General features: G+C 62.5%; 51 protein-coding genes (2 of these 51 only partly in view). 26 read left to right on the top strand and 25 right to left on the bottom strand.

What is annotated here, in order from left to right; genetic code table 11:
- From QCL51_RS20135 to QCL51_RS20110, 6 genes are all read right to left on the bottom strand, one after another.
- Nucleotides 1-1098, bottom strand: the 5' portion of a protein-coding gene (locus QCL51_RS20135; protein WP_338444102.1) for a bifunctional metallophosphatase/5'-nucleotidase. The gene continues 585 nt to the left of window position 1, outside the view; 1098 of the gene's 1683 nt are visible here — the first part of the coding sequence; it begins with the start codon at nucleotides 1096-1098; its stop codon lies beyond the left edge, outside the window.
- A 90-nt stretch (nucleotides 1099-1188) separates the two neighbouring features.
- Complete coding sequence (locus QCL51_RS20130) at nucleotides 1189-2244, bottom strand: AbrB family transcriptional regulator (protein ID WP_021785751.1); 1056 nt, start codon at nucleotides 2242-2244, stop codon at nucleotides 1189-1191.
- Nucleotides 2237-3751, bottom strand: coding sequence for a tripartite tricarboxylate transporter permease (locus QCL51_RS20125; RefSeq protein ID WP_021785750.1), 1515 nt, complete (start codon nucleotides 3749-3751; stop codon nucleotides 2237-2239). The genes QCL51_RS20130 and QCL51_RS20125 overlap by 8 nt, the downstream gene beginning before the upstream one ends.
- A 3-nt stretch (nucleotides 3752-3754) precedes the next feature.
- On the bottom strand, nucleotides 3755-4213 hold the full coding sequence (locus tag QCL51_RS20120; RefSeq protein WP_084850814.1) for a tripartite tricarboxylate transporter TctB family protein: 459 nt from the start codon (nucleotides 4211-4213) through the stop codon (nucleotides 3755-3757).
- Nucleotides 4214-4281: 68 nt separating this feature from the next.
- Nucleotides 4282-5262, bottom strand: a complete 981-nt coding sequence (locus QCL51_RS20115; RefSeq protein ID WP_021785748.1) for a tripartite tricarboxylate transporter substrate binding protein — start codon at nucleotides 5260-5262, stop codon at nucleotides 4282-4284.
- 46 nt (nucleotides 5263-5308) lie between these two features.
- Nucleotides 5309-6598 (bottom strand): OprD family porin, encoded by a 1290-nt coding sequence (locus tag QCL51_RS20110; RefSeq protein ID WP_021785747.1) that lies wholly within the window; start codon nucleotides 6596-6598, stop codon nucleotides 5309-5311.
- 200 nt (nucleotides 6599-6798) lie between these two features.
- Between QCL51_RS20110 and QCL51_RS20105 the strand changes: the two genes are divergently transcribed.
- Both QCL51_RS20105 and QCL51_RS20100 read left to right on the top strand, forming a co-directional pair.
- Nucleotides 6799-7470: a response regulator gene (locus tag QCL51_RS20105; RefSeq protein WP_021785746.1), complete on the top strand. Its 672-nt coding sequence runs from the start codon at nucleotides 6799-6801 to the stop codon at nucleotides 7468-7470.
- Nucleotides 7463-8842: a sensor histidine kinase gene (locus QCL51_RS20100; RefSeq protein WP_021785745.1), complete on the top strand. Its 1380-nt coding sequence runs from the start codon at nucleotides 7463-7465 to the stop codon at nucleotides 8840-8842. The genes QCL51_RS20105 and QCL51_RS20100 overlap by 8 nt, the downstream gene beginning before the upstream one ends.
- Nucleotides 8843-8905: 63 nt before the next feature.
- Here the strand turns inward: QCL51_RS20100 and QCL51_RS20095 are convergent, their stop codons facing one another.
- The gene (locus QCL51_RS20095) at nucleotides 8906-9712 is read right to left on the bottom strand and encodes an HDOD domain-containing protein (RefSeq protein ID WP_028698136.1); all 807 of its coding nucleotides are present in this window, start codon (nucleotides 9710-9712) and stop codon (nucleotides 8906-8908) included.
- A 55-nt stretch (nucleotides 9713-9767) separates the two neighbouring features.
- Entirely contained in the window at nucleotides 9768-10709 is a 942-nt protein-coding gene (locus tag QCL51_RS20090; RefSeq protein ID WP_084850812.1) for a folate-binding protein YgfZ, read from the bottom strand.
- A gap of 133 nt (nucleotides 10710-10842) precedes the next feature.
- Between QCL51_RS20090 and QCL51_RS20085 the strand changes: the two genes are divergently transcribed.
- Both QCL51_RS20085 and QCL51_RS20080 read left to right on the top strand, forming a co-directional pair.
- Nucleotides 10843-11097, top strand: a complete 255-nt coding sequence (locus tag QCL51_RS20085; RefSeq protein WP_003252043.1) for a succinate dehydrogenase assembly factor 2 — start codon at nucleotides 10843-10845, stop codon at nucleotides 11095-11097.
- Entirely contained in the window at nucleotides 11081-11539 is a 459-nt protein-coding gene (locus QCL51_RS20080; protein WP_338444097.1) for a protein YgfX, read from the top strand. The genes QCL51_RS20085 and QCL51_RS20080 overlap by 17 nt, the downstream gene beginning before the upstream one ends.
- Before the next feature lie 117 nt (nucleotides 11540-11656).
- Here QCL51_RS20080 and nadB read toward each other — a convergent pair whose 3' ends face one another.
- Entirely contained in the window at nucleotides 11657-13261 is a 1605-nt protein-coding gene (nadB, locus tag QCL51_RS20075; RefSeq protein ID WP_021785742.1) for an L-aspartate oxidase, read from the bottom strand.
- Nucleotides 13262-13696: 435 nt separating this feature from the next.
- Here nadB and rpoE point away from each other — a divergent pair, with 435 nt between their 5' ends.
- The 10 genes from rpoE to pdxJ all read left to right on the top strand — a co-directional run bounded on the left by rpoE (nucleotide 13697) and on the right by pdxJ (nucleotide 23667).
- Nucleotides 13697-14278, top strand: a complete 582-nt coding sequence (rpoE, locus tag QCL51_RS20070; RefSeq protein WP_003252049.1) for an RNA polymerase sigma factor RpoE — start codon at nucleotides 13697-13699, stop codon at nucleotides 14276-14278.
- Nucleotides 14279-14311: 33 nt separating this feature from the next.
- Nucleotides 14312-14902, top strand: a complete 591-nt coding sequence (locus QCL51_RS20065) for an RseA family anti-sigma factor (RefSeq protein WP_021785741.1) — start codon at nucleotides 14312-14314, stop codon at nucleotides 14900-14902.
- Between the two features lie 12 nt (nucleotides 14903-14914).
- Entirely contained in the window at nucleotides 14915-15880 is a 966-nt protein-coding gene (locus QCL51_RS20060) for a MucB/RseB C-terminal domain-containing protein (RefSeq protein WP_084850810.1), read from the top strand.
- A 176-nt stretch (nucleotides 15881-16056) separates the two neighbouring features.
- On the top strand, nucleotides 16057-17490 hold the full coding sequence (locus QCL51_RS20055; RefSeq protein WP_021785739.1) for a DegQ family serine endoprotease: 1434 nt from the start codon (nucleotides 16057-16059) through the stop codon (nucleotides 17488-17490).
- A 180-nt stretch (nucleotides 17491-17670) separates the two neighbouring features.
- A complete protein-coding gene (lepA, locus tag QCL51_RS20050; protein WP_031322928.1) occupies nucleotides 17671-19470 on the top strand; it encodes a translation elongation factor 4 in 1800 nt (599 codons plus the stop codon).
- A 5-nt stretch (nucleotides 19471-19475) separates the two neighbouring features.
- Entirely contained in the window at nucleotides 19476-20330 is an 855-nt protein-coding gene (gene lepB, locus QCL51_RS20045) for a signal peptidase I (RefSeq protein WP_021785737.1), read from the top strand.
- Between the two features lie 163 nt (nucleotides 20331-20493).
- Nucleotides 20494-21183 (top strand): ribonuclease III, encoded by a 690-nt coding sequence (gene rnc / locus QCL51_RS20040; protein WP_003252059.1) that lies wholly within the window; start codon nucleotides 20494-20496, stop codon nucleotides 21181-21183.
- Nucleotides 21176-22078 (top strand): GTPase Era, encoded by a 903-nt coding sequence (gene era / locus QCL51_RS20035; RefSeq protein ID WP_003252061.1) that lies wholly within the window; start codon nucleotides 21176-21178, stop codon nucleotides 22076-22078. The genes rnc and era overlap by 8 nt, the downstream gene beginning before the upstream one ends.
- A gap of 121 nt (nucleotides 22079-22199) precedes the next feature.
- Nucleotides 22200-22883, top strand: a complete 684-nt coding sequence (recO, locus tag QCL51_RS20030; protein WP_021785736.1) for a DNA repair protein RecO — start codon at nucleotides 22200-22202, stop codon at nucleotides 22881-22883.
- 43 nt (nucleotides 22884-22926) lie between these two features.
- Complete coding sequence (gene pdxJ / locus QCL51_RS20025) at nucleotides 22927-23667, top strand: pyridoxine 5'-phosphate synthase (protein ID WP_084850809.1); 741 nt, start codon at nucleotides 22927-22929, stop codon at nucleotides 23665-23667.
- Between the two features lie 65 nt (nucleotides 23668-23732).
- Here pdxJ and QCL51_RS20020 read toward each other — a convergent pair whose 3' ends face one another.
- Together QCL51_RS20020 and QCL51_RS20015 are read right to left on the bottom strand one after the other, a co-directional pair.
- The gene (locus tag QCL51_RS20020; RefSeq protein WP_338444092.1) at nucleotides 23733-25115 is read right to left on the bottom strand and encodes a heavy metal sensor histidine kinase; all 1383 of its coding nucleotides are present in this window, start codon (nucleotides 25113-25115) and stop codon (nucleotides 23733-23735) included.
- Nucleotides 25112-25786: a heavy metal response regulator transcription factor gene (locus tag QCL51_RS20015; RefSeq protein ID WP_021785733.1), complete on the bottom strand. Its 675-nt coding sequence runs from the start codon at nucleotides 25784-25786 to the stop codon at nucleotides 25112-25114. The genes QCL51_RS20020 and QCL51_RS20015 overlap by 4 nt, the downstream gene beginning before the upstream one ends.
- A 309-nt stretch (nucleotides 25787-26095) precedes the next feature.
- Between QCL51_RS20015 and QCL51_RS20010 the strand changes: the two genes are divergently transcribed.
- Nucleotides 26096-26299: a hypothetical protein gene (locus QCL51_RS20010; RefSeq protein WP_101196224.1), complete on the top strand. Its 204-nt coding sequence runs from the start codon at nucleotides 26096-26098 to the stop codon at nucleotides 26297-26299.
- Between the two features lie 69 nt (nucleotides 26300-26368).
- Here the strand turns inward: QCL51_RS20010 and cmoB are convergent, their stop codons facing one another.
- The 7 genes from cmoB to QCL51_RS19975 all read right to left on the bottom strand — a co-directional run bounded on the left by cmoB (nucleotide 26369) and on the right by QCL51_RS19975 (nucleotide 37742).
- Nucleotides 26369-27325: a tRNA 5-methoxyuridine(34)/uridine 5-oxyacetic acid(34) synthase CmoB gene (cmoB, locus tag QCL51_RS20005; protein ID WP_338444091.1), complete on the bottom strand. Its 957-nt coding sequence runs from the start codon at nucleotides 27323-27325 to the stop codon at nucleotides 26369-26371.
- Entirely contained in the window at nucleotides 27322-28065 is a 744-nt protein-coding gene (cmoA, locus tag QCL51_RS20000; RefSeq protein WP_084850806.1) for a carboxy-S-adenosyl-L-methionine synthase CmoA, read from the bottom strand. Before cmoA ends, cmoB begins: the two co-directional genes overlap by 4 nt.
- Nucleotides 28066-28154: 89 nt before the next feature.
- A complete protein-coding gene (locus QCL51_RS19995; RefSeq protein ID WP_338444089.1) occupies nucleotides 28155-28547 on the bottom strand; it encodes a protease inhibitor I42 family protein in 393 nt (130 codons plus the stop codon).
- A 151-nt stretch (nucleotides 28548-28698) separates the two neighbouring features.
- Nucleotides 28699-31116 carry an endopeptidase La gene (gene lon / locus QCL51_RS19990; protein ID WP_021785728.1) on the bottom strand — a complete coding sequence of 806 codons (2418 nt, stop codon included), beginning with the start codon at nucleotides 31114-31116 and terminating at the stop codon, nucleotides 28699-28701.
- 203 nt (nucleotides 31117-31319) lie between these two features.
- The gene (locus tag QCL51_RS19985) at nucleotides 31320-33731 is read right to left on the bottom strand and encodes a glucose/quinate/shikimate family membrane-bound PQQ-dependent dehydrogenase (protein WP_021785727.1); all 2412 of its coding nucleotides are present in this window, start codon (nucleotides 33729-33731) and stop codon (nucleotides 31320-31322) included.
- Nucleotides 33732-33761: 30 nt separating this feature from the next.
- Entirely contained in the window at nucleotides 33762-35096 is a 1335-nt protein-coding gene (locus tag QCL51_RS19980) for a carbohydrate porin (RefSeq protein ID WP_209963804.1), read from the bottom strand.
- Nucleotides 35097-35699: 603 nt separating this feature from the next.
- Nucleotides 35700-37742 carry a TonB-dependent receptor gene (locus QCL51_RS19975; RefSeq protein WP_084850802.1) on the bottom strand — a complete coding sequence of 681 codons (2043 nt, stop codon included), beginning with the start codon at nucleotides 37740-37742 and terminating at the stop codon, nucleotides 35700-35702.
- Between the two features lie 163 nt (nucleotides 37743-37905).
- Here QCL51_RS19975 and QCL51_RS19970 point away from each other — a divergent pair, with 163 nt between their 5' ends.
- The gene (locus tag QCL51_RS19970) at nucleotides 37906-38127 is read left to right on the top strand and encodes a VF530 family protein (protein WP_021785724.1); all 222 of its coding nucleotides are present in this window, start codon (nucleotides 37906-37908) and stop codon (nucleotides 38125-38127) included.
- 1 nt (nucleotide 38128) lies between these two features.
- Nucleotides 38129-38764 carry a Pr6Pr family membrane protein gene (locus QCL51_RS19965; RefSeq protein ID WP_028696989.1) on the top strand — a complete coding sequence of 212 codons (636 nt, stop codon included), beginning with the start codon at nucleotides 38129-38131 and terminating at the stop codon, nucleotides 38762-38764.
- Nucleotides 38765-38924: 160 nt separating this feature from the next.
- Here the strand turns inward: QCL51_RS19965 and QCL51_RS19960 are convergent, their stop codons facing one another.
- From QCL51_RS19960 to QCL51_RS19945, 4 genes are all read right to left on the bottom strand, one after another.
- Entirely contained in the window at nucleotides 38925-43451 is a 4527-nt protein-coding gene (locus tag QCL51_RS19960; RefSeq protein WP_338444085.1) for a hemagglutinin repeat-containing protein, read from the bottom strand.
- Between the two features lie 27 nt (nucleotides 43452-43478).
- Nucleotides 43479-45164, bottom strand: a complete 1686-nt coding sequence (locus tag QCL51_RS19955) for a ShlB/FhaC/HecB family hemolysin secretion/activation protein (protein ID WP_338444083.1) — start codon at nucleotides 45162-45164, stop codon at nucleotides 43479-43481.
- A gap of 160 nt (nucleotides 45165-45324) precedes the next feature.
- Nucleotides 45325-45879 carry a L,D-transpeptidase family protein gene (locus tag QCL51_RS19950; RefSeq protein WP_010952551.1) on the bottom strand — a complete coding sequence of 185 codons (555 nt, stop codon included), beginning with the start codon at nucleotides 45877-45879 and terminating at the stop codon, nucleotides 45325-45327.
- Nucleotides 45880-45901: 22 nt separating this feature from the next.
- Nucleotides 45902-46453 carry an NUDIX hydrolase gene (locus QCL51_RS19945; RefSeq protein WP_103443793.1) on the bottom strand — a complete coding sequence of 184 codons (552 nt, stop codon included), beginning with the start codon at nucleotides 46451-46453 and terminating at the stop codon, nucleotides 45902-45904.
- Between the two features lie 123 nt (nucleotides 46454-46576).
- Here QCL51_RS19945 and QCL51_RS19940 point away from each other — a divergent pair, with 123 nt between their 5' ends.
- The 5 genes from QCL51_RS19940 (at nucleotide 46577) to purT (ending at nucleotide 49859) form a co-directional block, all read left to right on the top strand.
- The gene (locus QCL51_RS19940) at nucleotides 46577-47176 is read left to right on the top strand and encodes a CoA pyrophosphatase (RefSeq protein ID WP_021785718.1); all 600 of its coding nucleotides are present in this window, start codon (nucleotides 46577-46579) and stop codon (nucleotides 47174-47176) included.
- A 44-nt stretch (nucleotides 47177-47220) separates the two neighbouring features.
- Nucleotides 47221-47745 carry a gamma carbonic anhydrase family protein gene (locus tag QCL51_RS19935; protein ID WP_021785717.1) on the top strand — a complete coding sequence of 175 codons (525 nt, stop codon included), beginning with the start codon at nucleotides 47221-47223 and terminating at the stop codon, nucleotides 47743-47745.
- 1 nt (nucleotide 47746) lies between these two features.
- Complete coding sequence (locus tag QCL51_RS19930) at nucleotides 47747-47938, top strand: DUF1289 domain-containing protein (protein WP_162149608.1); 192 nt, start codon at nucleotides 47747-47749, stop codon at nucleotides 47936-47938.
- 195 nt (nucleotides 47939-48133) lie between these two features.
- Entirely contained in the window at nucleotides 48134-48601 is a 468-nt protein-coding gene (locus QCL51_RS19925; RefSeq protein WP_021785715.1) for a VUT family protein, read from the top strand.
- 76 nt (nucleotides 48602-48677) lie between these two features.
- Nucleotides 48678-49859 (top strand): formate-dependent phosphoribosylglycinamide formyltransferase, encoded by a 1182-nt coding sequence (gene purT, locus QCL51_RS19920; RefSeq protein ID WP_103462988.1) that lies wholly within the window; start codon nucleotides 48678-48680, stop codon nucleotides 49857-49859.
- Between the two features lie 37 nt (nucleotides 49860-49896).
- On the opposite strand, the gene QCL51_RS19915 is transcribed toward purT, so the two are convergent.
- The 3 genes from QCL51_RS19915 to QCL51_RS19905 form a co-directional block, all read right to left on the bottom strand.
- Nucleotides 49897-51195: an MFS transporter gene (locus QCL51_RS19915; protein ID WP_021785713.1), complete on the bottom strand. Its 1299-nt coding sequence runs from the start codon at nucleotides 51193-51195 to the stop codon at nucleotides 49897-49899.
- 269 nt (nucleotides 51196-51464) lie between these two features.
- Complete coding sequence (locus QCL51_RS19910) at nucleotides 51465-52670, bottom strand: transporter associated domain-containing protein (RefSeq protein WP_021785712.1); 1206 nt, start codon at nucleotides 52668-52670, stop codon at nucleotides 51465-51467.
- A 9-nt stretch (nucleotides 52671-52679) separates the two neighbouring features.
- A complete protein-coding gene (locus tag QCL51_RS19905; protein ID WP_021785711.1) occupies nucleotides 52680-53489 on the bottom strand; it encodes an inner membrane protein YpjD in 810 nt (269 codons plus the stop codon).
- A 311-nt stretch (nucleotides 53490-53800) separates the two neighbouring features.
- On the opposite strand from QCL51_RS19905, the gene ffh reads away from it, so the two are divergent.
- The 4 genes from ffh to trmD all read left to right on the top strand — a co-directional run.
- Complete coding sequence (ffh, locus tag QCL51_RS19900) at nucleotides 53801-55177, top strand: signal recognition particle protein (RefSeq protein WP_021785710.1); 1377 nt, start codon at nucleotides 53801-53803, stop codon at nucleotides 55175-55177.
- A 259-nt stretch (nucleotides 55178-55436) separates the two neighbouring features.
- On the top strand, nucleotides 55437-55688 hold the full coding sequence (gene rpsP, locus QCL51_RS19895; RefSeq protein WP_003252142.1) for a 30S ribosomal protein S16: 252 nt from the start codon (nucleotides 55437-55439) through the stop codon (nucleotides 55686-55688).
- Between the two features lie 5 nt (nucleotides 55689-55693).
- On the top strand, nucleotides 55694-56230 hold the full coding sequence (gene rimM / locus QCL51_RS19890) for a ribosome maturation factor RimM (protein ID WP_003252144.1): 537 nt from the start codon (nucleotides 55694-55696) through the stop codon (nucleotides 56228-56230).
- A 3-nt stretch (nucleotides 56231-56233) separates the two neighbouring features.
- On the top strand, nucleotides 56234-56535 hold the beginning of the coding sequence (gene trmD, locus QCL51_RS19885; RefSeq protein WP_003252146.1) for a tRNA (guanosine(37)-N1)-methyltransferase TrmD. 451 nt of this gene lie beyond the right edge of the window; only the first 302 of its 753 coding nucleotides appear in the window; the start codon lies at nucleotides 56234-56236; its stop codon lies beyond the right edge, outside the window.

The raw sequence follows: 56535 nt of genomic DNA, 5'->3' as shown, positions 1-56535 counted from the left end.
CGTCGAGATGCGTCCTATGGGTTCGAGCAGTTTTTCCCCGGACCGCTGGCGCACTTCCTCCAGCAAACTCGTCAACTTGGCATTCGGCAGGTAGTTCTGTGGGTCAGCAGGAATATTGCGGGCGGTGATGTTCGTGACGTGATGGGTGCCTGGCGTCACCTGCAACTTCAACTGAGTCAGGAAGTGGCCGTATTTGCCAGCCTGAGTGATGCTCAGATCACCCACCTTGCATTGATAGCTGGCATGCGAGTGACCGCTGATGACGGCATCTACCGCAGGATCCAGCCGCTTCGCCACGTCGACGATCGCCCCCCCCAGCTGACTGCAATCCTTCGTGTCGAACGGCTCGGCGGTATCCCCTCCCTGGTGCATGACCGCAATGATTGCATTGACACCTTTGGCTTTGAGCTCCGGAATCACGTCATTGATGGCTTGCGCTTCATCTGTGGCCTTGAGCCCTGCGAATGCTCTGGCCGAAACCACTTTTTCCATGTTGCGCGGTACTGCACCGACGAACGCTATCTTGACCCCTTTTACCTGTTGAATGTGATAGGCCGGTAACAAGCGTTTGCCCGTAGTGGTATCGATCAGGTTGGACGCTATGTAAGGGAAGCCACTTCCTGGATAGTTGCCGCGAAACTTGCAAGCCTTTTCAGGGCGCGTTGACTCGCATCCTCCGTGGATCTGTCGAAGAAACTCGGCCTTGCCTGCATCCAGTTCGTGGTTCCCGGATGCGCTGACGATCATGCCCATCGCGTTCAAGGCCTCAAGCACAGGCTCGTCAGCCCAGAGCGCAGAAATGGCGGGGCTGCCCCCTATCAAGTCGCCAGCGCCGATGAACAGCAGATCGGGGTCCTGCGTTCGCAGTTCATCGAGCATGGCGCCGAGTGTGGCGATGCCGCCGTAGGTCAGGCGGGTAGCGCCTTGCGCGCCGGCGTAGTCTTGGGGGTTGGGTTCCAGGTAGCCGTGAAGATCATTGATAGCCACGACGTTGATCTGGACGGGGGCAGGTGACTCTGCGGCAAGACTGCCTGCGCTAAAGGCAAGGCATGCCCAGGCAATAGCCGAGCGATAGTTGCAAGAAAGACGGACTTTCATCTTTACCTCTTGAATGCCGGGAAGTGTGGGTTTGCTGGCGATCAGGGCAGCAATCCGACTCTATTCACCCGGGCATTGAGCAAGTGGTAACTATCTATCTTCAGGGTGCTTGCAGCTTGAATGCCTGTTGTCCCACAACCGGAAAAGCGGTTCTGCAAGAAACAACACCAGAATCAGGCGCATTACCTGCAGCGCCGTAACCAGTGGCACCGACAACTGCAACGTTTCGGCCGTGAGGCTCATTTCGGCAATCCCGCCAGGCATCATCCCCAGTGTCAGCGAACGCAAGTCCAGTGCAGTCATCATGCTCAGCACCCACGCAGCAGTGGCGGCAATCGCCATGCACAACACCGTGGCCATCAAGGTGCGCCCCAGGAACGACGGTGCGCGGCGGAAAAACGCGCGGTTGAAATGGCAGGCCAGGCCGCTGCCGATGAGCCACTGGCCGATCTGGCTGGCGCCATTGGGCAGGGCGATCTGCAGGTTGCCGGCCAGGCTGACCGTAGCTGCTACCAGCAATGGCCCGAACAACCATGGGTTGGGCTGACGCAAGCGCTGCCAGAGCAAGGCAACGGCAACGCCCAGGGGCGCAATCAGCGCCAGCCAGCCCCAGCTCACGCTACCGGTGTGGTTCAGGGGTACACCGTCACCCAGCAAGAACTTGAACAGCACCGGCACGCACAGCACCACTGCCAGCACACGCAAGCTCTGCGCTGCCGCCACCTGGCTGAGCACCGCGCCATTGCGCGCCCCAAGGTTGACCATTTCTCCCGAACCGCCTGGCATGCTGGCAAAGAACGCTGTGGCACGGTCTTCGCCGGTTTGCCGCAGCAGCCATACGCTGATCACGCTGGACAGGGTGGTGAACAACGCCCCGAAGAAGATCAGCGCGAAATGGCTGGCTACTTGCTCGATCACCGCTGGCGTGAAGTGCAGGCCGATGCCGATGCCGATGATCCACTGCCCACATTTGCGGCCGTTGGGGATTTCCGAAAGTTGCCAGGGCGTCAGGCAGCGCACCAGGATGATCGCCAGCAATGAACCGACCATCCATGGCAAAGGCCAGCCGACCTTGCTGGCGGCAAAACCGCCAGCAAGGCCGACCAGCCCGGTCGCGACGAACAATGGCAACGACCGATCAGGCATCGGCCAAGGCCCGGCGCTGCAGGCTGCGTTTGCGCCAGATGCGCAGCAGCGGCAGGGCGAGCATCGCCACTACCAGCGCCCAGATACCCATGCTGATCGGGCTCGACCAGAGGATGCCCAGTTCACCATTGGAGATCGACAGCGCCCGACGCAGGTTCTGCTCCATCAGCCCGCCGAGGATGAAGCCCAGCAGAATCGGCGACAGAGGGAAGTCCAGTTTGCGCATGATGTAGCCCATGATGCCGATGCCGACCATGAGGAACAGGTCGAAGGTAGTGGCATGCACGGCGTAAACGCCGATCGCGGTGATGATGGCGATCACCGGCACCAGCGCCCAGTTTGGCACGGCGAGGATACGGGTGAAGATGCGGATCATCGGGATGTTGAGGATCACCAGCATGATGTTGGCGACGAACAGCGAGGCAATCAGGCCCCAGACGATATCTGGCTGCTGCTCGAACAGCAGTGGGCCAGGGGTGATGTTGTACAGGGTCAGGGCGCCGATCATTACCGCCGTGGTGCCGGAGCCGGGTACGCCCAAGGTCAGCATCGGTACCAGGGCGCCACAGCAGGACGCACCAATGGCAGTTTCTGGCGCTGCCAGGCCACGGGCATCGCCCTTGCCGAACTTGCCGCTTTCACCCGCCAGGCGCTTCTCGGTCATGTAGGCCACGGCGCTGGCCAGCGTTGCGCCGGCGCCGGGTAGAACACCCATGATGAAACCGAGCAGGCCGCAACGGATGTTGACCAGGAACACCGAGGCCGCTTCCTTGAAGTTGAACAGCATGCGGCCGGTAGCCTTGACTGCCTGGTGGCCATGGTGGGTCTTTTCCAGCAGCAGGAGGATTTCGCTGATGGAGAACAGGCCCAGCACGAGCACCACGAACTGAATGCCGTCGGCCAGGTGCACGCTGTCACCGGTGAAACGGTACACGCCGCTGTTGGCGTCGATGCCGACCGCCGACAGGAACAGGCCGATGAGTGCGGCAATGAAGGTTTTCAGTGGTTTGTCACCGGCCATTCCACCCAGCGCGACGATGGCGAACACCATCAGCACAAAATACTCCGCAGGGCCGAAGGCGATGGCCCATTTCGCCAGCAGCGGGGCGAACAGCACCATGCCGCAGGTGGCGATGAAGGCGCCGATGAACGAACTCCAGGCCGACAGCGACAGGGCAACACCGGCCAGACCCTGGCGGGCCATCGGGTAACCATCGAGGGTGGTCATGACGGTCGAGGCTTCGCCCGGGATGTTCAGCAGGATCGAGCTGATACGCCCGCCATATTCGCAGCCCAGGTACACCGCAGCCAGCAGGATCAGCGCCGATTCCGGCGGCAGGCCGAGGGCAAAGGCGATGGGGATCAGCAGGGCCACGCCATTGATCGGGCCCAGGCCCGGCAGCAGGCCGACCACGGTACCGATCAAGGTGCCGGAGAGGGCGGTGACCAGGTTGTAGGGGGACAGGGCAATGCCGAAGCCCTGGCCCAGGTAGCTCAAGGTATCCATGTGTCAGTTCTCCAGTACGCTCAGCAGGCCAAGGGGCAGGGGCACGTCCATCACGCGGTCGAACAGCCAGTAGAGGAAGATGCTCATGCCGACCACCACGATGGCGCTGCGCAGCCCGCGGCCACCGTACAGGCGGGCCATGGGCAGGCCGACCAGGACAGCGCTGAGGATGAAGCCGAGGGCTTCGAAGGTGGCGGCGAAGACGAGCAGCAGGCCGACACAGGCGGCGATCTTGATCAGGGTCTCGCGATCGAGTTCCGGTTCGTCGTCCTTGCGCACGATGGGCGTTGGGCGGAATACCAGGTACAGCAGCCCCAGCCCCATCAGGCCGAGCACCAGCAACGGGTAAGCGCGCGGGCCCACCGGTTCATAGGAAAATGCAGCCTGGTAGGGCCAGGCCATGACGGCCAGGGCGGCACACACCGCAAGCAGGGCCAGGGCGAAAATGCGTTGAAGGATCATTGGGGAATCCTCGATTGTGGGCGCGGGTAAACCCGCACCCACAAGGGCTATGAAAGGTCGTGGAAGGCTTACTGGATCAGGCCGAATTCCTTGGCCAGTGCCTTGTAGTCAGCCACTTGCTTCTTCACATAGCCGTCCAGCTCTTCGCCGGTCATGGCGAACGGGAACAGCTCGCGCTGGTCTCGCAGCTTGGCGAAGTCCTCTGAGGCAAGCATCTTGTCGAACGAGGCCTTCCACCAGGCGTAATCCTCATCGCTCACCTTTGGCCCCAGGTAGAAACCACGCACCACCGGCCAGACGATGTCGTAGCCCTGTTCCTTGGCCGTCGGGATGTCTTTCATTTCCGGCTCGTCCAGGCGGTTTTCCGAGAACACTGCGAGGAGGCGCATGTTGCCGCTCTGGATGTGCGGCATGGAGTCGGAAATGTCGGTAGAGCCGACCTGGATGTGACCACCCAGCAGTGCCGTGGCGATTTCGCCACCGCCTTCCAGGGCCACGTAGCGCAGGTCGCGCGGGTTTATGCCAGCGGCCTTGGCGATCAACGCGGTCTGCATCCAGTCCTGGCTGCCAACGGTACCGCCGGAACCAATCACGACCTTGCTCGGGTCTTTCTTCAGCGCGGCGACCAGATCATCAAGGGTCTTGTAGGGCGAGTCGCTCTTCACCGCGATGGCACCGTAGCTGGTGCCGACGGCAGCCAGCCATTTCACCGCGTTTTCGTCGAAACGGCCGAACTTGCCCTGGGCCAGGTTAAGCAGCGAGCCACTGGACCAGGCCACCAGCGTGCCGGCGTCTGCCGGGCGCTGGGCGACCACGGCGTTGTAGGCGACCGCGCCGACACCGCCGGGCATGTAGGTGACGCGCATTGGCTTGCTGAGGATCTTTTCTTGTACCAGTGCGCTTTGCACCAGCTTGCAGGTCAGGTCGAAGCCACCACCGGGTGAGGCGGGTGCGATGCATTCGGGGCGTTTCGGTTCTGCAGCGAGGGCGTTGCCGGCCAACAGCAGGCAGCCGGTAGCGAGGACGAGGCGGCGCAGTGAAAAGGTCATCGTCGATCTCCGTGAGCGTTGTTGTTATCGGATTACCGCTATGGGGTTACCACAGCGCCACGCTGTAGCTGACCAACAGCCTCACTTCATCCGCGTCACGGGCGAAGTTGGAGCGGAAGGTAGCGTTGCGCAGGCGCACGGCGACGTTCTTCAACGGGCCGCTTTGTACCACGTACTTCAGTTCGGTGTTGCGTTCCCACTCTTTGCCTTCGCCACCGGCAGCCCGGCTGACGTTGTCACCGCTGACATAACGGGTCATGAAGGTCAGGCCCGGTACGCCGAGCGCGGCGAAGTTGTAGTCGTAGCGCGCCTGCCAGGAGCGTTCGTCGGCCCCGGCGAAGTCGTTGATCTGGACGAAGTTGACCAGGTACGGGTTGGCGCCATCCACATACGGGAAGGCGCTTTCGCCAGACAACTGCTGCCAGGCAGCGCTGACCTTGTGCCCGCCCAGGGCATAGCTGAGCATGCCGTTGAAGGTGGTGTTGTCGATGTTGCCGGCCTTGGCTGCGCCAGCGTCGTCACTCATGGCAAGGCGCAGGTCGGCACCCAAGGTGCCCGGGCCCCATGGTTGGGTGGCGACCATGCCGATGAAGTGCTGGCGGTAAATATCGTCGAGCTGGGCGAAGTGGTAGCTGCCGGTGATGCGGTCGGTGAACTGGTAGTCGAGCCCGCCCAGAGCCAGGTTGTCAGCGTTGAAAGAGCCACCGAAGCGGCCGTTCTTGTTGTTCAGCGCTAGGTCTTCCCAGTTGGTGTCGTTGCGGTCCTTGGCCTTGTCTATGCGGCCACCGGTGAAGGTCAGGCCCTTGATCTCCTTGGAGGTGAGCAGGCCGCCCTCGAAGGTTTGCGGCAGGATACGCCCATCGTTGGGCTGCAGCGTCGGCAGTTCGGGGATCAGGGAGCCGATCTTGAGTTCAGTCTGGGAGATCTTCACCTTGCCGGTCAGGCCCAGCTTGGAGTATTCGTCGGCAGCCTTGCCGTCATCGTGGGTCGGCAGCAGGCCGCTGTTGGCACGGTCCGGGCTGGAGTCGAGCTTGATGCCGAGCATGCCCAATGCGTCCAGGCCAAAGCCCACGGTGCCATCGGTGTAGCCAGACTCGAAATTGAGCATGAAGCCCTGGGCCCATTCATCGCGCTTGGATTGCTGCGCGCTGGTGCCGTCGCGGAAGTCGCGATTGAAGTACATGTTGCGGGTTTCGAAGGTGGCCGTGCTGTCTTCGAAGAAGGCGGCCTGGCTCATCGGGGCGACACCGGCAAGCGCGAGGGCGCTGGCGATGGCCGAGGGGCGTGCGATAAAGGAACGGGTAGGCGCGAACGCCTGCGGCTGCGATGACAGCATCGTCGAGGACTCCGTTTATTGTTCTTATTCGTTGCACCTTGCTGGTGCTTTTTTCGGCGCGAAGGGCGACCGTGGTGCGATGCTAGGCAACGAACCTTTCGCTAACCTTTCAGCGTGAAAGGTTTGTCACGAGGGGCTTCACAGGCGTGATGACAGCGGTACACTCCGCGCCACCGTCCCACCCGAGCAGGGAGAACCCGATGCGTGTGCTGCTGGTCGAAGACCACCTGCAACTGGCCGAAAGCGTGGCCCAGGCCTTGAAAAGCCATGGCCTGACCGTAGATGTGCTGCATGACGGCGTGGCGGCCGACTTGGCGCTGGCCAGTGAGGAATACGCCGTGGCCGTGCTGGATGTCGGCCTGCCGCGCATGGACGGCTTTGAGGTGTTGGCGCGCTTGCGAGGTCGTGGCAAGACCTTGCCAGTGCTGATGCTGACTGCGCGCAGCGACGTCAAGGACCGGGTCCATGGCCTGAACCTGGGCGCCGACGATTATCTGGCCAAGCCGTTTGAGCTGACCGAGCTGGAGGCGCGGGTCAAGGCCTTGCTGCGCCGCAGTGTGCTCGGTGGCGAGCGCCAGCAACGTTGTGGGCCGTTGGTGTATGACCTGGACACCCGGCGCTTCACCCTCGGTGACGACAACCTGGCGCTGACTTCGCGCGAGCAGAGTGTGCTGGAAGCGCTGATCGCTCGTCCTGGCCGAGTGATGAGCAAGGAGCAGTTGGCTGCCCAGGTGTTTGGCCTGGACGAAGAAGCCAGCCCTGATGCCATCGAAATCTACATTCACCGGCTGCGCAAGAAGCTCGACGGGCACCCTGTGGCCATCGTCACTTTCCGCGGTCTGGGCTATTTGCTTGAGCACCGCGATGCGTGACAACGGCAGCCTGCGCGGGCGCTTGCTGGGTAATTTGGCACTGTTGCTGGTGGTGCTGATGCTGGCCAGCGGCCTTAGCGCCTACTGGAATGGCCGCGAGGCCGCCGACACCGCTTACGACCGCACCCTGCTGGCTTCGGCGAGGACCATCGCCGCGGGCCTGTCGCAGCGCGATGGTTCGTTGAGCGCGGATGTGCCTTACGTGGCGCTGGACACGTTCGCCTATGACAGTGCGGGGCGCATTTACTATCAGGTGCTGGATATCAAGCAAAGGCTGATTTCTGGCTATGAGAACCTGCCGCCACCGCCGCCTGGCACACCGCGCACCGATGACTATCCGGCATTGGCACGGTTCTACAACGCCACTTACCTTGGTCAGGACGTTCGTGTGGTCAGCCTGCTGAAGCCGGTAAGCGAGCCGAACATGAACGGCATGGCAGAAATCCGCGTAGCCGAAACCGAGGAAGCGCGGGTGCGTATGGCCCGAGGGTTGATGGCCGATACCCTGCTGCGCCTGGGCATGCTGGCACTGGGGGCGTTGGTGATGGTGTGGTTTGCCGTGAGTGCCGCGTTGCGGCCGTTGGAGCGCCTGCGCACAGCAGTGGAAGAACGCCAGCCGGACGACTTGCGAGCGTTGCCGGTGGTACAGGTACAGCGTGAGCTGAGCCCGCTGGTGCGTGCCTTGAACCACTTTACCGAGCGCTTGCGCGGCCAGTTCGAGCGTCAGGCGCAGTTCATTGCCGACGCGGCCCACGAACTGCGAACGCCGCTGGCGGCGTTGAAGGCACGTGTCGAGCTGGGCTTGCGCTCGGCCGAGCCACAGGAGTGGCGGCAGACCTTGGAGTCTGCAGCCCAGGGTACCGACAGGCTGACTCACCTGGCCAACCAGTTGTTGTCGTTGGCGCGGGTCGAGAATGGCGCACGGGCAATCGCCGAAGGCGGTGCGCAGCGTCTGGATTTGAGCCAGTTGGCCCGCGAGCTGGGCATGGCCATGGCGCCTTTGGCGCACAAGCGCGGGGTGGCGCTGGCGCTGGAGGCCGAGGCGCCGGTATGGCTGAAAGGGGAGCCGACGTTGCTCAACGAATTGTTGAGCAACCTGGTGGACAATGCCTTGGCGCATACGCCAGCGGGTGGCAATGTGATTTTGCGGGTAAAGGCGCCGGCAGTGCTGGAAGTGGAAGACGACGGGCCAGGTATTCCCGAGGCCGAGCGCGAACGGGTGTTCGAGCGCTTCTACCGGCGAAGTGCGCAGGGCAGTGGGTTAGGGCTGGCGATCGTTGGCGAGATCTGTCGGGCGCACCTGGCTCAGGTGAGCCTGCATGATGGTGAGAAGGGCGGGTTGCGGGTACGGGTGAGTTTTATAGCGGATTGATGGCTTGCCTGTGTCGACCCTTTCGCGGTTCACCGCGAAAAGGCCCTGGCAGGCTGTTACAGCTCAGCGCAACATGCTCCGCGCTTCCAGCAGTTCATCGACCTCCAGCTCGGTGCCAAACGGCAGCCCCAGATGGCGGTAAGCCGGTAGCGCAGCCAATGGCCGGTGGCGCCCGCGCTGGCTGATGCAGCGGGCGATCTGCACGATGTCGATGTAATCGATCTTGTCCGTCTGGCGGTCCAGGTCATGAACCTGGCTCGGCAGGTGGACCAACTGCTCCGGAAACTCCCAGGCCTTGAGGATCTTGTCCCCCAGCACCGGCTGGAGTTGCTCGATCACGTAATGCAGGCAAACCGGGTCGGACAACAGTTCGTTGTGCTCTTCGGCATAGATGAGTACCGGCAGCGCGCCAATCTGGTTGACCAGCCCACCCAAGGTGGCCTGGTCAGGCTTGAGAGGTGTAAAGCGGCGGCAGATTTCGTAGCTGATGCCCGCCACTTCCAGGCTACTGGCCCAGATATCGCGCAGTTTCTGCTCGACTGCCGGCGAGCGGGCATGGAAAATCTGCTCGATCACCAGGCCGATGGCCAGGTTGCAGCTGTAGTTGATGCCTAGTCGCGTGATGGCGGTGTGCAGGTCGGTAACCTCGACCGCAGCACGCAGCAGTGGGCTGTTGACGACCTTGATCAGGCGCGCTGAAAGGGCCGCGTCGCGACCGATCACCTTGCTCAGGGCCGCTACGCTGATCTCGCTGTCTTCCGCTGCTTCGCGGATGCTCAAGGCAACTTCGGGCAGGGTGGGCAGGACCAGGTCATCCTTTTCGATGGCGTCGAGCAATTGTGCTTGAACCAACTCGGCCAGCTTGTTCATGGGCATGTCTACCGCAGTGGTGGTGCGGCCCCGCCACAGGGGTGGGGCAGGCTGGTCAGCGCTGGATTTCCCGGTCGCGGTCCAGTTCGTAAGGCAGGGTCAGTACCTGCAGGCGCGGGCCTTCGAGGCTGCCCAGGTGCAGGTTGCCGTCTTCCACTGCCTCGGCGCTGAGCACCGCGAGCAGTTCGCAGCCCGCGCCGTTGCCGGCAGCAATGACCACTTCACCGACCGACGAACCATGGGTGGGCGAGAAAATCTCGGCGCCCGGGGCAGGAATGGCCTGCTGGTCCAGTGCCAGGCGGTACTGGCGGCGTTTGAGTTTTCCCAGGTACTGCATGCGGGCGACGATTTCCTGGCCGGTGTAACAGCCTTTCTTGAAGCTGACGCCGTCGACGGCCTGCAGGTTGATCATCTGCGGGATGAACAGCTCACGGGTCGGGCCCATGACCTGTCCGATACCTGCACGAATCTGCCCCAGCAGCCAGTCGTTGATACTCCCTTCGGGCAGCGCTGCGGCAAGGGCCTGGCGTACAGGCTCTGCGTTCGCCGCCGGCACCCACAGTTCAACACGGCCAGCGGATGCGGTGATGGCGATCAGCCCATCATGGCGCACGGTGCTACCGGCGGCTGCGGGCACGACAAGCCCCAGCGCCTGCAGTACAGAGTCGCCACCTTGCAGGCCGAAGCGTGCCCAAGCGGTGCTTTCGTCGGTCAGCGTGGCCTTGGAGAACACGGCGTACTTTTTCAGGTCGGCCAGTTGCGCGTCGAGTAATTCGCTGGCCATGGCCAGCAGGTAGCCGTTGCCTTCGGGCACTATGCGGAAGCTCGACTGCATGCGCCCCTTGACCATGCAGCGGGCGCCGAGGCTGGCGTATTCCTGGCTGAGATAGTTGATGTTGCAGGTCAGCTGGCCTTGCAGGAACTTGCCTGCATCGGAGCCGCGGACGGCGAGGATGCCCTCGTGGGACAGGGGGCAGAAGAAAGCGGAATCGGCCATGGGTCATCGCGGTGGCTAAAGACTGGCGGCCATCATAGAACGCCGGTAACAAAATAGGTAGGTGACTAGACCAACGCCCGGTGTCGCTTCGCGCGCCTGGCTGTATACTGGCGGCCCATTCGAGGAGGGCCCCATGGTCGAACAAACTGAACTCAACCGGCTTTTCTGGCACAGCCGCCGCGGCATGCTGGAACTGGACGTACTGCTGGTGCCTTTCACCCAGGAAGTCTACCCCACCCTCAATGAGACCGACCGTGAACTGTACGTGCGTCTCTTGAGCTGCGAGGATCAGGACATGTTCGGCTGGTTCATGGAGCGCACCGAGTCCGAAGACCCGGAACTGCAGCGCATGGTCCGCATCATTCTGGACCGTGTCCAGCCCAAGTGAGTGCTTCGAGTGCCGCTGGCAAGGCTCGCGCCTGCTGCTGGCGGCCTACCTGGCTTGTCAGGTACTGGCGTGGCTTGCCGTGTGGGCGAGCCCGCTGCCCGGGTGGTTGGCCTTTTCGGTTGTCACCGCCTGCACGGCCCACGCTGGCTGGGCCATTCCCCGACGTATCCTGCTGACCCATGACCAGGCTGTTGTCGGCCTGCGCCATGATGTGCGGGGCTGGCAGGTGTTCAGCCGTGCCTGCGGGTGGCAGTCAGTGCGCTTGTGCCGGGATAGCCTGGCTTTGCCTGGGCTGGTGGTGTTGCGCTTTGAGCGGGTGGGGCGGTGGTTGGGGCAGAGCCAGTGCGTACCGGGGGATGCGCTGGGGCCGGATGAGCATCGGCGATTGCGGGTGCGGTTGAAGTTCAGCCGGCGGCGCTGGGCCGCGGTGGGCCGGGCATAGATCAAGGCCGGGTTGGATTCTTCGCGGGCTCGCCCGCTTCCACAGGTACTGCGCAAAACTGCAAGGCAGTTAAACCTTTGTGGGAGCGGGCGAGCCCGCGAAGGCCGCGACGCCGTTTCAGAGCGGGCTAAGGATGGTGTCCTTGGCCTCGTCCAGCATCCCCGGATAATCCAGTGTGTAATGCAACCCACGGCTTTCCTTGCGCTGCATGGCGGACAGGATCATCAGTTCGGCCACCTGCGCCAGGTTGCGCAACTCGATCAGGTCACGGCTGACCTTGTAGTTGCTGTAGAACTCGTCGATTTCATCCAGCAGCAGACGGATGCGGTGCTGGGCCCGCTGCAGGCGCTTGCTGGTGCGTACGATGCCGACGTAGTCCCACATGAAGCGCCGCAGTTCGTCCCAGTTGTGCGCAATGATCACGTCCTCGTCCGAGTCGGTCACCTGGCTGGCGTCCCAGCCGGGCAGGGCCTTGGGCATGGCCACTTGCTCCAGGTGCGCCTGGATGTCGGCAGCGGCGGCGCGACCATATACAAAACATTCCAGCAGCGAGTTGCTGGCCATGCGGTTGGCGCCGTGCAGGCCGGTGAAACTGGTTTCGCCGATGGCATACAAGCCAGGCACGTCGGTGTGGCCGCAATCGTCGACCATCACTCCGCCGCAGGTGTAATGCGCCGCTGGCACCACCGGGATCGGCTGACGGGTGATATCGATGCCAAAGGCCAGGCAGCGCTCGTACACGGTGGGGAAGTGGCTCTTGATGAAGTCCGCAGGCTTGTGAGTGATGTCCAGATATACGCAGTCCACGCCCAGGCGCTTCATCTCGTGGTCGATGGCGCGGGCCACGATGTCCCGTGGGGCCAGCTCTTCGCGTGGGTCGAAGCGCGGCATGAAGCGTTCGCCGTTGGGCAGGCGCAGCAGGGCGCCCTCGCCGCGCAGGGCTTCGGTGATCAGGAAACTCTTGGCCTGCGGGTGATACAGGCAGGTGGGGTGGAACTGGTTGAATTCCAGGTTCGCCACCCGGCAGCCGGCCCGCCAGGCCATGGCGATACCGTCGCCGCAGGCGCCATCGGGGTTGCTGGTATAGAGGTAGACCTTGGCCGCACCGCCCGTGGCCAGCACGGTGAAGCGCGCGCCGAAAGTGTCTACCTCGCCGGTATTGCGGTCGAGCACGTAGGCGCCCAGGCAGCGTTGGCCGGGTAGCCCCAGGCGGCGCTCAGTGATCAGGTCGACCGCCACCCGCTGCTCCAGCAGCTGGATGTTCGGGCGCTGGCGAGCCTGTTCCAGCAGCGTGGTGAAAATTGCTGCGCCGGTAGCGTCGGCGGCGTGGATGATGCGCCGGTGACTGTGGCCACCTTCACGGGTGAGGTGGAACTCGAAGCCGCCATCGTCGACGCTATAGTGCTCATCGCGGGTGAAGGGTACGCCTTGCTCGATCAGCCACTGGATCGCTTCGCGGCTGTGCTCGACGGTAAAGCGCACTGCATCTTCATGGCACAGCCCGCCGCCGGCATTGAGGGTGTCCTCGACATGCGACTGCACAGTATCGGTATTGTCCAGTACGGCAGCGACGCCGCCCTGGGCCCAGAAGGTCGAGCCGTTCGCCAGGTCGCCCTTGCTCAACACGGCTACGCGAAGGTGGCTGGGGAGGTTAAGTGCCAGGCTGAGACCGGCGGCACCGCTGCCGATCACCAGGACATCATGTTGGAATTGTTGGCTCATGTCGGGACACTAGTAATCTTTGGGAGGGGCACGGCACAATGGTCACGCGCGGATGGCATTGTGAAACTATCGTTAAACGTGTCGGGATGCCTTTATAGCAGCCCCGGGTGGCCAATTTCCATGCTACTTGCCAGGTTGCGACAACCTTTGTGGGAACTTTCCGACATGGCCGGAAATCCTATGAAGGCTGCCCGTACGCCACAATTTGCCGCGGCGACGCAGGGCGGCAGGCCTTTCCGGGCTTTACCCCTGCGTATTTGAAACCTGATTATCGACGTTGCCGGCTGTGACCGCGCCGCGTCTTCCGTGCAAGCCGACAAAGGGCTGCAGGAAACTTGCTTGGAGGGGAGAACTTTTGCGCAAAGCCCGAGTCTATGGTTGCAAGCCTGAACGATGGCTGATGCAACGCTCCTTCGAGTTCACTGAGGAGTGTTCATGCTAACCCAGGAAGAGGATCAGCAGCTTGTCGAGCGCGTGCAGCGCGGCGACAGGCGAGCTTTCGATCTGTTGGTGCTGAAGTATCAGCACAAGATTCTCGGGTTGATCGTGCGGTTTGTTCACGATACCCACGAGGCCCAGGATGTAGCACAGGAAGCCTTCATCAAGGCCTACCGTGCGCTTGGCAACTTCCGCGGCGACAGTGCGTTTTATACGTGGCTGTACCGCATCGCCATCAACACGGCGAAGAACTACCTGGTGTCCCGTGGAAGACGGCCGCCAGACAGTGATGTGAGCTCCGAGGACGCGGAGTTTTACGACGGCGATCATGGCCTCAAGGATCTCGAGTCCCCAGAGCGCTCGTTGTTGCGGGATGAAATCGAAGGCACTGTCCATCGCACCATCCAGCAACTGCCCGAAGACCTGCGTACGGCATTGACGCTGCGCGAGTTCGACGGTCTGAGTTACGAAGACATTGCCAGTGTCATGCAATGTCCGGTGGGTACCGTGCGCTCTCGAATCTTCCGCGCTCGGGAGGCCATAGATAAAGCCCTGCAGCCGTTGTTGCAGGAAACCTGAGACAGCGGCGACAGCGCCAAGAGAGGAACCGCCATGAGTCGTGAAGCTTTGCAGGAATCGCTGTCCGCGGTGATGGATAACGAAGCGGATGAACTGGAATTACGTCGGGTGTTGAACGCCGTCGACGAAGCCGAAACCCGTGCCACCTGGTCGCGTTACCAGGTTGCCCGTGCAGCCATGCACAAGGAGCTGCTGCTGCCTAACCTGGATATCGCCTCGGCGGTTTCTGCTGCGCTGGCTGACGAAGCCGTGCCAGCCAAGGTCAAGAAAGGCCCTTGGCGCAGCATTGGCCGTCTGGCGGTAGCTGCCTCGGTTACCGTGGCGGTGCTGGCGGGTGTGCGTATGTACAACCAGGACGAGATCACTGGGGCCGAGCTTGCTGCCCAGCAGCCTGTCCAGCAAGGCCTGAGTGTGCCACAAACGCAAGGCCCGGCCGTTTTGGCAGGCTATAGTGAGAGCAGTGAGCAACCAACCGGGCCAATGGCCAATGGTGTGCTGCAGAACCAGGCTGGCTGGGATCAGCGTCTGCCAGGCTACCTGCGCCAGCATGCTCAGGAATCTGCGCTCAAGGGCACTGAAACCGCATTGCCGTATGCCCGCGCCGCCAGCCTGGAAAACCGTTAAGTAAGGAGGATCATGCGCGCGCTACCTCTCCTGTCGCTGCTGATAGGCAGCTGCATGACGGTGCCAGCATTGGCGGCCAACTCTTCGCCCGAGGCGAGTGAGTGGTTGAACAGGCTGGCACAGGCCGAGCAAAAACAGAGCTATCAAGGGTCGTTCGTCTACGAACGCAATGGCAGTTTCTCCTCCCACGACATCTGGCACAGGGTCGAGGGCGGCAAAGTCAGCGAGCGGCTGTTGCAGCTTGATGGCGCCGCCCAGGAAATCGTGCGCGTGGATGGCAAGGTGGAGTGCGTCAGCGGGGCCTTGGCCAGCGGAGTCGTGGCGCCGTCGGATACCGCACCGCGTGTGCTTGATCCGCTGAAACTGATGGGCTGGTACGATTTGAGTGTGGCAGGCAAGTCGCGGGTCGCCGGGCGTGATGCCGTGATCATTACGCTCACTCCACGCGACCAGCACCGTTATGCTTTCGAATTGCATCTGGACCGCCACTCGGGCTTGCCGCTGCGTTCGTTGATGCTCAACGACAAGGGGCAGTTGCTGGAACGCTTCCAGATGACCCGTCTCGATACCGATGACATCCCCAGCGACGCAGACCTGCGCCCAGGTGCTGCCTGCAAGCCTGTGCAGCATGTGGCGGCCGGTAGCAATGATACCGCTGCGGGTTGGCGTTCGGACTGGCTGCCACCCGGTTTCGAGCTGGTCAACAGCTCGGTGCGCCGCGATCCCAAGCGCAACAGTTCGGTCAGCAGCCTGATGTATGACGACGGCCTGGCGCGTTTTTCGGTATTCATCGAGCAAGTGAGCGATGATGGCAGCACCGACATGCGCACCCAGTTAGGCCCGACCTCGGCAGTCTCGCGTCGCCTGAATACACCCAAGGGCAAAGTGATGGTGACCGTGGTTGGCGAAATTCCGCTGGGTACGGCAGAACGCGTCGCCCTGTCGATGCGCCCCCAGGATGCCCAGGCGCGCCAGTAATGGCGCGCTTTTGCATGCCGAGCCAAGTCGGATGGGCATACGCCTGAAATGAAATTAAAGCATTGTCATTTGCAATCCATCGGCAAATTTTCTATAGGTCAGGCTTTGAAGAGCCTGGCCTTTTCTGCTTTGTGCAGGGGTCTTTCCAAACTACCGCTCGTTGTGACGGGAGTCGTATGTCAATACCACGCTTGAAATCCTACCTAATGATGTTCGCTGCTGTGCTGATGCTCGGCCAGGTACTCACCGCCCAGGCCGAGGAAGCCCTGCCGGACTTCACCACCCTGGTCGAGCAGGCTTCGCCGGCGGTTGTCAACATCAGTACCAAACAGAAGCTGCCTGAGCGCCGAATGGCGGCAGGCCAGATGCCGGACCTGGAAGGCCTGCCGCCGATGTTCCGCGAATTCTTCGAGCGCAACATGCCCCAGCAGCCGCGCTCGCCGCGCGGCGACCGCCAGCGTGAGGCGCAGTCGTTGGGCTCGGGCTTCATCATTTCCAGTGATGGCTATGTGCTCACCAATAACCATGTGGTGGCCGATGCCGATGAGATCATCGTCCGCCTGTCGGACCGCAGCGAGCTGAAGGCCAAGCTGGTTGGCACCGACCCGCGCACCGACGTTGCGCTGCTGAAGGTCGACGGCAAGAACCTGCCGACCGTGAAGCTGGGTGATTCCGAAAAGCTCAAGGTGGGCGAGTGGGTACTGGCCATCGGTTCGCCGTTCGGCTTCGACCATTCGGTGACCAAAGGTATTGTCAGCGCCAAGGGCCGGACCCTGCCCAATGACACCTACGTGCCGTTCATCCAGACCGACGTTGCCATCAACCCGGGTAACTCCGGCGGCCCGCTGTTCAACATGAAAGGCGAAGTGGTGGGTATCAACTCGCAAATCTTCACCCGTTCTGGCGGTTTCATGGGCCTGTCGTTCGCCATCCCGATCGATGTAGCGATCGATGTCTCCAACCAGCTGAAGAAAGACGGCAAGGTCAGCCGCGGCTGGCTGGGCGTGGTGATTCAGGAGGTCAACAAGGACCTGGCCGAATCGTTCGGCCTGGACAAGCCGGCGGGTGCCCTGGTAGCCCAGGTGTTGGAAGACGGCCCGGCGGCCAAAGGCGGCCTGCAGGTGGGGGACGTGATCCTCAGCATGAACGGCCAGCCAATCGTCATGTCGGCCGATCTGCCACACCTGGTTGGTAGCCTCAAGGATGGCGAGAAGGCCAAGCTGGAAATCATCCGCAACGGCAAACGCCAGACCCTGAACATCAGCGTTGGCGCACTGCCGGACGACGATGTCGACATCGGCACCGGTGCCGACGGCAGCGCCGAGCGCAGCAGCAACCGCCTGGGTGTATCGGTCGCCGACCTGACCGCCGAGCAGAAAAAATCTCTGGAGCTCAAAGGTGGCGTGGTCATCAAGGAAGTGCAGGATGGTCCGGCAGCCATGATCGGCTTGCGCCCGGGTGATGTCATCAGCCACCTGAACAACCAGGCCATCGGTTCGGCCAAGGAATTCACCGAAATCGCCAAGGAACTGCCGAAGAACCGTTCTGTGTCGATGCGCGTGCTGCGTCAGGGGCGTGCCAGCTTCATCACCTTCAAGCTTGCTGAATAAGCGGTTTCGCAAGGCGAAAGGGCAGCTTCGGCTGCCCTTTTTCATGAATCTTCACAATTGCGGGAATGATTGCTGTGTACAGTCGGACAGAGGAATCTCCCATAACCCAGCAGCTTAAGGTACAATTCCCGGCTATTTTTCGGCGGGCGTCCGGCTCGCAGCCTTTTCGAGTGTTGACCCGTGAGTGATTTGAGTCATATCCGCAATTTCTCCATCATCGCCCACATCGACCATGGCAAGTCGACGCTGGCTGACCGTTTCATCCAGATGTGCGGCGGCCTGACGGCGCGCGAGATGGAAGCCCAGGTGCTCGATTCCATGGACCTGGAGCGTGAGCGCGGTATCACCATCAAGGCCCACAGCGTCACGCTTCACTACAAGGCGCAGGACGGCAAGATCTACCAGCTGAACTTCATCGATACCCCCGGCCACGTCGACTTCACCTACGAAGTCTCGCGCTCGCTGGCGGCCTGTGAAGGTGCACTGCTGGTTGTCGACGCCGGCCAGGGCGTGGAAGCCCAGTCCGTAGCCAACTGCTACACCGCCATCGAGCAGGGCCTGGAAGTCATGCCGGTCCTGAACAAGATGGACCTGCCACAGGCCGACCCGGACCGCGTCAAGGACGAGATCGAGAAGATCATCGGTATCGACGCCACCGACGCCGTAGCCTGCAGCGCCAAGAGCGGCATGGGCGTGGACGAGGTGCTCGAGCGCTTGGTGCACACCATCCCCGCGCCAGAAGGTGAGATCGATGCACCGCTGCAAGCGCTGATCATCGACTCCTGGTTCGACAATTACCTGGGTGTGGTCTCGCTGGTGCGCGTGCGCCAGGGCCGCGTCAAGAAAGGCGACAAGATCCTGGTCAAGTCCACCGGCAAGGTGCACCTGGTCGACAGCGTCGGTGTCTTCACCCCGAAACACACCCAGACTGCTGATCTGAAAGCCGGCGAAGTAGGCTTCATCATCGCCAGCATCAAGGACATTCACGGCGCCCCGGTTGGCGACACCCTGACCCTGTCCTCGACCCCTGAGGTCGAAGTGCTGCCCGGCTTCAAGAAGATTCAGCCGCAGGTCTACGCCGGCCTGTTCCCGGTCAGCTCCGACGACTTCGAGGATTTCCGCGACGCTCTGCAGAAGCTGACCCTGAACGACTCCTCGCTGCAGTACATGCCGGAAAGCTCCGACGCGCTGGGCTTTGGCTTCCGTTGCGGTTTCCTGGGCATGTTGCACATGGAGATCATCCAGGAGCGCCTGGAGCGCGAGTACGATCTGGACCTGATCACCACCGCTCCAAGCGTAATCTACGAGCTGGAGTTGAAAACCGGCGAAACCATCGTCGTCGACAACCCGTCCAAGCTGCCGGACGTCTCGGCGGTAGCCGACTTCCGCGAGCCGATCGTCACCGCGACCATCCTCGTTCCGCAGGAGCACCTGGGCAACGTCATCACCCTGTGCATCGAGAAGCGTGGCGTACAGCGCGACATGCAGTTCCTCGGTAGCCAGGTGCAGGTGCGTTACGACATGCCGATGAACGAAGTGGTGCTCGACTTCTTCGATCGCCTCAAATCCACCAGCCGCGGCTATGCTTCGCTGGACTATCATTTCGATCGCTACCAGTCGGCCAACCTGGTCAAACTGGACGTACTGATCAACGGCGACAAGGTTGATGCCCTGGCATTGATCGTGCACCGCGACAACGCGGCCTATAAAGGCCGTGCGTTGACCGAGAAGATGAAGGAACTGATCCCTCGGCAGATGTTTGACGTAGCGATCCAGGCAGCCATTGGCGGCCAGATCATTGCGCGGACAACCGTCAAGGCGCTCAGAAAGAACGTACTGGCCAAGTGCTACGGTGGTGACGTCAGCCGTAAGAAGAAGCTGCTGGAGAAGCAGAAGGCCGGTAAGAAACGCATGAAACAGGTGGGCAACGTGGAAATTCCACAAGAAGCCTTCCTCGCCGTGCTCAGGTTGGATAGCTAGGTCCTATGTCGCTAAATTTCCCGCTGTTGCTAGTCATCGCCGTCTTCATCTGCGGTCTGCTTGGCTTGATCGACCTGCTGTTCCTGGCCCCGCGCCGGCGTGCGGCAATCGCCAACTATCAGGGCAGCGTCAGCCAGCCCGAGATGGCGGTGGTCGAACGGCTGAACAAGGAGCCGTTGCTGGTCGAGTATGGCAAGTCGTTCTTCCCGGTACTGTTCATCGTGCTGGTGCTGCGTTCGTTCCTGGTCGAGCCGTTCCAGATCCCCTCGGGATCGATGAAGCCGACCCTGGAAGTGGGCGACTTCATCCTGGTGAACAAGTTCTCGTACGGCATTCGTCTGCCGGTGATCGACAAGAAGGTCATCGCGGTCGGTGACCCGCAACGCGGGGATGTGATGGTGTTCCGCTACCCGAGCGACCCGAATGTCAACTACATCAAGCGTGTGGTTGGCCTGCCGGGCGACGTAGTTCGCTACACCAACGACAAGCGGCTGTTCGTCAACGGCCAGCCCGTTGCCGAACAACTGGTGGGCAGCGAGCCGGGTACCCTGGGCAGCGCTCAGCTGTACAAGGAAAAGCTCGGCGAGACCGAGCACCTGATCCGCAAGGAAATGAGCCGTTATCGCATGCCGCCGGACCAGCAGTGGACCGTGCCTGCGGGCCATTACTTCATGATGGGCGACAACCGCGACAACTCCAACGATAGCCGCTTCTGGGATGACCCGAACATTCCCAAGGAACTGCACGGCATGGTTCCGGACCGGAACATTGTCGGCAAGGCTTTTGCAGTGTGGATGAGCTGGCCAGAGCCCAAACTCAGCCACTTGCCCAACCTGTCGCGGGTTGGCCTGATCCATTGATACCCATCGGCGCTGTCCAGCAGACAGCGCCGAATGCTTTTCTGACATAGGCTGTGTTCTCAGGGATCGGGAGATTCGCCGCAAATCGATCGGCGGACCACAGCCAAACAGTCTTTCAGGATGTTGATTTGAACAACGCGTTGAACAACGATCGGGTGGCCGCATGAGTGCTTCCCTTGCCGGTCTGGAGCGAAAGCTCGGTTACACCTTCAAGAACCAGGACCAGATGCTCCTGGCACTGACCCATCGCAGTTACGCCGGGCGCAACAATGAGCGCCTGGAGTTCCTCGGTGACGCCATTCTCAACTTCGTTGCCGGTGAAGCGCTGTTCGAGCGTTTTCCGCAGGCTCGCGAAGGCCAGTTGTCGCGGCTGCGTGCACGGTTGGTCAAGGGTGAGACCCTGGCCCGTCTGGCCCGTGGTTTTGACCTGGGCGATTACCTGCGCCTGGGCTCCGGAGAACTCAAGAGCGGCGGCTTTCGTCGCGAGTCGATCCTGGCTGACGCCCTGGAGGCACTGATTGGTGCCATCTACCTGGACGCTGACATGGACACTGCCCGCGAGCGCATCCTGGCCTGGCTGGCCGATGAGTTTGAAGGCCTGACGCTGGTCGACACCAATAAAGATCCGAAAACCCGCCTGCAAGAGTTCCTGCAGTCGCGCAGCTGTGAGCTGCCGCGTTACGAAGTAGTGGATATCCAGGGTGAACCACACTGCCGAACCTTCTTCGTCGAATGCGAAGTGGTACTGCTGAACAACAAGAGCCGTGGTCAGGGCGTTAGCCGGCGTATTGCCGAGCAAGTCGCCGCCGCGTCTGCACTGATCGCCCTGGGCGTGGAGAATGGCAATGACTGATAGCAACCCGACCCGCTGCGGCTATGTAGCCATTGTCGGCCGACCCAACGTCGGCAAGTCGACCCTGCTCAACCACATTCTCGGTCAGAAACTCGCGATTACCTCGCGCAAGCCCCAGACCACCCGTCACAACATGCTCGGCATCAAGACCGAAGGTGATGTGCAGGCGATCTATGTCGATACCCCGGGGATGCACAAAGCCAACGACAAGGCGCTGAACCGCTACATGAACCGCAACGCCTCGGCGGCCCTCAAGGACGTCGACGTGGTTATCTTCGTGGTCGACCGTACCAAGTGGACCGATGAGGACCAACTGGTTCTGGAGCGCGTGCAGTATGTGACCGGCCCGCTGATCATCGCGGTCAACAAGACCGACCGCATGGAAGAGAAAGCCGAGCTGATCCCGCACCTGCAGTGGCTCCAAGAGCAATTGCCGAACGCCGAGGTGATGCCGATTTCCGCGCAGCAGGGGCACAACCTTGAAGCGCTGGAAGCACAGATCGCCAAGCACCTGCCCGAGAACGATCATTTCTTCCCCGAAGACCAGATCACCGACCGCAGCAGCCGCTTCCTCGCCGCTGAACTGGTACGCGAGAAGATCATGCGCCAGTTGGGTGCGGAGCTGCCGTACCAGATCACCGTCGAAATCGAGGAATTCAAGCAGCAGGGCCATGTGCTGCACATTCACGCGCTGATCCTGGTCGAGCGCGACGGCCAGAAGAAAATCATCATTGGTGACAAGGGCGAGCGCATCAAGCGCATCGGTTCCGAGGCGCGCAAGGACATGGAAGTGCTGTTCGATTCCAAGGTCATGCTCAACCTGTGGGTCAAGGTCAAAGGCGGCTGGTCCGATGACGAGCGCGCCCTGCGTTCGCTGGGCTACGGCGACCTGTAATTACCTGACCGGTCGGTTATTCCTGTGGGAGCGGGCTTGCCCGCGAATGCGATAGTGGGTTCACTGACGCTTTCGCGGGCACGCCCGCTCCCACACGTACATCAGGCCCCAGAGATAGTGCATGGACCAACCCACCCCCCAGCCAGCCTACGTACTGCATAGCCGTGCCTACAAGGAAACCAGCGCGCTGGTAGACTTCTTCACCCCGCAGGGCTGCATGCGTGCCGTGCTGCGCCGCGCGCGGGGCAAGGGCGGCAGCCTGGTGCGACCATTCGTGTCGCTGGAGGTGGAGCTGCGTGGGCGCGGCGAGCTGAAGAATGTCGGCCGCATGGACAGCACCGGCATCGCCGCCTGGCTACACGGCGATGCCCTGTTCAGCGGGTTGTACCTCAATGAACTGCTGATGCGCCTGCTGCCTGCCGAAGCGCCGTTCCCGGCGCTGTTCGAGCACTACACCTTGACCTTGCAGGCACTGAGTGCCGGGCGCCCGCTGGAGCCCCTGCTGCGCTCGTTCGAATGGCGGCTGCTGGACGAACTCGGTTATGCGTTTTCCTTGCACCATGACGTCAATGAGCAGCCCATTGCCACCGATGGCCTGTACCGCTTGCGCGTTGACGCCGGCCTGGAGCGGGTAGAGCTGGCGCAGCCCGGCCTGTTCCGTGGCACCGAACTGCTGGCTATGGCCCAAACCGATTGGGACGCCCCCGGCGCCTTGCTTGCCGCGAAGCGGCTGATGCGCCAGGCACTGGCAGTTCATCTGGGTGCAAAACCGCTGGTCAGCCGGGAACTGTTTCGCAAGCGCTGATCTGGACGTATGCTGTTGGGCTCAATCTTCAGGAGAGCCTTTCGTGACTCACAGCAACCGCATGCTTCTTGGCGTAAACATCGACCACGTGGCGACCCTGCGCCAGGCCCGTGGCACGCGCTACCCTGACCCGGTCAAGGCAGCCCTGGACGCCGAGGAAGCAGGCGCCGATGGCATCACCGTGCACCTGCGTGAAGACCGCCGGCACATCCAGGAGCGTGATGTCATGCTGCTCAAGGATGTGCTGCAAACCCGCATGAACTTCGAGATGGGCGTCACCGAAGAGATGATGGCCTTTGCCGAGAAGATTCGCCCGGCGCACATATGCCTGGTTCCCGAAACCCGTCAGGAGCTGACCACCGAAGGTGGCCTGGATGTGGCAGGGCAGGAAGCGCGGATCAAGGCTGCAGTGGAACGGCTGGCGCGTACCGGTGCCGAGGTGTCGCTTTTCATCGACGCCGACGAACGGCAGATCGAGGCCTCGTGTCGGGTTGGCGCACCGGCCATCGAGCTTCACACCGGCCGTTATGCCGATGCAGAAACCCCCACCGAAGTAGCTGAAGAGCTCAAGCGGATCGTCGATGGTGTGGCGATTGGCGTGGGGCAGGGTCTGATCGTCAATGCGGGTCACGGGCTGCACTACCACAACGTCGAGGCGGTGGCGGCGATCAAGGGTATCAATGAGCTGAACATTGGCCATGCACTGGTGGCGCACGCCCTGTTTGTCGGCTTCAAGGCTGCTGTGGCTGAAATGAAGGCGCTGATCGTGGCGGCTTCGCGCTGATTGTTGGTCGCCTGTACCGGCCTCTTCGCGGGCAAGCCCGCGAAGAGGCCGGTACAGGCGGCCGATCACTCGGCAGGAAACACCAAGGTAAACCGGGTAGGCCCCAGGGGGCAGCTGCTGACCTCGACCCGCCCGCCATGCAACTGCATGATCGACTTCACGATCGCCAACCCCAACCCGGTCCCGCCCTCCAGTCGCGAGCGCCCCGAACCTACCCGGTAAAACCGCTCGAACAAGCGCGACTGTTGCTCTGCCGCCACACCCGGCCCCTGGTTCTCCACGGATAGCCGTACTTCGCTGCCCGAGCGTTCGATGCGCAGAGCTATGGGTTTACCCTCTGGACTGTGTCGTATGGCGTTGCTCAACAGGTTCGACAGTGCCCGCTGAAACATCAGCCGGTCTCCCTGCGCTGTTCCCCAGCCCTGAACGCTTATCTCAATCTCTTTCAGCTCGGCACTGTAGGCAAACAGCTCGACAACCCGTGCTGCCTCGTCGGCCAGCGCCAAGGGTTTCAATGCGATCTGCGTATGCGGCTGGCTGACCTGGGCAAGAAACAGCATGTCGTTGATGATGCGGTTGAGCCGGGTCAGCTCTTCGATGCTGTCTTCCAGCACTTCCCGATAGTTGGCGTTGTCCCGCTCACGGGCCAGTGTCACCTGCGCCTTGCCCATCAGGTTGCCTAACGGTGTACGCAGTTCATGGGCCAGGTCGTCAGAGAACTGCGACAACTGCCTGACACCTTGGTCGAGGCGGTCGAGCATCACGTTGATACTGCCGGCCAGTTCCGCCAGTTCCTGCGGCAGGGAGGTAGCGGGCAGGCGATGCTGCAGGTCCTGGGCCGACACCTGCCCGGCAATGCGCCGGAAGTGCCGCAACGGTTTCAGGCCGCGTTGCATCAGCCACCATGCCCCTGCACCGATCAAAACCAGTAGCAGTGGCAATGCGAGTAACGTGGAGTGCAGATAGGCCTGTAGCAGGGCGTTGTCGTCGGCGCGGTTGAGCGACATCATCACCTTGACGGGGGTGTTGTCGCGCAGACGCATCAGCCGGGTAACGGTGAGAATCTGGTTACCGCCGCTGTCACGCCAGGCGTGAAAGGCCAGGCGCGCATCGGTGTGCAGTTCACCGACCCGCGATTCCAGGGCCGGGCCGAGGCTGAGCAGGTGGGGGTGACGGCCGTCGAGGGCCAGTACACTGAGGCTCAGGTTGTCATGCCCCATCACCAGGTCCAGCAGTGGATGGGCGCGGCTGCCCAGGTCCTCGCTGCGCAGGTCGACACGCAGGTTGTGCTCGACCTGAAGCATCTTGCGCGCCAAATCCTTGCGCGCGCGGCTGTCCAGTTCGTGATCCAGGGCAAACACGGCCAGGCAGGCCAGCAGCAGCACCAATGCGGCGCCCATCAATGTCACGCTCAGGCCCAGGCGTAACGACAGGCTGGCGTTTTTCAAAGGCGAGCCTCAAGTACGTAGCCCACACCACGCAGGGTATGGATCAGCTTGTTGTCGAACGGGTCGTCGATCTTCGCCCGCAGGCGCCGGATCGAGACCTCGACCACGTTGGTGTCGCAGTCGAAGTTCATGTCCCACACCAGTGAGATGATCTGCGTGCGCGACAACACTTCGCCAGTCTGGCGCATTAGCAGGTGCAGCAGGGCGAACTCCTTGGCGGTCAGGTCGATGCGTTGCCCGGCGCGGTAGGCGCGGTGGCGGCCGGGGTCCAGTTCCAGATCAGCGACGCGCAGGGTGCTGGGTTGCAGTTGCTGGTCGTTGCGGCGCAGCAGGCTGCGGATGCGGGCCAGTAACTCAGGGAACTCAAAAGGCTTGAGCAGGTAGTCATCCGCGCCCAGGTCCAGGCCTCTTACCCGATCGGCCAAGCGACCGTGGGCGGTAAGCATCATGATGCGCGTGGCCGATTCGGCACGTAGCCGCTGCAGCACGGTCCAGCCATCGATTTCGGGCAAGTTGACGTCGAGGATGACCAGGTCATAGGCCTGTTGGCGGGCCAGGTGCAGGCCGTCGGTGCCTGTGCGGGCGCAGTCGACCACGTAACCGTTTTCGCGCAGGCCTTGTTGCAGGTAGTCGGCGGTACGCAGCTCGTCCTCGATGATCAGTAGGCGCATTGGGGGCTCGGTGTGTTGAAAGGGGGCGATTCTTGACCCTGTAGTGACATCAGGGTCAAGGGCCCCATGTTACGGCATGAAAAAAGGCCAGCGTTGCAGATAACGAATTTGTAATTCTGCTGTTATCTGGCGGTCTGTTCGGGCCTCTTCGCGGATAAACCCGTTCCTGTAGGAGCGGGTTTACCCGCGAAGAGGCCCGAACAGTCCACACAAGGCCACATTGCAGGACTGTAATCCCCGCCTCACCTTGCCGTTAGCCAGCCCTCGCTAGGATGGCCGTGTCCGATCGGTTATTACGAGGCAAACACGATGAACCTGACCAAATACCTGCTGTTGGCCACCCTTGCCCTGGGTAGCGCCAGTGTTTATGCCGAGGGCGGTGCGGAGCGCTCCAGGCAGTTCTGGCAAGCCTTCCGCGAAGACCAGGAGCGACTGCATGGCGACAAGCAACAGGCTGTTGCCGAGCGCGAGCGCAAGGCGCAAGAGAAGGCGCGTGAGGTGGCCAAGGATTGAGCTAACAACACCTGCGCCGCGACGGCTCCTCGCCGCAGGTGTATTCAGGCGCCCATGCGGGCGCCTTTTTTATTTGCGCGCCAGCAGGGTGGCGCGGCGTGGGGCTGGCAGGCCTTCGACGGTCTTGCTGTGGTCGTTCGGGTCGAGGAAGTCGCTCAGCGACTGGTAGCGCATCCATTCGGTGCTGCGCTGTTCCTCGACGCTGGTCACGCTAACGTCGACGCAGCGCACATCGCTGAAGCCGGCACGGCGCAGCCAGCGGGCCAGCGCCGGTACCGACGGCAGGTACCAGACATTGCGCATCTGTGCGTAGCGGTCCTCAGGCACCAGCACCTGGTTTTCGTCGCCCTCGATAACCAGCGTTTCCAGCACCAGCTCGCCACCTTTGACCAGGCAGTCCTTGAGCGCCAGCAAGTGCTCGATGGGCGAGCGGCGGTGATAGAACACGCCCATGGAGAACACGGTATCGAAACCTTCCAGGTTGGCGGGCAGGTCTTCCAGGGCGAACGGCAGGTGCCAGGCCGGCAACTCCGGCAGGTATTGCTGCACGGCCTGGAACTGGCAGAAGAACAGCCAGTTGGGATCGACGCCAATTACCATGTCCGCGCCGGCACCGAGCATGCGCCACTGGTAGTAGCCATTGCCACAGCCCACGTCGAGTACGCGTTTGCCCTTGAGGTCCAGGTGCGGGCCGACCCGCGACCACTTCCAGTCCGAGCGCCATTCGGTGTCAACGTGCACGCCAAACAGGTCGAACGGCCCTTTGCGCCAGGGCGACAGGCCCATCAGTGCCTGGCGCATCTGCGCACGGGTGGCGTCGTCGCAGTCGCAATCCAGGCGCAACCCGTTGACCAGGTCGATTTCACTGGGTTGCAGGGCGGGCAGGGCTTCCAGCGCCTCGCGCCAGCGGTCGAGGTCACCGTGGCCCTTTTCCAGCTTGGCGTCCAGTTGCGCTTGCAGGCCTTGTGACCAGGAAGCCAGGGGCGTGCCCGCCAGGCGGCGGACGAGGGGAGACAGATCGATCATGGCAGGGCTATCAACGAGGCGAAGTTAAGGCATTGGAACCAAGGCACCACCTTCGAGAAACCGGCTGCGCGCAGGCGTTCCTGGTGGGCTTCGAGTGTATCGGGCTTCATCACGTTCTCGATGGCGCTGCGCTTCTGGGCGATCTCCAGTTCGCTGTAGCCATTGGCCCGTTTGAAATCCAGGTGCAGCTCATTGAGCAGGTCTTGCTCTTGCTCATCGGCGAAGCGCAGCTTCTCCGAGAGAATCAGTGCACCGCCGGGCAGCAGCGCCTGGCGGATTCGCCCGAGCAGTTCAAGGCGCTGGTCTGGGGCGATGAACTGCAGGGTGAAGTTCATCGCCACGACCGAGGCGGGCTCGAAGGGCAGGGCAAGGATATCGGCCTCCAGCACCTGCACCGGCAGCAACTCCTGGAACATCGAATCTTGTGCAGTGAGGTACTGGCGGCAGCGCTCGACCATGGCGGCGGAGTTATCCACCGCGATTACCCTGCAGCCGTCACTGCGTACATGGCGACGCAGCGACTGGGTAACGGCACCCAGCGATGCGCCCAGATCGTACAGCGCGGTGCCTGGCTGGGCGAACCGAGCGGCCAGTACGCCGAGGTTCTCGACGATGGTTGGGTAACCGGGTACCGAGCGCTTGATCATGTCCGGGAACACACGCACGACGTCTTCGTTGAAGACGAAGTCGGGCACCTGCTCCAGGGGTTGGGAGAAAAGGCGGTCGGGTTGTTTGCTCACGGCGAATCCAGGCGGCTGGTGATAGGCAGGGGGCGCATTCTAGCCAAACCGCAGCCTGGATGCATGGTTGGCTGACCAGCGCTTTGCGTTCAATTGACCCGAATGGCGCAATCGAAGGTCTGCACCGGGCGCACTTCCGGGGCCCAGGGTTGCTGGTAGACCAATACCAGGTTCCCTTCGCCAGTCGCGCGGGCCTGGAAGCGCCAGGTTGACATGCCCGAGCTGCCGACGATGCCGGTGTCTTCAGGCGCGCTGTAAACCTCGGGGCCAAGGCTTTGCAACACGTTGGGCGCCGGGTTCTGTACCAGCCAGCGATAGCCGGTGGTGGGGTTGCTGGGCAAGGTAAGCGTGAGGATCTGGCCGACCTGCAGGCGCTTGGGGCATTCGCTTTCGGCGTCCAGGTCAACGGGCTGCGACGGTTTTTGCGCGCAAGCAGCAAGCAGGGCAAAGCTCAGGGGAACGAGCAGACGAGGAGAGGTCATGGTGGCTCCGAAGGCTGGCGATGGCCTGAGGATAACCGATGATCGAGGAAATTTGTGTTGCCTGTGCCGGCCCTTTCGCGGGCAAGCCCGCCCCTGCAAGGGTTCGCTATCCCTGTAGGAGCGGGCTTGCCCGCGAAGAGGCCGGTGCAGGCTAGAACAGCACTTTGGCCACGTCGGCAAAGCGCTTGGCGAAGTGAACTGTCAGGCCTTCGCGCAGGTACTCCGGCAGTTCTTCGAAGTCGCCGCGGTTAGGCTCCGGCAGGATCAGTTCGAAAATCTTCTGCCGCCGCGCCGCAATCACCTTCTCGCGCACGCCGCCAATCGGCAGTACCTGGCCAGTGAGGGTGAGCTCGCCAGTCATGGCGACACCTTTTTTGGCAGGCTGGTCGCGGGCCAGTGAAAGCAAAGCGCTGGCCATTGTGATGCCGGCACTCGGGCCGTCCTTGGGCGTGGCGCCTTCGGGTACGTGCAAGTGGATGAACGCTTCGTTGAAGAAACCTGTATCCCCGCCAAATTGCTTGAGGTTGGAACTGATATAGCTGTAGGCAATTTCGGCAGACTCCTTCATCACGTCACCCAGCTTGCCGGTCAGCTTGAAGCCGCGGTTGTGGGTGTGGATGCGGGTTGCCTCGATCGGCAGCGTGGCACCGCCCATGCTGGTCCAGGCCAGGCCGGTGATCACGCCTTTGCCTGCCAGAACCTGTTCGCTGCGGAACACCGGCATGCCGAGAGCGGTTTCCAGATCTTTGGTACCGATCTTCAGCTTGGCTTCGGGGTTATCCAGCAGCTTGACCACAGCCTTGCGCACCAGTTTGCCCAGTTGCTTCTCCAACTGGCGCACGCCGGCTTCGCGGGCATAGCCGTCGATCACCAGGCGCAGTGCGCTGTCGCTGATGCTGAGGCTGGTCTTGGAAACGCCGGCCTTTTCCAGCTGCTTGGGCCACAGGTGGCGCTTGGCGATGGTCAGTTTTTCTTCGGTGATATAGCCGGACAGGCGGATCACTTCCATGCGGTCGAGCAACGGCCCGGGTATTGAATCAAGGGTGTTGGCAGTGCACACGAACAGCACCTTGGACAAGTCCAGGCGCAGGTCGAGGTAGTGGTCGAGGAAGTCGACGTTCTGCTCGGGGTCGAGGGTTTCCAGCAACGCTGATGCCGGGTCACCTTGGTAGCTCTGGCCCATCTTGTCGATTTCGTCGAGCATGATCACCGGGTTCATCACTTCGACATCTTTCAGGGCCTGCACCAGCTTGCCGGGCTGGGCGCCGATGTAGGTGCGGCGGTGGCCCTTGATCTCGGCTTCGTCACGCATGCCGCCGACGCTGAAGCGGTAGAACGGCCGGCCGAGCGATTCGGCGATGGACTTGCCGATGCTGGTCTTGCCCACCCCGGGCGGGCCCACCAACAGCACGATCGAGCCGCTGATCTCGCCTTTCCAGGCGCCCACGGCGAGGAACTCGAGGATGCGCTCCTTGATGTCGTCGAGGCCGGAATGGTACTGGTCGAGGACTTTGCGCGCATGCTTGAGGTCGAGTTTGTCTTTGCCGTACACGCCCCAGGGCAGGGCGGTGGCCCATTCCAGATAATTGCGGGTGACGGCGTATTCGGGCGAACCGGTTTCCAGAATGGCCAGTTTGCCCATCTCTTCATCGATGCGCTTGCGTGCCTGCGGTGGCAGGGTCTTGCCTTCCAGGCGCTGTTCGAACTGTTCGAGGTCGGCGCTGCGGTCGTCCTTGGTAAGCCCCAGCTCCTGCTGGATGACCTTGAGTTGTTCCTTGAGGAAGAACTCGCGCTGGTGCTCGCCGATCTGCCGGTTGACCTCGGCCGATATCTCGTTCTGCAAGCGCGCGACTTCCACCTCTTTGCGCAGCATTGGCAGTACCTTTTCCATGCGTTTGAGCATGGGCACGCAGTCGAGCACTTCCTGCAACTGGTTGCCGGTGGCCGAGGTGAGCGCGGCGGCGAAGTCGGTGAGCGGCGAAGGGTCGTTGGGGCTGAAGCGGTTGAGGTAGTTCTTCAGCTCTTCGCTGTACAGCGGGTTGAGCGGCAGCAGCTCTTTGATCGCGTTGATCAGTGCCATGCCGTAGGCTTTGACCTCGTCGGTCGGCTCTGCGGGCTGGCGCGGGTATTCGACTTCGACCAGGTAGGGCGGGCGGTGGTGCTTGAGCCAGTTGCGGATACGCACCCGGGACAGGCCCTGGGCGACGAACTGCAATTTGCCGTTTTCGCGGCTGGCATGGTGCACCTTGACCAGCGTGCCGTACTGCGGCAATGCCGAGGTGTCGAAGTGGCGGTGGTCTTCTGGCGGGGTGTCCATGAAGAACAGCGCCAGGCAGTGGTCCGGTGACTTGGCCACCAGGTCGAGCGTTTCGGCCCAGGGTTCTTCATTGACGATGACCGGCAGTACCTGGGCCGGGAAGAACGGGCGGTTGTGGATCGGGATGACGTAGACCTTGTCCGGCAGCTGCTGACCGGGCAGGGCGAGGGCGTGGCCGGCTTCGGCCTGGAGGGTGTGTTCGACTTCGCTGTGTTCGTCAGGGTGTTCGGGGAAATCCTGCTGGTCGCTCATGGGGCACCTGCGTGAATGACTATGGTGCTTAGATGGGGCGGGGAGGGATGGGTTTCAATGGTTCGGGCGCAGCCTTGTGTCGCGATTGGGCTGCGCAGCAGCCCCAGAATCCATCCAGCATTCTAGATCGTTGGGGCAGCTGCGCGACCCAATCGCGACACAAGGCCGCTCCCACAGGGCTGAGCCTGCGGGAGCGGTGTAGCTTACTCAGCTAATTTGTAAGCGATGATGTAATCGCCCATCTTGGTGCCCAGCGAGCCATGGCCGCCGGCAGTCACCAGCACGTACTGCTTGCCGTCCTTGCCGGTGTAGCTCATCGGCGTGGCCTGGCCACCCGCTGGCAGGCGCGCTTTCCACAACTCCTTGCCGTTGTTCACGTCATAGGCGCGCAGGTACTGGTCGAGCGTGCCGCTAAGGAAGCCGACGCCACCGGCGGTAACGATCGAGCCGCCCATGCTCGGCACGCCAACCGGCAGGCCGATCGGTAGCGGGGTGCTGTCGCGGGTGGTGCCGTTCTTGTGTTTCCACACCACCTTGTTGGTGAACAGGTCGATGGCGGCGACGTAACCCCAGGCGGGTGCCTGGCACGGTACGCCGAGCGGCGACATGAACGGGTGCATGGTCACTGCATACGGTGCGCCGGTGTTCGGCTGCACGCCGCTGGTCTCGCTTTCGCGCTTGCTGCCTTCGGCAACCTGCTCACGCGGGACCATCTTCGACACGAACGCCATGTAGTTGGGCGAAGTGAACAGCAGCTGGCGCACCGGGTCGACCGACACGCTGCCCCAGTTGAATACACCGACATTGCCTGGGTAGACCAACGAGCCTTGCTCGGATGGCGGGGTGTACTGGCCTTCGTAGCGCAGCTCGCGGAACTGGATGCGGCACAGCATCTGGTCGAAAGGCGTGGCGCCCCACATGGCCTGTTCGGTCAGCTCTGGGCCGAGCAGGTTGAGGTCGGAGCGGGCCTGGGTTGGCGAGGTGTGGTCGCCTTCCACTGCACCTTGTGGGGTGGGGATCTCGCGGATCGGCACGATTGGCGTACCGTCGCGGCGGTCGAGCACGTACAGGCTGCCTTGCTTGGTCGGTACGATGATCGCCGGTTTCACGCCATCGTCGGTTTTCAGGTGGACCAGGGTCGGCTGGCTGCCGACGTCCATGTCCCACAGGTCGTGGTGGGTGAACTGGTAGTTCCAGCGTGCCTTGCCGGTGGCCAGGTCAAGGGCGACCACGCCGGCGCTGTACTTCTCGGCGCCTGGGGTGCGGTCGGCGCCCCACTGGTCCGGGGTCTGGTTGCCCAGCGGCAGGTAGATCATGCCAAGGTCTTCGTCGACGCTGGCGATCGACCACATGTTGGCCGAGTTGCGGCTGTACATTTTGCCGGCAGCCAATGGCTTGGTGTCGTCCGGGTTGTTGCTGTCCCAGTTCCACACCAGGTGGCCGTCGTGCACATCGTAGGCGCGGATCACCCCGGACGGCTCATTGGTCGACTCGTTATCGGTGACGTGGCCACCGATGATCACCAGGTCACGGGTAATCGCAGCAGGCGAGGTGGAGTAATAGCCGCCGGCGGTGAACGGGCCAATGCCGGTGGTGAGGTCGATCACGCCCTGGTTGGCGAAGCCTTCGCAGACCTTGCCGTTGTCGGCGTTGATGGCGATCAGGCGGGCATCCGCGGTAGGCAGGTAGAGGCGACGCGGGCAGGCTTGGGCCACGGCCTGGCCTGCGTCGGTAATTTTCGGCGCCGGGCTGCCGTCGCGGCTGACGTAGCGGTTTTCGTCATAGTACGAGACGCCACGGCACGTCATGTGGGCAAAGCCCTTGAAGGTGCCGGTCGGGCTCTTGACCTGCGGGTCGTAGCGCCAGATTTCCGCGCCAGTGTCCGGGTCCAGCGCCAGCAGGCGGCTGTGCGCGGTGCAGGCGTAGAGCATGCCGTTGACCTTGAGCGGGGTGTTCTGGTTGGTCAGCTCCACCGGGTCGTTTTCGGTTGGCAGATCACCGGTGCGAATGCGCCAGGCTTCTTCCAGGCGGTAGGCGTTCTGCGGGGTGATCTGGCGCAGCGGCGAGTAGCGGTCGCCATGCTCGGTACGGCCATAGGCCTGCCATTCGCCGTCGGGCATGGCGGGGGCGGCGCTGGCCATTTCGCTGCTGTCGCGGCCCAGTTCGCCAAACACTTCACCGGGATGGGTGAACTGGCTGCCCAGCGCGCAAGCGCCCGAAGCTACCACTGCCACGCCGAGCAGTGCAGTATTGGCTTTGCTGGCCGGGCCGATCAGCGGGCGACGTGCCCACGGTAGCAGCAGCACCACGCCGATGGCGAACCAGATGGCCAGCCGCGGCACCAGTTGCCACCAGTCCAGGCCTACTTCGAGCAGGGCCCAAACGGTGCTCCCCAGCAGCACCAGGCCATACAGGCCCAGGGCGATCCGGCGTTGGGCCAGCAGCAGGATGCCCGACAGGGCAAAGCCGATACCGGCGATCAGGTAGTAAAGTGATCCGCCTAGCTGGCTCAGCTTGATACCGCCGGCCAGCAGGGCCAGGCCCATCAGCAACAGCAGCGCGCCAACCAGGCGCGGTAGCCAGCGGCTTCCTTGGTTCGCACCTTCAGTGCTCATCGTAGGTTCTCCGTCAGGTCAAAAAAGGGGTTAGAAACTGCTCTGGATCTTCAGGCCGCCGATCAGGGCGCCATCGACCTGCGACACCCCGCCCGGGTGGCGGATGTACTGCAGGTTGGGGCGTACCGTGAGCCAGTCGGCCAAATGGATGCCGTAGTACAGCTCGGCGCTGTACTCGGTGTCCTGCACTGGCAGGAAGCCTGGGTTGTCGTAGTCGTAGAGGCCGGCGGCCTGGTTGGCCAGGCGGGCGTTCTTGCGATAGGCAGGGTTGACGTGCACGCGGGCCAGGGCGAAACCGATGTCGTCCTTGGCGCGGGCATCGAAGGGCCCTTTGAATACCAGTCCTGCCTGCACATAGTTGTCGATGGCATTGGTCTTTTTGTCATGCACCGTGGCGTTGGCGAACACGCTCAAGCCGCGCGACTGGTCGGACGCCAGCGAGGTGACCTGCTGCTGGGCGCCGATCCACAAGCCGTGCTTGCTCGAGCTGCTGCGGTAGGCGGCGCCGCTGATGGCGGCCGGCTGACCGTTGCTGTCCTTGAGAACATCTTGTGCCTTGGCATTACTGTAGTAGTAGCCGGCACGATATTCCCCTTTCAAACCTTGGATACGTGGGGTCCATACCAGTTCGAACGGCATTACCGCACCTTGGGTGCCGCTGCCGCTGAGCTTGAAACCATTGCCAGATTCGAGGTTGGAAGGGTTCTGCTCGAAGACGCCGACCTGTGCGTACAGCTCAGGGGAAAGGTTGTAGCGCACGCGCAGGGCCCACTGGCTGACTGGCCAGTTGTACCAGATGCCACCCACCCAGTTGCCCACCTGCGAGCCGCAGAAGGCCAGGTTCTGGAAGTCGCAAGGGAAGCTGTTGAAGTCTTCGCCTTCACCGAAGCGGCCGAATTTCACATCCAGCGCACCATCGAAGTACTTCTGCTTGATCCACATCTGCGTCAGCCGCCAGGTTTCGCCTCGGCCCCAGACTTCCTGGGCGGAGGTGAAGCCGCCGACACGCGGGTCGTTGATGCGGTCGTTGCTGATGTTGTCGCCGTGGCGCTCGGTGATGGTCAGCTGGAGTTCGGTGTCGTGCCAGCCGAGGATCTTGTCCAGGTCCAGGTGGCTGCCAAAGGTGAACTGGTCACTGTAGCGCGCGGTGCGGTCGTGGTCGTAGCCGCCGTGCAGGTTGCTGCCCATCTCGCCGGTGTAGCCAAGGGTGAAGTCGTAGCCTTTTTCCAGCAGTTCGCTGCGGGTTCCACCCCAGTCGCCGAGCATCCACGGAGAGTCGCTGGCGAACATTTCGCTGGCGCTGGCGGGGGTTGCCAAGGCACTGAGGGCGAGGCCGATGTAACAGGTTTTAGGCAGTTGGAGCATGAGATAGCGCTATCTTTTGATTATTGAAAAAACGGCAAGCGCATCGAAGGGCGGGCCCCTCAATGGATATGGCGACAAGAGTGTTCGATGAAGCGTTTCAGCTTGCGGCGGGGAGGATATAGGGGAAGCTGTAAGAAAAAAAGACAAATTGTCGCAGATGATTGTTGCTGAACGGGCAACAGTCGAGGTCGGTAGGGGAGTGGGCAGCCGGTGAACCCGGCACAGAGATCGCATAAGGGCTGACAGGTGTTGGCCACAAGATTTGCAGCGCCTGTGGGATCGAGCGCCGCCCGCGCGGCGCGCATCGCGAGCTGGCGCTCGCTCCTACGTTTGTTTCGGGCCAGTAACGCCTGTGCCAGGCGCGCGCGACCGCCTTGTTCGTACGACGCGATATCGAGCCATGCGCCAAAGCGTTCGCGTGCATATCCCGCAGGAATGATTGGCCCGAAACAAACGTAGGAGCGAGCGCCAGCTCGCGATGCGCGCCGCGCGGGCGGCGCTCGATCTCACAGGCGCTGAAGATGCTGTGACGAGCACTTGGCAACCCTGATGCAATCGCCAGGAACCATAGAATCTCCCACACCCATCTTCGTCGCTTCTGGTTCAGAAGGTCGTACGCAACCCCACTTCCACACTGCGCCCCGGCGCCGGCGCGATATCGCGCAGGATCGAACTGGCATAGCGCACGGTCTGGTCGGTCAGGTTTTCGCCGCGCACAAACGCCAGCCACTGGCTCTGGCCAACGTCGAAGCGGTAGCCAACGCTGGCCCCCAGCGTGGTGTAGCCATCGGTGCTGGTTTCGTTGGCGGGTTTGCGGTGCTGCGATGCTGCATGTTGCACATCTACTCGCGCCTGCCAGCGGTCCAGCTCCCAGACCAGGCCGCTGTTCAGGCGCAGCGGCGCGATACGGGGCAGTGGCTCGCCACTGTCGAGGTTCTTGGCCCGGGTATAGTCACCGGACAACTCCAGTGCGAAGCTGCCGTAACGGTTTTCGGCCAGTTGCCAGCGGTCCTGGGCCTCGATGCCGTAGAAGCGCGCCCGCACGCCTTGGTACTGGTATTCCGGGAAGCCCTCATGATCATGATCGTGATCGTGGTCATCCTCGTCATGGTCATGCCCGCCCTCGCGGGTGTTGCCGGTACCGATCAGGCCGATGTAGTTGCGGAAGTGGTTGTAGAACACCCCGACACTGCCTTTATGGGTGCCATTGTCGAAGCGTAGCGCCAGGTCGGCGGAAATGGCCTTTTCCTTGTTCAAACTGGCGTCGCCGACTTCAAAGGCGCCGGTGGCCACGTGCGCGCCATTGGCGTACAGCTCGTAAAAGGTCGGGGCACGCTCGGTGTAGCCGAGGTTGGCCGCCAGCGACCAGATGGGGTCGAGCTGGTACACCGCGCCTGAAGATAGGCTGAAGGCGTTGAAGCTGCTGGCGCTGTCTGCGTCGACGAAGTTCTCGTTGCCTTTGGCGTCAGGATCTACGCGGGTGTGCTCCATGCGCGCACCCAGGCTCAGGTTCAGGCGCTCGCTGGCTTGCCACTGCTCGAGCATGAACAGTGCCACGCTGTCGGTATCGGTATGCGGGACGAAGGCTTCCTCGCCGAGGGCCGAAAACTCGTTACGGCTGACTTGGGCCCCAATGATCCCTTCCACTGGTCCGAGCGGTTGGTGGCGGGCTTCAATACGCGCTTCGTAGCCCTTGTTCTTGAAGGTGGTATGGACCTCGCCTTCTTCGATTTCTTTGTGTTCGTAGTCGGTGTAACCGGCATCTACCTTGACTGAGCTGAACGGGCCGTCGAGGTCGCGCAATTCGGAGGCGAAGGCGTAGTGGTCCTGTTTCATGTCCAGGCGCACGCCGGACTCGGCCACCGAGCCATAGTTGCTGTCGTAGCCGCTGTACGAGAGGCCGGCGTAGCCGTGGTCCCAGTGGTAGGCACCACCGATTGCGCCGCCGTCCTGGCGACCGTCGCTGTTTTCCAGGCGGTGTTTGCTGCCGGGCTCGTCGGCATCGCGCACTTTGGCGCTGCGGGCGTAGCCAGGGATGCGCAGATCGTTGAACTGGCGGCTGTTGGCATCCAGGTGCAGGGCGAAGGCACCGTTACCGGCCTCCAGCTTGCCGGCACTGCTGCGGGTGGTGTCGGCGCCGCCGTAACGCAGTTCACCGGCACCGTGGATGCCCTCGATGGGCGAGTCCGGGATGCGGTTGTCGAAGGTGTTGACCACGCCGCCGATGGCGTTACCGCCATACAGCAAGGCGGCCGGGCCACGGACGATTTCGACGCGATCGACCGTTACCGGGTCCAGGGGCACGGCGTGGTCATAGGACAGCGACGAGGCATCCAGGGCGCCGACGCCATTGCGCAGGATGCGGATACGGTCGCCATCCAGGCCGCGGATCACCGGGCGGCTGGCGCCAGGGCCAAACCAGGTAGAAGCGACGCCGGGCTGCTTGTTCAGGGTTTCACCCAGGGTGCTGTGCTGTTGTTGCAGCAGGTTCTCGCCTTCGAGCACGGTGCTGGGGGCGGCCAGTTGGCGGTTACCCAACGGGTTGGCGGTGATGACCTGTGGTTCGAGCTCTACGGCCTGGCTGGGGGATGCAGCCAGCCAGAGTGCGACGGCAAGGGGGGAGAGGCGAAGCGGTGTGTACAGCATGGGGATGGGGCGTTCCTTGGCAGATGCTTTTTAGTGTTACAACATAACATAACTATTCCATCACAGAGGTTTTGTCTCTGACCAGCGATTTTTCTGTCGACTCGACTGATCCCTCCCACCACTACACTCGTGTAAGGTGCGCATCTTTCCTACGGAGCACAGCATGAGCACGGCCCAACACAACGCGCTGCACGGCAAGACCCTTGAACAGATCCTCACCGAGCTGGTGGCGCATTACCAATGGCCTGGCCTGGCCGAGCGTATCGATGTGCGCTGCTTCAAGAGCAACCCGACCATCAAGTCGAGCCTGACGTTCCTGCGCAAAACACCATGGGCGCGGGAAAAGGTCGAACAGTTGTACGTGAAGCTGCAGCGCCAGGCCTGACATGTCGCGTCGCCCTTGGCTGACCGGTATGGCTGTGCTGGGCTGGTTCGGCCTTGCCGTGCAGGTGAACCTGGTGCTGCTGGCGCGTTGGCAGGAACAGGCCAGCCTGATTGGCGGCCTGATCAATGTGTTCGGCTACTTCACCGTGCTGACCAATACCCTGGTGGCGACGGTGCTCAGCTATGCCGCGTTCGGTCGGGAAGGTCGTGGCAAACGCTTTTTCCTGTCGCCTTCAGTCAGCACTGCTGTGGCCGCCAGTATCGTACTGGTGGCGCTGGCCTACAGCGTGCTGCTGCGTCATTTGTGGCAACCACAGGGTTGGCAATGGCTGGCGGACGAGTTGCTGCACGACGTAATGCCGGTGCTGTATGCCTTGTACTGGTGGTGCGAGGTGCCCAAGGGCAGTTTGCGGCTATGGCATTTGCTGGTGTGGGCGCTGTACCCGGCGGTCTACTTTGGTTATGCGCTGTGGCGGGGGAGCGAGATTGGCGTGTATGCCTATCCGTTTATCGATGTGGCGAGCCTGGGGTATGGGCAGGTGATGCTCAATGCGCTCGGGGTGCTGGCGGGTTTCTGGGGGATAGGGCTGGTGTTGCTTGGGCTGGATCGGTGGCGGGGGCTGCACAGGCTGGCTTGACCTGTGCCGGCCTCTTCGCGGGCAAGCCCGCTCCCGCAGAGAAATCACAAGCCCAGGGGCTGTGGTAGTCGCTGTGGAAGCGGGAAACTCGCGGCCTGGGTGTCAGCAGCAGGGCACAAGACTTCTGATATCCCCAAATGGCCTGGGCCGCGATGGCGTCTTAGTGCTTCTTCCCTTGCATGCTCGAAACCCATTGCTCGCTGCGACTATGCCCACTGGTCCTCAACACGCCCAGGTCCAGCGCATTTTCGCCATCCGCCGCCATTTTGCTTTTGGCTATCTCGGCGATTGCCGTGCCCAGGTCCACCGGTGAGTTCGACGCATCCAGCGACAGGTCACGGCGATAGTCATTACCGCTTAGCGTTTCCTGGGTGACCGAGTTGGCGTCGAGCCTCACGTCACCCTTGGCCGACTGCAAGCGTGCCCCCACCAGATGAGCGTTGCCACCGACCTGCAGGTCGATGCCGTCGCTGCTTTTCAGCGTGGTCTGACGCGTCACGTTGTCGCGCTGTGCATGCGACACGTCGAGGCTGACGGTTGGCGAGAACCCTGGGTCTGCCTTGCTCAGGGCCGAACCGGCCGTTTTCTCGACCTTGCCTCCCAGCGGGCCAGCCACCGATTTGGCCGCGTTGACATAGCCCTGCGGGTTTTTCTCCTGGCTCAGCCTGACATCGCCCTTCACGCTCAGGGTGTCGACGCTGTCCTTGAGGCTGGCGATGCGCAGGTCACCGTCGATTGTGCCGCCAATATGCCCTGCATCCAGGGTGGCACTCTCGATGCGGGTATCGCCACGGCTTTGCAGGTTGATGCGCTCGGCGCGCAGGTCACTGGTATTCCAGGTGAGGTTGTCGCGCTTGTCGAGTTCAACCTTGAGCCGGCCATGCAAGCCGCGGGTGTCCAACGCGCCCTTGGCCATGTTGAAACCGGCGCCGGCCGAGATGTCGAGGTCGTCGCGTCGCTCCTGGCTGGAAGAGGCTTCAACCAGCATGCCGCCATTCGAGGCGTCGAGGGTTATCTGTTCGGCTGAGGCCTGCAGGCCTTGCAGGTGCAGGGCGATGTCCTCGCGGGCGCTGCTGCTCAGGGTCAGTGTGCCGTTGCTGGCAAACTGGGCATCGACCGCCTGCCGTGCTTGTTCGTCTTGCTTGCCGTGGCTGAAGTGGCCGCCGATGGCTCCCCCCTTGGTCTGGCCAGCCTTGGCCGCCAGCTCCATGCCTCCACCCAGGTTGCTGCCTGCGGCTTGCTGGGTATTGCTGGCCGCCTTGACCTGCAACTGGCCGCCACTTTGCACCTGTAGGTCGCCGGCCTTGGCCTCGCGGCTACCAATGCGCGTGCCTTCGAGCAACAGGTCGCCTGTGCTGGTCAGCTTTATCTCGCCCTTGGCGTCGATTTGTGCCACTTGTGCCTTGCCCTGCGTGCTCAGCTTTTGGCCATGGTCCAGATAACCCCGGCCATCGACACCGGTGCTGCCCGGGCGGTTGCCGACTTTGGCCCAGGCATTGCCATCGAGCTGGCGTGACTGCTGTTCGGCCTGGTCGGTCGCCTGGGGTAAGGCCAGCGACCCGGCACTGTGCATGACCACGCTGCCTTCACCGCCATCGATGCGGGCCCCTTCGTAGCGGCCATCGCTGCCCAGCTGTACCTGGATACCCTGTTGCCCGTAAAGGCTGCCGGGTACGGCGGTACTGGCAATATCCTTTTTATCCAGCGACCCTCCTTTGCCGGCGGCGCGTACATTCAAGTCCTCGCCGGTGCTGGTGTCCAGGCGCGCGTCGCCACCATAGGCCAGGCGTTGAACGGTGGTTTCCTGGGTATTTTCGGCGGCGCTCACCTGGTGCTGCTGCGCTTCGATTTTCAGCGAGCCGGCATTGGCCCGCCAGGCTGTGCCCTGGTCGGCCAGTGTGTCAGCCTTGACCTCGACCTTTGCTGCGGACAACTCACTGACCTGAGCAATGCCACGGCGCTGGTTTTCCAGGCGCTTGAGGTGTTCAACCGTCATGTCGGCCCCCACGCTGGGCGGCGCCATGGCGTCTTCGGGCGAGGCTTGCTGGAAGCGCGGGGCTTCCTCACCCAGCACCAGGCGCTCGATAGGGCGGGTCAGGTCGCGGTATTCGATGCTGGCGCCCAGGCTACCCGACCAGTCGTCACGGCTTTGTTCATGTTCATGGGTATCCTGCACCGCACGGTTGTCGATGCGTTCGGCGTTCACCTGCAGGGTGTTGCCGGCCTCGACGTGCGCGGCCTCGGTGAGCAGTGCATCACTGCGCAATTTCAGATCGCCGCTGGCCTGCAACTCGCTGCGCTGCACCTTGCTTTCGCGTTCGGCTTGCACCCCGCGGTTGTGATGGCCTTCGAACAAACTGCCCAGGCGGTCAATGCCACCGGTTACCGTCAGCCCGCCACCACTTTCGGTGGTGCTGGTGGCTGTGTCACGGTCATTGCGGGTCGCCCCCAGTGTCACTTCCCGCGCCTGCACATCGAGGTCGCCGGCAGTGGCTTGGGCCTTGCTGCCGTTGACCTGCAGATGCGCGCCGCTGCTCATGCCCACCGAGGCGCCTTTGAGCTCACTGGCAACCTGGGTGGTCGCGCGCTGCTTGGCGGTGGTGGTAACGACCTCATAGGCCACGCCAGCCGCGTACTGGCGGGACTCCGGCTTGCCATCCTCGGCTTCCTGGGTCTGTCTGGCGCTGGCCGTGAAACCGCGTTGTTGGTCGCGGGTTTCGCGTTCATCGACCGATTGCGCACTGCCAATCAGCAGGTCGCCTTTGGCTTCGACTTGCAGATGCTTGCCTGCTTCGACCTTGGCGCCCTGGATGCGCATCTCTTCGGCGCTGGCCAGGCGCAGGTTGCTGGTCGAGCTGACGTCGCTGACCAGTACCTGCTGTTTGCGGTCCGTGCTTTCGTGCTTGCTGCCGATCAGGCCGAACAGCTTACTGTCGCTGGTGCGCTGGGTGGAGGTCGTGCTGCCATGGTCTGCCTCGATGGCCAGCGAACCGTTATCGCTGTAGAGCACCGCGTCCTGTTTGCCGAACACGGTGCTGCCTTTGATGGCAACCTGGTCGGCTCTCACTGTGAGCTCGCCATCGCTGGTTACCGTGCTGCCCGCGACGACCTGGCCCTTGGTGTCGTTACCTTTTCGATCGCCAAAGAATGTACCGGATACCAGGTCGCCTCGGTAGTCGCGTTGGGTACCGTGTTCCTGCAAGGTCGTGGTGCCGATGTCTGCCTGTTTTGCCTGGATAGCCAGATCGCCGCGGCTGTGCAGGCTGCTGCCCTGCACGTTGAGGTTCTCGCTTGCCTTTATCGACATGCGCCCGGCGCTCAGGGTACTGCCCTTTGCGGTTTCCGTGAGCTGGTCGCTATCGCTATCACCGCGCCATAGGTCCTTGCGATGACGAACCTGCTTTTCGATGCGTTTGCTGTCTATGCCGGCGATGATGTCCAGGCCGGCACCGCTGTCGAGCGTCAGCTCGTTACCGGCGTCCAGCTTCGCTGCGGTCATGCGCATGTCGTCGCCGGACTGCAACAGCACGCTGTCGGTGCCCAGCAATTGACTGCCCTGTTGTTGCTGGTGGGTGGTGGTGGTTTTGCTGTTGTAGGTTTCGCGGGTGACGAACCAGAACTTCTTGTTCCAGCTGTCGCTGTCGTGCTTGATGTGCTCGATTGTCTTGGCATCCAGTGTGAGCTTCTTGCCGGCCCTTGCTTCGATTCGCGGGGCCCGGCCGTCGAGCGTTTCAAGCATCAGGTCATCGGCAGCGGTGAGTTTCAGTACACCGCGCTCGCTGCGCAGCTCGGTCGGGCGGTCGGCTCTGCCACTGACTTGCAGGCCCCCGGCCGAGCTGATGTCGACCCCCTCGGCGCCCAGAATCTGCGAGGCCCCCACACGCACACCCGCGCCTTCGGCAGTACTTACCACACGGATACGCCCGGCGCGCATGGCGCCGAACAGGCTGGCGTCAATGCTCGAAGAGGGGCTGGGCAGGTGTTCGACCACCTCGCCGTTGCGGCTGTCGATACGGTTGCGACCGACGGTGATGTCGAGCGTTTCGCGGGCCATGAGCAGGCCTTTGCTGTCTACGCGCGGTGCGATCAGTTCGAGCGCGCCACCGGCATTGTCCTGACCACGCTCCAGTACCTGCAGGGTGCCGCTGGCAGTGAGCGTATCGAGGTATCTGAGCTGCTGCTCCTCGAATTGTGGGGTGCCCACCACGAAGCCCGCGCGGGTGGTGTTGATGAAACTGCCGCCGTTGAGGGTGATGCCATTGGGGTTGGCCAGGATGTAGTCGGCCGGGCGCCCGAAGATTTCCTGTGGCCCCTCGATCAGCGAGGCGTTGCGGCTGACCACTTCGTTAAGAATGGTCGAGGCGGCCTGGCCCTGAAACTGCGGGTTGGCCGCCAGGGCACCGGCCAGTTGCGATTGCCCGGCTGCGGTGGCGTTGTTCAGCACCAGGCCTGGGATGCCAACGTTGTAGTCGATGAACTGGTTATGTGACAGCCCCCTGGCGTTGGGCGGCACGATGTCGATGACCGGTACCCCGTGGCCGTTGTGGATGACCGGGGTACCCCCGGGGCCGCTGGCTGCTTCCAGCCCGGTCTGAGCCAGTGCGGCACTGGGCCCGAACACAGCGAAGAAGATTGCCCAGCGCAAGGTATCCGGGCGAACAGGCGGTAACTGCGAGAGTGTTTGCATTTTCTCGTTCTCTTTGTTGTGGGTGAATCAGATGTTCAGGGTCCAGTCCAGTACCCAGAAGCCGGGCTCCAGCCGCGGGCGGGGCAGGTCGCTGGTGTACAGGGCGCGTTGGTAGTCCAGGCGCAGGCGGCTGCCGGGCAGGCTCAGTTCCAACCCTGCGGCGGCCCCGGCCAGGCGCTGTGACGGTTTGCCTTCGGCGGTACGAACCCAGCCCTGGTCCAGGCCGATGTAGGGGCGTATTTCGAAGGGGTGGGCCCAGGTCAGTGGCAGCGCTTGGCTGAACGTATTGCGCCAGACAGCGCTGCTGGCACCGGAGTAAGTGCGCAGACGAAAGCCGCGGACAGCCGAATCGTCGCTGACCAGCAGTTGTTCGACGGCAGGCAACGGGTCGCGGCTGTACTGCAGGGCCAGCTCGCTCTGCCAGCGCCAAGGTTTGGGTGCCGGGCCCTGACGCAGGTGCAGCAGGTTGGCGCGGTATTTGCGAAAGTCCGGGCGCAGGCGTTGAGCACCCAACGGCGAACGGTCGGCACCCAATGCGTCAATGCCTTGGGCAACGCCGAAGTAGCCGTTCCACAAGCCACTTTCGAGCCACAGCAGGTTGATGCCGGCCTCTACCGTGGTCAGCGTCGGGCTCTGCTGGACGATAACCGCGCCAGCGGTGCGGTTGACCAGTTGTTTGCGGTCCAGTCGGGCGCTGGCGCTGAGCATGCCTTGCTGGTTGCGCCACAATACCCGCTCGATACTCAGGCCCTGATAACTGCTGCTGCCGTCGGCAGCCTTGTCGCTGTAGGGGAGGGGGGCTTGATAACTTAGCTGGCTGGCGCTGAGGGCAAAGGTCCAGGCGCCGTAGGGGATGCTGTAGTACAGCGATATGCCTTGGCTTTGGCCGGGCGTATCGAGCACCGTGCTGGTCAATGACAGGCGCAGCTCATCATTGAGGCCAAGCGGGCTGTCCAGGCCAACGCCGAGGGAGATGCGGTGGCGGCCGGTCAGCTCGCTGCCACGGTTGTCGAAGCGGCTGTCCAGGTGCCAGCGTGAACCAACCTTGCCTGGCTGCACGACCACGCGGGTGCCGCCCTGCAGTTCGCCGGGCAGCAAGGTGGCGCCCAGTTCATAGGCGCGTAGGCGGTTGAGCTGGTCCAGGCCTTGCTCAAGGTCGGGCAGGTACAGTGGCTGCCCAAGCAGGCCTGGGAAGGCATTGGAGAGAGACAGGGGCAGGTCGGGGCCTGCCAGTTCGATGGTTTCGACAAAGCCTTCGACAATGACGATGTCCAACGGCATGCCCTCTGCTGGGGGCTGCCGCAGGTAGGGGCGGCTGGTTGGGTAGCCGGCTTGTACATAACGTTGGGTGATGGCTTTGAGCAGCCGGTTGATGTCGGCGATGCCCATGCAGGCAGGTGTGAAAGCACGGAGGGTCGGCGCCAGTGCCGAGTTCGAAAGCCGGTGCATGCCCGCCACGCGCACGCCATCGACTGCCCAGCAGTGATCGTCGTGCGCGTGGCGGGAAGTGGTGGTGTTGGTCGCTTCAACCGGGGCGGGTATACGCTGCCAGCGTTCCAGCCGCTGCTGTTGCTCCAGCTGCCGCAGCCCCTGCTGTTGATCGCGCAGCTGCTGGCTGGCAGGGTCGTCGGCCAGCACCTGGGGAATGGACAGCAAGCCAGAAAGGCAACCGGCCGACAGCCAATGGGCAATGCGGTGAATCAGGCACGGCATTGAAGCACCCCGCAAATGATGTACGGTTTTCGTACTCGTCTGCGTGGATGCTAAAAATTAAGTCACTCGCCTGGATGCAGTACCCTGCCTAAGCACCTGTAAGGCAGGTTCTCGCAAAACGGTGGGAAGGTTCCTACAACCGTTACCGGAAGGCCCTATATCAAGGCCGGATCTCGATCAGCGTTCCATCCCGTACCAAGTCCCACACTTCCTGCATGTCGCGGTTGCGCATGGCAATGCACCCATCCGTCCAGTCCAGGGTATGGAAGTACCATTCCGGGTACTCATCGTTGATCGGCGTGCCGTGAATCATGATCATGCTGCCGGCATTCACCCCTGCCCGGGTCGCGCGGGCGGCATCGCTGATGTTCGGGTAATTGATGTGCATCGCCAGGTTGAAGCGGTCGCTTTGCTTGCGCCAGTCCAGCCAGTACAAGCCCTCAGGGGTTTTCTTGTCGCCTTCGCGTTCCTTGGCGCCCTTGGGCTGCTTGCCCAGCGAGATGCGGTAGGTTTTCAGCGGCTCGCCACGGCTGATCAGCTGCAGGCGGCGCTCGGACTTGATCACCAGCACCTTGTCGATCAACGGTTGCATGGCTTGCTGCGAAGGCGATGGGGTTTGCGCTGCCGGCGCGGGCTTGCGGATGATGGTTTCGGTGAAGGCCGCCTGGGACACCGAGGTAACGCAAAGGCAGAAAAGGGCAAGCAACCAGCGCATGTAACAGTATCCCTGAAGGCTTTTAGGTGTGTGGCGAAACGTTCATCGGCGGCAGGTATTCATGGCCTATGGGGTAGTGCTGGCCGATGCGGTCGCGATAGTAGCATTCTAGTGTGCGAGTGACGGTGCGGAAAGCCAGCTCGTCCCACGGTATCTCATGTTCTTCGAACAGGCGCACCTCCAGGCTTTCGATCCCGACGGCAAAGTCCAGGTCCGCCAACTCGGCGCGGAAGAACACATGCACCTGGCTGATGTGTGGTAGATCGAACAGCTGGTACAGGGACGTCGGCCCGACCCGGGCGCAGGCTTCCTCGACGGTTTCGCGACGTGCGGCCTGGTCGAGGGTTTCGCCGTTTTCCATGAAACCGGCGGGCAGGGTCCAGAAGCCCCGGCGCGGTTCGATGGCGCGGCGGCACAGCAACACCTGGCTGCCCCAGGTTGGCAGCACGCCGGCCACGATGTTGGGGTTCTGGTAGTGGATGGTCTGGCAAGAGCCGCAGACGTACCGCAGGCGGCTGTCGCCCTCGGGGATCTGCTGAGTGACCGGTTGGCCGCACGCGCTGCAGAATTTCATGTGTGGTTCCTTATGTTCAAGGCTATCTTGGCGCGGCCACCGTGCCGCCGCAAGCGCTGGGGCTTGGGTGCTTCACGGCTTTGGTGCATCATGCAACACAGGACCTGGATACGAGCGTGCGCAATGCTGGACGAGCTACTTCGCCGAATGAGCAACCACCAACCCGCATCACTGGAAACCGACAGACGGTTCCCCGAAGCGGCGGTCCTCTTGCCCATTACCCGCAGCGAAGCGCCCGAACTGGTCTTGACCCTGCGCGCCAAGGGGCTGTCTACCCACGGTGGTGAAGTGGCCTTTCCCGGTGGCCGTCGGGACCCGGAAGACCCGGACCTGGTATTTACTGCCCTGCGCGAGGCTGAAGAAGAAATCGGCCTGCCCCCTGGCCTGGTGGAGGTGATTGGCCCGCTCAGCCCGCTGATTTCGCTACATGGCCTGAAAGTGACGCCATTCGTCGGGCTTATTCCCGACTTCGTCGAATATCGCGCCAATGATGCCGAGATTGCGGCAGTGTTCACCGTGCCGCTGGAGTTTTTCCGCCAGGACCCGCGCGACCATACCCACCGTATCGATTACCAGGGCCGTAGCTGGTTCGTGCCAAGCTATCGTTATGGCGAATACAAGATCTGGGGTTTGTCGGCGATCATGATCGTCGAGCTGGTCAACCTGCTGTTCGATGCCGGTATCAGCCTGCATCAGCCGCCGGAGCGTTACATCGAAAATTGAGCGGGGCCTACCCCGCCGTCTGCGTCGCAGCCTGAGGAACAAGCATGAAATATCGCCTGGGCGACCTGCGGGTCGAGAGCCACCCCACCAGTTGGGCCGCACCCAACGCCACGCTCATTGGCCGCGTGCGCCTGCAAGCCAATGCCAGTGTGTGGTTTGGGGCGGTGTTGCGCGGGGATAACGAGCTGATCGATATCGGCGAAGGCAGCAACGTGCAGGATGGCACGGTGATGCACACTGACATGGGCTCGCCCCTGACGTTGGGCAAGGGCGTAACCGTCGGCCACAACGCCATGTTGCATGGCTGCACGGTGGGCGACTTCAGCCTGGTCGGTATCAACGCCGTAATCCTCAATGGTGCGCGCATCGGCAAACACTGCATCATCGGCGCCAACGCACTGATTGCCGAGGGCAAGGAAATCCCGGATGGTTCGCTGGTGATGGGCTCGCCGGGCAAGGTGGTACGCGAACTGACCGAGCAGCAGAAGCGCATGCTTGAAGCCAGTGCCGCACATTACGTGCACAATGCCCAGCGCTATGCGCGGGATCTGGTGGTTGATGATGAGTGAAGTGGTCGAGCGGCCGGTGGCTTCGCCGTGTGTGAGTATTTGTGCGCTGGACGAGCAGGATATCTGCACCGGCTGCCAGCGTACCGTGGCGGAGATTGGTCGCTGGGGGCGGATGGACAATGATGAGCGTCGGGCGGTGCTCAAGCGTTGCCATGAACGGGCGGTAGAAGCCGGCCTCATCTTGCAGGCCTGACGCGAACCTGTGGGGGCGGGCGTGCCGGCGAACACCGGCGAAGCCGGTGCCATGCACCGCAGTGGCAGCTTCGCGGGCATGCCCGCTCCCACAGGTACAGCGTCAGCCTTTCGGGCCTCACAACATCTGTGGGAGCGGGTTTACCCGCGAACGGCCCAGCGGTAATCTGTACGGCTTGCCCACAGACTGCCCGCCATGTTCTATCTGATTGCCTACATCAGCAGCGTAGTGCTGATCAACTACGCCTTCTCAAGTGCCCCGCACCTGGACATCATCTGGTCCGCCTGGGGCGGCCTGGTGTTTATCCTGCGTGACATGGTGCAGACCCGCTTCGGTCATGGCGCCCTGTTCGCCATGCTGGTGGCTCTGGTGCTGTCCTATGTCACGTCGGAGCCTGCGATCGCGCTGGCCAGCGCCAGCGCATTTTTCATCTCCGAGCTGATCGACTGGCTGGTGTTCAGCATCACCCGTCGGCCCCTGCGCGACCGCCTGTGGCTCAGCTCGGCGCTGAGCATCCCGGTGGATACCTTCATTTTCTTCGGCATGATCGGCGCTCTGACCCCGGCAGTGATCGGCACCGCGATGGCCTCGAAGTTCGCCGGTGTAACGGCGGTGTGGCTGGCCATGGCATTTCGCGCACGGCGGGCCGCCGTCGCCGGTTGATGGTGTAGAATAGCGGTCCTTTTTCAGCGGGTGGCGCCCAGTCTGGCGCGGCCCCGGATGCCTTCGAGGACCTGAAATGACCCGTATCGGAACCCCATTGTCGCCTACCGCGACCCGTGTACTGCTCTGCGGCTGTGGCGAGCTGGGCAAGGAAGTGGTAATCGAGCTGCAGCGCCTGGGCGTCGAAGTAATCGCCGTCGACCGTTACGCCAATGCTCCGGCAATGCAGGTGGCGCACCGCAGCCATGTGATCAACATGCTTGATGGCGTTGCCCTGCGCGCGGTAATCGAAGCCGAGAAGCCGCACTACATCGTTCCGGAAATCGAAGCCATCGCCACCGCCACCCTGGTCGAGCTGGAAAACGAAGGTTTTACCGTGGTGCCGACCGCCCGCGCCACCCAGTTGACCATGAACCGCGAAGGCATCCGCCGCCTGGCTGCCGAAGAGCTGGACCTGCCAACCTCGCCGTACCACTTCGCCGACACCTATGAAGACTACGCCAAGGCCGTAGCCGACCTGGGTTACCCGTGCGTGGTCAAACCGGTGATGAGCTCGTCGGGCAAGGGCCAGAGCCTGCTGCGCAGCGATGCTGACCTGCAGAAGTCGTGGGACTATGCCCAGGAAGGCGGTCGCGCTGGCAAGGGTCGGGTGATCGTCGAGGGTTTCATCGACTTCGAATATGAAATCACCCTGCTGACCGTGCGCCACGTGGGCGGCACCACCTTCCTCGAGCCCGTCGGCCACCGTCAGGAGAAGGGCGATTACCAGGAGTCCTGGCAGCCACAGGCCATGAGCCCGAAGGCGCTGGCCGAATCGCAGCGCGTGGCCAAGGCGGTCACCGATGCCCTCGGCGGTCGCGGCCTGTTTGGTGTGGAGCTGTTCGTGAAGGGCGACCAGGTGTGGTTCAGCGAAGTGTCGCCGCGCCCGCATGACACCGGGCTGGTCACCCTGATTTCCCAGGACCTGTCGCAATTCGCCCTGCATGCCCGCGCCATTCTCGGCCTGCCGATTCCGGTGGTGCGTCAGTTCGGCCCGTCGGCCTCGGCAGTGATCTTGCCCGAAGGCCAGTCCCAACAGACCAGCTTCGCCAACCTGGGCGCAGCGCTGAGCGAGCCGGATACCGCCATTCGCCTGTTCGGCAAGCCGGAAATCAACGGTACCCGTCGCATGGGTGTGTGCCTGGCGCGTGACGAATCGGTCGAACTGGCGCGGGCCAAGGCGACGCGTGCAGCTCAGGCGGTCAAGGTCGAGTTCTGATCCGAGAGTGCTGGGGCCGCAAAGCGGCCCCAGTCGCTTACAGCGCGGTATTGCGCGTCTCTTTCAGGCACAGCACGGCAATCAGGCTGATCACCGCCGCCACCGACACATAACCCCCCACCCAGCTTAACCCGCCCATGCTCACCAGCTTCTGGGCAAAGAACGGAGCCGCCGAGGCGCCGACGATACCGCCCAGGTTATACGCCGCCGAGGCACCGGTATAACGTACGTGAGTCGGGAACAGCTCTGGCAGCAGTGCCCCCATCGGCGCAAAGGTCACGCCCATCAGGAACAGCTCGATGGCCAGGAACAGCGCCACGCCCGTGGTCGATCCCGAGGTCAGCAGTGGCTCCATGGTAAAGCCCGAAGCTATCGCCAGCAGGCCGCCGACGATCAGTACCGGCTTGCGCCCGTAACGGTCACTGAGCCAGGCCGACAACGGTGTGGCCAGTGCCATGAACACCACCGCGAAGCACAGCAGGCCAAGGAACGTTTCGCGGCTGTAGCCCAGTGTGGTCACGCCGTAGCTCAGCGAGAACACCGTGGAAATGTAGAACAGCGCATAGCACACCACCATGGCCGCAGCGCCCAGCAGGGTTGGCAGCCAGTATTTCGAGAACAGGTCGACCACCGGCATTTTCACCCGCTCGTGGCGGGCAACGGCCTTGGCGAACACCGGGCTCTCTTCGAGCTTCAGGCGCACGTACAGGCCAACCAGTACCAGGGCGGCGCTGAGCAGGAACGGAATACGCCAGCCCCACTCGCGGAACTGCTCGTCGCTGAGCACCAGCGCCAGGGTCAGGAACAGGCCGTTGGCAGCCAGGAAGCCGATTGAAGGGCCCAACTGCGGGAACATGCCAAACCAGGCACGCTTGCCTTCCGGAGCGTTCTCGGTAGCCAGCAAGGCCGCGCCACCCCATTCACCACCCAGGCCCAGGCCTTGGCCAAAACGCAGCAGGCAGAGAATGATCGGCGCCCACACGCCAATGCTGTCATAGCCCGGCAGCACGCCAATGGCGGTGGTTGATACGCCCATCAGCAGCAGCGAGGCGACCAGCGTCGACTTGCGGCCGATGCGGTCGCCAAAATGGCCGAACAACGCCGAGCCCAGTGGGCGGGCAAGGAAGGCGATACCGAAGGTGAGGAAGGCGGCCAGCATTTGCGCGGTGCCCGACCCGGACGGGAAGAACACCGGGCCGATCACCAAGGCGGCGGCGGTGGCGTAGACGTAGAAATCATAGAACTCGATGGCCGTGCCGATGAAGCTGGCGGTGGCTACCCGCGCAGGCGAGTTGACTGGCGCGGCGGGTGCTTGGGCGTAAGTGCTGCTTGTCATTGAATAGGTCCCTGACAGTCTGGTCCGGCTCCATGGGCTTGGCCCGCGATGGCATGCCATGTAAATGGCACGGTTACGCGGACGCCGGAGCGTATTGTTGTGTGCGCCCGACTGACGATAGCCCAAGGGGGGGTAGGGGCGGGGCGGGTACTGTTCGGGGGTGTTGACGCAGGACCGCAAGGCATATCAGTGGAGCGGACTGGCCGTGGAGCGCCGGGTGCGGGTAGCAGGCGTGACGGCGGGGCTGGGTAAGCGTGACCCGAGTATAGCTATCGGGTCACGGTCCACACCAGTACCTTGCTGGCGCAATTGTCCTCTGTTTCAAGGATTTCCAGGCGATAACGGCCTATCTTCAGGCAAACAGCGCTTTCCGGGATGCTTTCCAGCGCTTCGGTAACCAGCCCGTTGAGGGTTTTCGGCCCGCCGTCGCAGGGCAGGTGCCAGCCCAGGGTGCGGTTGATTTCGCGTAACGAAGCGGTGCCATCGATGACGAAGGTGCCATCGGGCTGCGGGTGCACATGCGGGTTGTCCAGGCTTTGTTCGTCCTCGAACTCACCGACGATCTCTTCGAGAATGTCTTCCAGGGTGACGATACCCAGTACTTCGCCGTACTCGTCCACGACCACGCCCAAGCGGCGTTGCTGCTTGTGGAAGTTCAACAACTGCATTTGCAGGGGCGTGCTTTCCGGTACGAAATAGGGTTCGTAGCAGGCGCCGTGCAGCGCTTCGAGGGTCAGCTCGGCCTTGGGCAGCAGGTGACTGATCAGCTTGGTGTTGAGAATCGCTTCGACTTGGTTGATGTCGTTGTGGTAGACCGGCAGGCGGGTGTGGCGGCTGACGATCAGTTGCTCGATGATGCGTTCGATCGGCTCGTCGAGGTTGATACCATCCACTTCGTTGCGCGGCACCAGGATGTCGTTGACGGTGATCTTGTCCAGCGACTGCAGGCCGTCGAGCATGCCATGGCGAGGCGCTTCGTGCTGTTCATCCTCATCGAAGTCGTCGGCATCCTGCGCGTGCAGGGCCACCGCTGTGGGCTGTGCACGGAACGGGCGCAGAATCAGCTTGGCGGCGCCGTCCAGCAGGCAGGCCAGTGGCTGCAGCAGGGCGAGGGGCACTTTCAGCAGGCTGGCACCAAGGCTCACGAACGCCTGCGGGTTACGCCGGGCCAGGCGTCGTGGCAGGTATTCGGCAAACACCAGCAAGGCGAGGGTGGCGGCCATGCCTGCCAGCCAGAAGCCGTGCTCGCCACTCTGGCGCTGGCCGACCAGGCAGGCCAGCCCCAGTACCAGCAGCTTGCCCAGGCTGGCGCACAGCAACAAGGCCTGGGCTGGCAGCACGGGCTGGCCGTCTTCGCCGGCGCGCAGTGCGCCATTGAGCTGCAGGCGGGCAGCATCCACGGCGGTGAACAGCGCTGACCACAAAAGGGCCAGTGCCAGAGTGCCGAATAGCGGTGCGTACGGCAGGGTGTTCATGGGCGGCCGTCAGATATGCAAGATGAATTCGCGAACCAGCTTGCTGCCAAAATAGGCCAGCATCAGCAGGCAGAAACCGGCCAGCGTCCAGCGGATGGCCATGTGGCCCCGCCAGCCCAGGCGGGTGCGGCCCCACAGCAGCACACTGAACACCACCCAGGCGACACAGGCCAGCAAGGTCTTGTGCACCAGGTGCTGGGCGAACAGGTTGTCGAGGAACAGCCAGCCGGAGATCAGCGACAGCGACAGCAGGCACCAGCCGGCCCAGAGGAAGCCGAACAGCAGGCTTTCCATGGTTTGCAGCGGCGGGAAGTTGCGGATCAGCCCGGACGGGTGCTTGTTCTTCAGCTGGTGGTCCTGCAGCAGCAACAGCAGCGACTGGAACACCGCGATGGTGAACAGCCCGTAGGCCAGGATCGACAGCAGGATATGCGCAAGGATGCCGGGTTCTTCGTTGATCAGCGGTACCGTACCGGGTGGCGCGAACTGGGCCATCAGCGCGGTCACCGCACCCAGTGGGAACAGCAGCACCAGCAGGTTTTCCACGGGTATGCGCAGGCAGGCCAGCAGGGTCAGGGAGATGACGGCCACGGCGATCAGGCTGGCGGCGCTGAAGAAGTCCAGGCTCAGGCCCAGCGGGGTGATCAGCTGGAAGAACAGCGCACCGGCCTGGGCCAGGACCGCGATGACACCCAGCAGGCCAAGCAGGCGCTTGTCGGCCTTGCGGCCCTGAGACAGGTATGAGCCCTGGTAGATGGCCGCCGCTATATATAAGCCGGCAGCGATCAGGTTGGGGATGAGGCTTGGAGAGGAGACCATAAGTCCTGGGTGGCGAGCCTTAAAGAGACGGAGTTTGGCATAGATTCTGCCGCTCTAGGAAGACTGAAGGGTTGTGTCAGGGCATTCGCGGGCACGCCTGCTCCCACAGGTATGGCGCAGGCCTGCAAGCAGTGAGGATCCTGTGGGAGCGGGCGCGCCCGCGAAGAGGCCAGCACAGGCACCGAATATCTACCAAGGTGTGCGTCGCCGCTGCACTTCGCTATAATCGCCGCCTTGCTGTGCCCGGCGGGTGTGTATTTCCCCCCTGGCACCTGACAAACCTCGGCTTTACTGGGCCTGAAAGGATCACCATGTTCGAAAACCTGACCGACCGCCTGTCACAGACGCTGCGCCATGTCACCGGCAAGGCCAAGCTGACCGAAGACAATATCAAGGAAACGCTGCGCGAAGTGCGCATGGCCCTGCTCGAGGCCGACGTTGCCCTGCCGGTAGTCAAGGATTTCGTCAACAGCGTCAAGGATCGTGCAGTCGGTACCGAGGTGTCGCGCAGCCTGACCCCGGGCCAGGCCTTCGTGAAGATCGTCCAGGCCGAGCTGGAAAGCCTGATGGGCGCGGCCAACGAAGACCTCGCACTGAACGCCGCCCCACCTGCTGTCGTGCTGATGGCGGGCCTGCAGGGCGCCGGTAAGACCACCACCGCCGGCAAGCTGGCGCGCTTCCTTAAAGAGCGCAAGAAAAAGAGTGTGATGGTGGTGTCTGCCGACGTTTATCGCCCGGCGGCGATCAAACAGTTGGAAACACTGGCCAACGATATTGGCGTCACCTTCTTCCCGTCCGATATCAGCCAGAAACCGGTGGCCATCGCCGAGGCCGCCATCCGTGAAGCCAAGCTGAAGTTCATCGACGTGGTCATCGTCGACACCGCCGGCCGTCTGCACATCGACGCCGACATGATGGACGAGATCAAGGCGCTGCACGCGGCCGTCAAACCGATCGAGACGCTGTTCGTGGTCGACGCCATGACCGGCCAGGACGCTGCCAACACCGCCAAGGCGTTTGGCGAGGCGCTGCCGCTGACCGGTGTGGTACTGACCAAGGTCGACGGTGATGCCCGTGGCGGTGCCGCGCTGTCGGTCCGTGCAATCACCGGCAAGCCGATCAAGTTCATCGGTATGGGTGAGAAGACCGAGGCACTCGAGCCGTTCCACCCCGACCGCGTCGCTTCGCGCATCCTCGGCATGGGCGACGTGCTCAGCCTGATCGAGCAGGCCGAGCAGACCATCGACAAGGCCAAGGCCGACAAGCTTGCCAAGAAGCTGAAGAAGGGCAAGGGCTTCGACCTCGAAGACTTCCGCGATCAGTTGCAGCAAATGAAGAACATGGGCGGCCTCGGCGGCCTGATGGACAAGCTGCCGAGCATCGGTGGGGTCAACCTCTCACAAATGGGCAACGCCCAAGGCGCGGCCGAAAAGCAGTTCAAGCAGATGGAAGCGATCATCAACTCCATGACCCCGGCCGAGCGCCGTGACCCTGACCTGATCAGCGGTTCGCGCAAGCGCCGTATTGCATTGGGTTCCGGTACCCAGGTGCAGGACATCGGGCGGCTGATCAAGCAGCACAAGCAGATGCAGAAGATGATGAAGAAGTTTTCTGCCAAAGGCGGCATGGCCAAGATGATGCGCGGCCTCGGTGGGATGCTGCCAGGTGGCGGCATGCCAAAGCTGTAACCCCTGATCCGGGTGCCTGCCTTTTGTCGGGCAGGCGCCCAGAACCCCCGCTGTAGCGGGGCAACAGCCGCGAATTTCGCGGCGCAACCGGCAAATCTGGACGGCAGGGCGAGGCCTTGCCGAAAAAGTCATTTGCAAATGTCCGTGTATTCCCCGAGAATATGCGGCCTTTTGGGCACCCGTGTGCCTATTTGGCATTCAGATTTGCAGTACCAGCTGCTGTATCAACTGCAGCACCGACTATAGGAACGATGTTCACATGGTAACCATTCGTCTGGCCCGTGGCGGCTCGAAAAAGCGCCCATTCTACCACCTGACCGTGACCAACTCGCGTAACGCCCGTGACGGCCGTTTCGTTGAGCGCGTAGGTTTCTTCAACCCAATCGCTGCTGGCGCCGAAGTCAAGCTGTCGGTCAACCAAGAGCGCGTCACCTACTGGCTGAGCCAGGGTGCACAGCCGTCTGAGCGTGTTGCTCAGCTGCTGAAGGAAGCTGCCAAGGCCGCTGCCTGAATAGTATGAACGCGACGCCAGAAAAGGCTGACGACCTCATCGTCGTTGGCAAGATTTTTTCGGTTCACGGCGTTCGCGGCGAGGTGAAGGTGTATTCCTTTACCGATCCGATTGAAAACCTGTTGGATTATCCACGCTGGACGCTTCGGCACGAAGGCAAGGTAAAGCAGGTCGAGCTGGTCAGCGGTCGTGGCTCCCAAAAGGGCCTGGTCGTGAAGCTGAAAGGTCTCGACGATCGCGATGAAGCCCGTCTTCTGAGCGGTTACGAAATCTGCATCCCGCGGAGCCTTTTGCCCAACCTGGCTGCCGACGAGTACTACTGGTACCAGTTGGTAGGTCTGAAGGTCATCAACCAGGACGAACAACTGTTCGGCAAGGTCGATCACCTGTTGGAGACCGGTGCGAACGATGTAATGGTGGTCAAGCCCTGCGCAGGCAGCCTGGATGATCGCGAGCGTCTGTTGCCCTATACAGAGCAATGTGTGCTGGCAATCGACCTGGAAGCAGGCGTGATGCGGGTCGAATGGGACGCGGACTTCTAAACGATGGGTAACCTTCGCGTAGACGTCATCACGTTGTTCCCCGAGATGTTCTCGGCCATCACGGAGTACGGCATTACCAGCCGCGCGGTGAAACAAGGGTTGCTTCAGGTGACTTGCTGGAACCCGCGGGACTACACCACAGATCGTCACCACACGGTAGATGATCGGCCGTTTGGCGGTGGTCCGGGCATGGTGATGAAAATCAAGCCTCTGGAAGACGCCTTGGTTAGCGCCAGGCAGGCGACCGGAGCAGCGGCGAAGGTGATCTACCTTTCGCCACAAGGCCGCAAGCTGACTCAGCAGGC

It is taken from the genome of Pseudomonas sp. LTR0 (assembly GCF_036630035.1).
GTDB lineage: Bacteria > Pseudomonadota > Gammaproteobacteria > Pseudomonadales > Pseudomonadaceae > Aquipseudomonas > Aquipseudomonas putida_Y.
The sequence above is the reverse complement of the archived record's forward strand: the minus strand, read 5'-3'. Positions and strand labels throughout refer to the sequence as shown.

What these genes read in the sequence shown, in the direction of transcription:
- QCL51_RS20130 (WP_021785751.1), bottom strand. Translation starts at nt 2,244, where the DNA reads ATGCCTGATCGGTCGTTGCCATTGTTCGTCGCGACCGGGCTGGTCGGC.
- QCL51_RS20125 (WP_021785750.1), bottom strand. Translation starts at nt 3,751, where the DNA reads ATGGATACCTTGAGCTACCTGGGCCAGGGCTTCGGCATTGCCCTGTCC.
- QCL51_RS20120 (WP_084850814.1), bottom strand. Translation starts at nt 4,213, where the DNA reads ATGATCCTTCAACGCATTTTCGCCCTGGCCCTGCTTGCGGTGTGTGCC.
- QCL51_RS20115 (WP_021785748.1), bottom strand. Translation starts at nt 5,262, where the DNA reads ATGACCTTTTCACTGCGCCGCCTCGTCCTCGCTACCGGCTGCCTGCTG.
- QCL51_RS20110 (WP_021785747.1), bottom strand. Translation starts at nt 6,598, where the DNA reads ATGCTGTCATCGCAGCCGCAGGCGTTCGCGCCTACCCGTTCCTTTATC.
- QCL51_RS20105 (WP_021785746.1), top strand. Translation starts at nt 6,799, where the DNA reads ATGCGTGTGCTGCTGGTCGAAGACCACCTGCAACTGGCCGAAAGCGTG.
- QCL51_RS20100 (WP_021785745.1), top strand. Translation starts at nt 7,463, where the DNA reads ATGCGTGACAACGGCAGCCTGCGCGGGCGCTTGCTGGGTAATTTGGCA.
- QCL51_RS20095 (WP_028698136.1), bottom strand. Translation starts at nt 9,712, where the DNA reads ATGAACAAGCTGGCCGAGTTGGTTCAAGCACAATTGCTCGACGCCATC.
- QCL51_RS20090 (WP_084850812.1), bottom strand. Translation starts at nt 10,709, where the DNA reads ATGGCCGATTCCGCTTTCTTCTGCCCCCTGTCCCACGAGGGCATCCTC.
- QCL51_RS20085 (WP_003252043.1), top strand. Translation starts at nt 10,843, where the DNA reads ATGGTCGAACAAACTGAACTCAACCGGCTTTTCTGGCACAGCCGCCGC.
- nadB (WP_021785742.1), bottom strand. Translation starts at nt 13,261, where the DNA reads ATGAGCCAACAATTCCAACATGATGTCCTGGTGATCGGCAGCGGTGCC.
- rpoE (WP_003252049.1), top strand. Translation starts at nt 13,697, where the DNA reads ATGCTAACCCAGGAAGAGGATCAGCAGCTTGTCGAGCGCGTGCAGCGC.
- QCL51_RS20065 (WP_021785741.1), top strand. Translation starts at nt 14,312, where the DNA reads ATGAGTCGTGAAGCTTTGCAGGAATCGCTGTCCGCGGTGATGGATAAC.
- QCL51_RS20060 (WP_084850810.1), top strand. Translation starts at nt 14,915, where the DNA reads ATGCGCGCGCTACCTCTCCTGTCGCTGCTGATAGGCAGCTGCATGACG.
- QCL51_RS20055 (WP_021785739.1), top strand. Translation starts at nt 16,057, where the DNA reads ATGTCAATACCACGCTTGAAATCCTACCTAATGATGTTCGCTGCTGTG.
- lepB (WP_021785737.1), top strand. Translation starts at nt 19,476, where the DNA reads ATGTCGCTAAATTTCCCGCTGTTGCTAGTCATCGCCGTCTTCATCTGC.
- rnc (WP_003252059.1), top strand. Translation starts at nt 20,494, where the DNA reads ATGAGTGCTTCCCTTGCCGGTCTGGAGCGAAAGCTCGGTTACACCTTC.
- era (WP_003252061.1), top strand. Translation starts at nt 21,176, where the DNA reads ATGACTGATAGCAACCCGACCCGCTGCGGCTATGTAGCCATTGTCGGC.
- recO (WP_021785736.1), top strand. Translation starts at nt 22,200, where the DNA reads ATGGACCAACCCACCCCCCAGCCAGCCTACGTACTGCATAGCCGTGCC.
- QCL51_RS20015 (WP_021785733.1), bottom strand. Translation starts at nt 25,786, where the DNA reads ATGCGCCTACTGATCATCGAGGACGAGCTGCGTACCGCCGACTACCTG.
- QCL51_RS20010 (WP_101196224.1), top strand. Translation starts at nt 26,096, where the DNA reads ATGAACCTGACCAAATACCTGCTGTTGGCCACCCTTGCCCTGGGTAGC.
- cmoB (WP_338444091.1), bottom strand. Translation starts at nt 27,325, where the DNA reads ATGATCGATCTGTCTCCCCTCGTCCGCCGCCTGGCGGGCACGCCCCTG.
- QCL51_RS19995 (WP_338444089.1), bottom strand. Translation starts at nt 28,547, where the DNA reads ATGACCTCTCCTCGTCTGCTCGTTCCCCTGAGCTTTGCCCTGCTTGCT.
- lon (WP_021785728.1), bottom strand. Translation starts at nt 31,116, where the DNA reads ATGAGCGACCAGCAGGATTTCCCCGAACACCCTGACGAACACAGCGAA.
- QCL51_RS19985 (WP_021785727.1), bottom strand. Translation starts at nt 33,731, where the DNA reads ATGAGCACTGAAGGTGCGAACCAAGGAAGCCGCTGGCTACCGCGCCTG.
- QCL51_RS19980 (WP_209963804.1), bottom strand. Translation starts at nt 35,096, where the DNA reads ATGCTCCAACTGCCTAAAACCTGTTACATCGGCCTCGCCCTCAGTGCC.
- QCL51_RS19975 (WP_084850802.1), bottom strand. Translation starts at nt 37,742, where the DNA reads ATGCTGTACACACCGCTTCGCCTCTCCCCCCTTGCCGTCGCACTCTGG.
- QCL51_RS19970 (WP_021785724.1), top strand. Translation starts at nt 37,906, where the DNA reads ATGAGCACGGCCCAACACAACGCGCTGCACGGCAAGACCCTTGAACAG.
- QCL51_RS19965 (WP_028696989.1), top strand. Translation starts at nt 38,129, where the DNA reads ATGTCGCGTCGCCCTTGGCTGACCGGTATGGCTGTGCTGGGCTGGTTC.
- QCL51_RS19960 (WP_338444085.1), bottom strand. Translation starts at nt 43,451, where the DNA reads ATGCAAACACTCTCGCAGTTACCGCCTGTTCGCCCGGATACCTTGCGC.
- QCL51_RS19955 (WP_338444083.1), bottom strand. Translation starts at nt 45,164, where the DNA reads ATGCCGTGCCTGATTCACCGCATTGCCCATTGGCTGTCGGCCGGTTGC.
- QCL51_RS19950 (WP_010952551.1), bottom strand. Translation starts at nt 45,879, where the DNA reads ATGCGCTGGTTGCTTGCCCTTTTCTGCCTTTGCGTTACCTCGGTGTCC.
- QCL51_RS19945 (WP_103443793.1), bottom strand. Translation starts at nt 46,453, where the DNA reads ATGAAATTCTGCAGCGCGTGCGGCCAACCGGTCACTCAGCAGATCCCC.
- QCL51_RS19940 (WP_021785718.1), top strand. Translation starts at nt 46,577, where the DNA reads ATGCTGGACGAGCTACTTCGCCGAATGAGCAACCACCAACCCGCATCA.
- QCL51_RS19935 (WP_021785717.1), top strand. Translation starts at nt 47,221, where the DNA reads ATGAAATATCGCCTGGGCGACCTGCGGGTCGAGAGCCACCCCACCAGT.
- QCL51_RS19925 (WP_021785715.1), top strand. Translation starts at nt 48,134, where the DNA reads ATGTTCTATCTGATTGCCTACATCAGCAGCGTAGTGCTGATCAACTAC.
- purT (WP_103462988.1), top strand. Translation starts at nt 48,678, where the DNA reads ATGACCCGTATCGGAACCCCATTGTCGCCTACCGCGACCCGTGTACTG.
- QCL51_RS19915 (WP_021785713.1), bottom strand. Translation starts at nt 51,195, where the DNA reads ATGACAAGCAGCACTTACGCCCAAGCACCCGCCGCGCCAGTCAACTCG.
- QCL51_RS19910 (WP_021785712.1), bottom strand. Translation starts at nt 52,670, where the DNA reads ATGAACACCCTGCCGTACGCACCGCTATTCGGCACTCTGGCACTGGCC.
- QCL51_RS19905 (WP_021785711.1), bottom strand. Translation starts at nt 53,489, where the DNA reads ATGGTCTCCTCTCCAAGCCTCATCCCCAACCTGATCGCTGCCGGCTTA.
- ffh (WP_021785710.1), top strand. Translation starts at nt 53,801, where the DNA reads ATGTTCGAAAACCTGACCGACCGCCTGTCACAGACGCTGCGCCATGTC.
- rpsP (WP_003252142.1), top strand. Translation starts at nt 55,437, where the DNA reads ATGGTAACCATTCGTCTGGCCCGTGGCGGCTCGAAAAAGCGCCCATTC.
- rimM (WP_003252144.1), top strand. Translation starts at nt 55,694, where the DNA reads ATGAACGCGACGCCAGAAAAGGCTGACGACCTCATCGTCGTTGGCAAG.